This is a genomic window from Streptomyces sp. NPDC107546, from assembly GCF_055639175.1.
Genome location: NZ_JBVKBA010000035.1, coordinates 1 through 56,548, shown reverse-complemented (window position 1 = coordinate 56,548; position 56,548 = coordinate 1). Strand labels below are relative to the sequence as shown.

At 71.5% G+C, this 56,548-nt stretch carries 51 protein-coding genes (1 of these 51 cut by a window edge); 23 read left to right on the top strand and 28 right to left on the bottom strand.

Translation table 11 applies throughout. From position 1 onward, the window contains the following. Positions 1 to 878 carry the 5' portion of a BACON domain-containing protein gene (locus ACZ7L1_RS33105; RefSeq protein ID WP_471442508.1) on the bottom strand. It extends 835 nt beyond the left edge of the window, so the window shows 878 of its 1,713 coding nt (coding positions 1-878); its start codon is at positions 876 to 878; its stop codon lies beyond the left edge, outside the window. Between the two features lie 224 nt (positions 879 to 1,102). Here ACZ7L1_RS33105 and radA point away from each other — a divergent pair, with 224 nt between their 5' ends. Next, positions 1,103 to 2,512: a DNA repair protein RadA gene (gene radA, locus ACZ7L1_RS33100; protein WP_471442506.1), complete on the top strand. Its 1,410-nt coding sequence runs from the start codon at positions 1,103 to 1,105 to the stop codon at positions 2,510 to 2,512. 81 nt (positions 2,513 to 2,593) lie between these two features. Next, positions 2,594 to 3,718: a DNA integrity scanning diadenylate cyclase DisA gene (disA, locus tag ACZ7L1_RS33095; RefSeq protein ID WP_103842159.1), complete on the top strand. Its 1,125-nt coding sequence runs from the start codon at positions 2,594 to 2,596 to the stop codon at positions 3,716 to 3,718. Between the two features lie 106 nt (positions 3,719 to 3,824). Here the strand turns inward: disA and ACZ7L1_RS33090 are convergent, their stop codons facing one another. Then, on the bottom strand, positions 3,825 to 4,637 hold the full coding sequence (locus ACZ7L1_RS33090; protein WP_471442504.1) for a hypothetical protein: 813 nt from the start codon (positions 4,635 to 4,637) through the stop codon (positions 3,825 to 3,827). Positions 4,638 to 4,876: 239 nt separating this feature from the next. Between ACZ7L1_RS33090 and ACZ7L1_RS33085 the strand changes: the two genes are divergently transcribed. The 5 genes from ACZ7L1_RS33085 to cseC all read left to right on the top strand — a co-directional run bounded on the left by ACZ7L1_RS33085 (position 4,877) and on the right by cseC (position 9,483). Continuing rightward, entirely contained in the window at positions 4,877 to 5,836 is a 960-nt protein-coding gene (locus ACZ7L1_RS33085; RefSeq protein WP_471442502.1) for an HhH-GPD family protein, read from the top strand. Between the two features lie 372 nt (positions 5,837 to 6,208). After that, positions 6,209 to 6,748: a SigE family RNA polymerase sigma factor gene (locus ACZ7L1_RS33080; RefSeq protein ID WP_468252318.1), complete on the top strand. Its 540-nt coding sequence runs from the start codon at positions 6,209 to 6,211 to the stop codon at positions 6,746 to 6,748. Then, the gene (locus ACZ7L1_RS33075) at positions 6,736 to 7,398 is read left to right on the top strand and encodes a hypothetical protein (protein ID WP_471442500.1); all 663 of its coding nucleotides are present in this window, start codon (positions 6,736 to 6,738) and stop codon (positions 7,396 to 7,398) included. Before ACZ7L1_RS33080 ends, ACZ7L1_RS33075 begins: the two co-directional genes overlap by 13 nt. Before the next feature lie 25 nt (positions 7,399 to 7,423). Further along, entirely contained in the window at positions 7,424 to 8,128 is a 705-nt protein-coding gene (gene cseB, locus ACZ7L1_RS33070) for a two-component system response regulator CseB (RefSeq protein WP_471442498.1), read from the top strand. A gap of 14 nt (positions 8,129 to 8,142) precedes the next feature. Continuing rightward, a complete protein-coding gene (gene cseC, locus ACZ7L1_RS33065; protein WP_471442497.1) occupies positions 8,143 to 9,483 on the top strand; it encodes a two-component system sensor histidine kinase CseC in 1,341 nt (446 codons plus the stop codon). Between the two features lie 45 nt (positions 9,484 to 9,528). Here the strand turns inward: cseC and ACZ7L1_RS33060 are convergent, their stop codons facing one another. The 3 genes from ACZ7L1_RS33060 to ACZ7L1_RS33050 form a co-directional block, all read right to left on the bottom strand. Further along, positions 9,529 to 9,972, bottom strand: coding sequence for a VOC family protein (locus tag ACZ7L1_RS33060; protein WP_471442495.1), 444 nt, complete (start codon positions 9,970 to 9,972; stop codon positions 9,529 to 9,531). A 58-nt stretch (positions 9,973 to 10,030) separates the two neighbouring features. Beyond that, positions 10,031 to 10,444 carry a helix-turn-helix transcriptional regulator gene (locus ACZ7L1_RS33055; protein ID WP_471442535.1) on the bottom strand — a complete coding sequence of 138 codons (414 nt, stop codon included), beginning with the start codon at positions 10,442 to 10,444 and terminating at the stop codon, positions 10,031 to 10,033. Positions 10,445 to 10,580: 136 nt separating this feature from the next. After that, positions 10,581 to 12,176 carry an MDR family MFS transporter gene (locus ACZ7L1_RS33050; protein ID WP_471442493.1) on the bottom strand — a complete coding sequence of 532 codons (1,596 nt, stop codon included), beginning with the start codon at positions 12,174 to 12,176 and terminating at the stop codon, positions 10,581 to 10,583. 169 nt (positions 12,177 to 12,345) lie between these two features. Here ACZ7L1_RS33050 and ACZ7L1_RS33045 point away from each other — a divergent pair, with 169 nt between their 5' ends. Further along, on the top strand, positions 12,346 to 12,945 hold the full coding sequence (locus tag ACZ7L1_RS33045) for a TetR/AcrR family transcriptional regulator (protein ID WP_471442491.1): 600 nt from the start codon (positions 12,346 to 12,348) through the stop codon (positions 12,943 to 12,945). Positions 12,946 to 12,963: 18 nt separating this feature from the next. On the opposite strand, the gene ACZ7L1_RS33040 is transcribed toward ACZ7L1_RS33045, so the two are convergent. After that, the gene (locus tag ACZ7L1_RS33040; protein ID WP_471442489.1) at positions 12,964 to 13,521 is read right to left on the bottom strand and encodes a M23 family metallopeptidase; all 558 of its coding nucleotides are present in this window, start codon (positions 13,519 to 13,521) and stop codon (positions 12,964 to 12,966) included. Positions 13,522 to 13,766: 245 nt separating this feature from the next. On the opposite strand from ACZ7L1_RS33040, the gene ACZ7L1_RS33035 reads away from it, so the two are divergent. Continuing rightward, positions 13,767 to 16,874, top strand: a complete 3,108-nt coding sequence (locus ACZ7L1_RS33035) for an NACHT domain-containing protein (RefSeq protein ID WP_471442488.1) — start codon at positions 13,767 to 13,769, stop codon at positions 16,872 to 16,874. A gap of 71 nt (positions 16,875 to 16,945) precedes the next feature. Here the strand turns inward: ACZ7L1_RS33035 and ACZ7L1_RS33030 are convergent, their stop codons facing one another. After that, positions 16,946 to 19,465 (bottom strand): ATP-dependent Clp protease ATP-binding subunit, encoded by a 2,520-nt coding sequence (locus tag ACZ7L1_RS33030; protein WP_471442487.1) that lies wholly within the window; start codon positions 19,463 to 19,465, stop codon positions 16,946 to 16,948. 429 nt (positions 19,466 to 19,894) lie between these two features. On the opposite strand from ACZ7L1_RS33030, the gene ACZ7L1_RS33025 reads away from it, so the two are divergent. Then, positions 19,895 to 20,527 carry an SCO3374 family protein gene (locus ACZ7L1_RS33025; RefSeq protein ID WP_471442486.1) on the top strand — a complete coding sequence of 211 codons (633 nt, stop codon included), beginning with the start codon at positions 19,895 to 19,897 and terminating at the stop codon, positions 20,525 to 20,527. Here ACZ7L1_RS33025 and ACZ7L1_RS33020 read toward each other — a convergent pair. From ACZ7L1_RS33020 to ACZ7L1_RS32975, 10 genes are all read right to left on the bottom strand, one after another. Next, on the bottom strand, positions 20,506 to 20,844 hold the full coding sequence (locus tag ACZ7L1_RS33020; protein ID WP_263231234.1) for a histone-like nucleoid-structuring protein Lsr2: 339 nt from the start codon (positions 20,842 to 20,844) through the stop codon (positions 20,506 to 20,508). The two genes, ACZ7L1_RS33025 and ACZ7L1_RS33020, sit on opposite strands and share 22 nt — an antisense overlap. Before the next feature lie 252 nt (positions 20,845 to 21,096). Then, the gene (locus ACZ7L1_RS33015) at positions 21,097 to 21,630 is read right to left on the bottom strand and encodes an amino-acid N-acetyltransferase (RefSeq protein WP_471442485.1); all 534 of its coding nucleotides are present in this window, start codon (positions 21,628 to 21,630) and stop codon (positions 21,097 to 21,099) included. A 9-nt stretch (positions 21,631 to 21,639) separates the two neighbouring features. After that, on the bottom strand, positions 21,640 to 22,068 hold the full coding sequence (locus ACZ7L1_RS33010; RefSeq protein ID WP_471442534.1) for a BlaI/MecI/CopY family transcriptional regulator: 429 nt from the start codon (positions 22,066 to 22,068) through the stop codon (positions 21,640 to 21,642). A gap of 229 nt (positions 22,069 to 22,297) precedes the next feature. Beyond that, positions 22,298 to 22,477, bottom strand: coding sequence for a hypothetical protein (locus ACZ7L1_RS33005; protein WP_471442484.1), 180 nt, complete (start codon positions 22,475 to 22,477; stop codon positions 22,298 to 22,300). A 256-nt stretch (positions 22,478 to 22,733) separates the two neighbouring features. Beyond that, a complete protein-coding gene (locus ACZ7L1_RS33000; protein WP_471442483.1) occupies positions 22,734 to 23,444 on the bottom strand; it encodes a hypothetical protein in 711 nt (236 codons plus the stop codon). 201 nt (positions 23,445 to 23,645) lie between these two features. Next, on the bottom strand, positions 23,646 to 24,449 hold the full coding sequence (locus ACZ7L1_RS32995; RefSeq protein ID WP_471442482.1) for a type III pantothenate kinase: 804 nt from the start codon (positions 24,447 to 24,449) through the stop codon (positions 23,646 to 23,648). A gap of 10 nt (positions 24,450 to 24,459) precedes the next feature. After that, complete coding sequence (nadC, locus tag ACZ7L1_RS32990; RefSeq protein ID WP_471442532.1) at positions 24,460 to 25,437, bottom strand: carboxylating nicotinate-nucleotide diphosphorylase; 978 nt, start codon at positions 25,435 to 25,437, stop codon at positions 24,460 to 24,462. A gap of 5 nt (positions 25,438 to 25,442) precedes the next feature. Beyond that, positions 25,443 to 27,158: an L-aspartate oxidase gene (locus tag ACZ7L1_RS32985; RefSeq protein ID WP_471442481.1), complete on the bottom strand. Its 1,716-nt coding sequence runs from the start codon at positions 27,156 to 27,158 to the stop codon at positions 25,443 to 25,445. After that, positions 27,155 to 28,195 (bottom strand): pantoate--beta-alanine ligase, encoded by a 1,041-nt coding sequence (panC, locus tag ACZ7L1_RS32980; protein WP_471442479.1) that lies wholly within the window; start codon positions 28,193 to 28,195, stop codon positions 27,155 to 27,157. The genes ACZ7L1_RS32985 and panC overlap by 4 nt, the downstream gene beginning before the upstream one ends. Beyond that, positions 28,192 to 29,124: a Rossmann-like and DUF2520 domain-containing protein gene (locus ACZ7L1_RS32975; RefSeq protein ID WP_471442477.1), complete on the bottom strand. Its 933-nt coding sequence runs from the start codon at positions 29,122 to 29,124 to the stop codon at positions 28,192 to 28,194. Before ACZ7L1_RS32975 ends, panC begins: the two co-directional genes overlap by 4 nt. A gap of 172 nt (positions 29,125 to 29,296) precedes the next feature. Here ACZ7L1_RS32975 and ACZ7L1_RS32970 point away from each other — a divergent pair, with 172 nt between their 5' ends. Together ACZ7L1_RS32970 and ACZ7L1_RS32965 are read left to right on the top strand one after the other, a co-directional pair. Then, a complete protein-coding gene (locus tag ACZ7L1_RS32970) occupies positions 29,297 to 30,541 on the top strand; it encodes a threonine aldolase family protein (RefSeq protein WP_471442475.1) in 1,245 nt (414 codons plus the stop codon). Between the two features lie 54 nt (positions 30,542 to 30,595). Beyond that, on the top strand, positions 30,596 to 31,702 hold the full coding sequence (locus ACZ7L1_RS32965) for a DUF5937 family protein (RefSeq protein ID WP_471442474.1): 1,107 nt from the start codon (positions 30,596 to 30,598) through the stop codon (positions 31,700 to 31,702). A 37-nt stretch (positions 31,703 to 31,739) separates the two neighbouring features. Here ACZ7L1_RS32965 and ACZ7L1_RS32960 read toward each other — a convergent pair whose 3' ends face one another. Then, entirely contained in the window at positions 31,740 to 32,411 is a 672-nt protein-coding gene (locus tag ACZ7L1_RS32960; protein ID WP_471442472.1) for a response regulator transcription factor, read from the bottom strand. A gap of 53 nt (positions 32,412 to 32,464) precedes the next feature. Next, on the bottom strand, positions 32,465 to 33,670 hold the full coding sequence (locus ACZ7L1_RS32955; RefSeq protein ID WP_471442470.1) for a sensor histidine kinase: 1,206 nt from the start codon (positions 33,668 to 33,670) through the stop codon (positions 32,465 to 32,467). 142 nt (positions 33,671 to 33,812) lie between these two features. Between ACZ7L1_RS32955 and ACZ7L1_RS32950 the strand changes: the two genes are divergently transcribed. Next, entirely contained in the window at positions 33,813 to 34,850 is a 1,038-nt protein-coding gene (locus tag ACZ7L1_RS32950; protein ID WP_471442469.1) for an SAM-dependent methyltransferase, read from the top strand. On the opposite strand, the gene ACZ7L1_RS32945 is transcribed toward ACZ7L1_RS32950, so the two are convergent. Then, a complete protein-coding gene (locus ACZ7L1_RS32945) occupies positions 34,815 to 35,966 on the bottom strand; it encodes an NADH-quinone oxidoreductase subunit D (protein ID WP_471442467.1) in 1,152 nt (383 codons plus the stop codon). The genes ACZ7L1_RS32950 and ACZ7L1_RS32945 overlap by 36 nt on opposite strands. A 31-nt stretch (positions 35,967 to 35,997) precedes the next feature. Here ACZ7L1_RS32945 and ACZ7L1_RS32940 point away from each other — a divergent pair, with 31 nt between their 5' ends. Beyond that, positions 35,998 to 36,489: a PH domain-containing protein gene (locus ACZ7L1_RS32940; RefSeq protein WP_471442465.1), complete on the top strand. Its 492-nt coding sequence runs from the start codon at positions 35,998 to 36,000 to the stop codon at positions 36,487 to 36,489. Then, a complete protein-coding gene (locus tag ACZ7L1_RS32935) occupies positions 36,486 to 37,817 on the top strand; it encodes a PH domain-containing protein (RefSeq protein ID WP_471442463.1) in 1,332 nt (443 codons plus the stop codon). The genes ACZ7L1_RS32940 and ACZ7L1_RS32935 overlap by 4 nt, the downstream gene beginning before the upstream one ends. Before the next feature lie 79 nt (positions 37,818 to 37,896). On the opposite strand, the gene ACZ7L1_RS32930 is transcribed toward ACZ7L1_RS32935, so the two are convergent. Both ACZ7L1_RS32930 and ACZ7L1_RS32925 read right to left on the bottom strand, forming a co-directional pair. Continuing rightward, a complete protein-coding gene (locus ACZ7L1_RS32930) occupies positions 37,897 to 39,066 on the bottom strand; it encodes a hypothetical protein (RefSeq protein ID WP_471442462.1) in 1,170 nt (389 codons plus the stop codon). Between the two features lie 384 nt (positions 39,067 to 39,450). Next, positions 39,451 to 40,578, bottom strand: a complete 1,128-nt coding sequence (locus ACZ7L1_RS32925; RefSeq protein WP_471442460.1) for an alpha/beta hydrolase-fold protein — start codon at positions 40,576 to 40,578, stop codon at positions 39,451 to 39,453. Between the two features lie 210 nt (positions 40,579 to 40,788). Between ACZ7L1_RS32925 and ACZ7L1_RS32920 the strand changes: the two genes are divergently transcribed. The 6 genes from ACZ7L1_RS32920 to ACZ7L1_RS32895 all read left to right on the top strand — a co-directional run bounded on the left by ACZ7L1_RS32920 (position 40,789) and on the right by ACZ7L1_RS32895 (position 45,997). Next, positions 40,789 to 42,627, top strand: coding sequence for a phosphatidylglycerol lysyltransferase domain-containing protein (locus ACZ7L1_RS32920; RefSeq protein ID WP_471442458.1), 1,839 nt, complete (start codon positions 40,789 to 40,791; stop codon positions 42,625 to 42,627). 195 nt (positions 42,628 to 42,822) lie between these two features. Next, entirely contained in the window at positions 42,823 to 43,710 is an 888-nt protein-coding gene (gene folP, locus ACZ7L1_RS32915; protein ID WP_471442456.1) for a dihydropteroate synthase, read from the top strand. After that, entirely contained in the window at positions 43,707 to 44,207 is a 501-nt protein-coding gene (locus ACZ7L1_RS32910; protein WP_471442454.1) for a nuclear transport factor 2 family protein, read from the top strand. The genes folP and ACZ7L1_RS32910 overlap by 4 nt, the downstream gene beginning before the upstream one ends. A 259-nt stretch (positions 44,208 to 44,466) precedes the next feature. Next, the gene (gene folB, locus ACZ7L1_RS32905; protein ID WP_471442452.1) at positions 44,467 to 44,826 is read left to right on the top strand and encodes a dihydroneopterin aldolase; all 360 of its coding nucleotides are present in this window, start codon (positions 44,467 to 44,469) and stop codon (positions 44,824 to 44,826) included. Beyond that, on the top strand, positions 44,823 to 45,434 hold the full coding sequence (gene folK, locus ACZ7L1_RS32900; RefSeq protein ID WP_471442450.1) for a 2-amino-4-hydroxy-6-hydroxymethyldihydropteridine diphosphokinase: 612 nt from the start codon (positions 44,823 to 44,825) through the stop codon (positions 45,432 to 45,434). The genes folB and folK overlap by 4 nt, the downstream gene beginning before the upstream one ends. Positions 45,435 to 45,511: 77 nt before the next feature. Further along, positions 45,512 to 45,997, top strand: a complete 486-nt coding sequence (locus tag ACZ7L1_RS32895) for a DUF3180 domain-containing protein (RefSeq protein ID WP_471442448.1) — start codon at positions 45,512 to 45,514, stop codon at positions 45,995 to 45,997. A gap of 19 nt (positions 45,998 to 46,016) precedes the next feature. Here the strand turns inward: ACZ7L1_RS32895 and folE are convergent, their stop codons facing one another. The 6 genes from folE to dacB all read right to left on the bottom strand — a co-directional run bounded on the left by folE (position 46,017) and on the right by dacB (position 53,953). After that, on the bottom strand, positions 46,017 to 46,622 hold the full coding sequence (gene folE, locus ACZ7L1_RS32890) for a GTP cyclohydrolase I FolE (protein WP_263231210.1): 606 nt from the start codon (positions 46,620 to 46,622) through the stop codon (positions 46,017 to 46,019). 135 nt (positions 46,623 to 46,757) lie between these two features. Further along, entirely contained in the window at positions 46,758 to 48,782 is a 2,025-nt protein-coding gene (gene ftsH / locus ACZ7L1_RS32885; RefSeq protein WP_471442530.1) for an ATP-dependent zinc metalloprotease FtsH, read from the bottom strand. A gap of 230 nt (positions 48,783 to 49,012) precedes the next feature. Next, entirely contained in the window at positions 49,013 to 49,573 is a 561-nt protein-coding gene (gene hpt, locus ACZ7L1_RS32880; protein WP_103840506.1) for a hypoxanthine phosphoribosyltransferase, read from the bottom strand. Between the two features lie 228 nt (positions 49,574 to 49,801). After that, positions 49,802 to 50,848: a tRNA lysidine(34) synthetase TilS gene (gene tilS / locus ACZ7L1_RS32875; protein WP_471442438.1), complete on the bottom strand. Its 1,047-nt coding sequence runs from the start codon at positions 50,846 to 50,848 to the stop codon at positions 49,802 to 49,804. Between the two features lie 204 nt (positions 50,849 to 51,052). After that, complete coding sequence (locus ACZ7L1_RS32870; RefSeq protein WP_471442436.1) at positions 51,053 to 52,186, bottom strand: zinc-dependent metalloprotease; 1,134 nt, start codon at positions 52,184 to 52,186, stop codon at positions 51,053 to 51,055. Positions 52,187 to 52,309: 123 nt separating this feature from the next. Then, positions 52,310 to 53,953 carry a D-alanyl-D-alanine carboxypeptidase/D-alanyl-D-alanine endopeptidase gene (gene dacB / locus ACZ7L1_RS32865; RefSeq protein WP_471442435.1) on the bottom strand — a complete coding sequence of 548 codons (1,644 nt, stop codon included), beginning with the start codon at positions 53,951 to 53,953 and terminating at the stop codon, positions 52,310 to 52,312. 79 nt (positions 53,954 to 54,032) lie between these two features. Here dacB and ACZ7L1_RS32860 point away from each other — a divergent pair, with 79 nt between their 5' ends. Together ACZ7L1_RS32860 and ACZ7L1_RS32855 are read left to right on the top strand one after the other, a co-directional pair. Next, complete coding sequence (locus ACZ7L1_RS32860; RefSeq protein ID WP_388988106.1) at positions 54,033 to 54,524, top strand: inorganic diphosphatase; 492 nt, start codon at positions 54,033 to 54,035, stop codon at positions 54,522 to 54,524. Between the two features lie 133 nt (positions 54,525 to 54,657). Continuing rightward, positions 54,658 to 56,415: a threonine/serine exporter family protein gene (locus tag ACZ7L1_RS32855; protein WP_471442432.1), complete on the top strand. Its 1,758-nt coding sequence runs from the start codon at positions 54,658 to 54,660 to the stop codon at positions 56,413 to 56,415. Positions 56,416 to 56,548: the final 133 nt, after the last annotated feature.

The following is a 56,548-nucleotide window of genomic DNA, read 5'->3' as shown; positions in this document are numbered from 1 at the left end:
GCCGCGTGCGTCATCGCGGTGTGCACGCCCGCGCGCGGGGCCTGAAGGACGGGCAGCGCGGCGGGGGTGACGCTGGTGCCGGGCCAGGTGCCGGGGACGGCGCGCTCGGCGGTACGGCGGCAGCGCGGGCAGTCGTCGACGTGCCGGACGAGTTCGCGGCGCAGGGCGGCGCCGAGGACGAGCTGGTGGTCGCCGGTGAGGCGGGCGACGCCCGGACAGGTGCCGGTCTCGACGACGGCGAGGGCGGCGCGGGTGCGCTCCACCTCGCAGGCGGCGGCGGCCAGCAGGTCGCGGGTGGCAGCGGGGTCCAGGCCGAGCACGGCGGCGACCTCGCGGGGGGCGAGCTGGTGGCGTACCGCGAGTTCGAGCGCTTCGCGCTGCTCGGGGGTGGTGCCGGCGGCCTCCGGCCAGGCGAGCTGGGCGAGTTCGCGGCGGCGCAGCTCCTCGGTCTCCTCGGCCGGCGCGGGGGTGGTGCCGACGGCCCCGGCGGCGCGCCGGTCGGCGGCTTCCTTGCGCTGGTCACGGTCGCGCCCGGCCCGGTGGTGGCGCCGGGCTTCGGCGAGGCGGCGCAGACAGGACCAGCGGGCGAGGGCGTACAGCCAGGCGCGGTGGTCGTCGTGGGACCGCGGGCCGCGGGGGCCGCGGCGCTCGGCGAGCGCCATGGCGTCCCCGAGGGCCTCGGTCGCCGCGTCGTGATCGCACAGCACGGACAGGCAGTAGGTGAACAGTCCGTCCACGTAGGGGTCGTAGCGCGCGGGCAGGCGCTGCGCCAGGGTGCGAGGGGTCGCGCCGTCAGGCGCGCTTCCCCGCTGCCGCGCGTCGTTGCGCGCCGGGTGTGCGCCGGTGGCGTGCGTCGAGATCTCCGGCCTGCTGCTCATCACCCGTGCGACCGTAGGCGGCGATGACCGGCACCTTCTTCCCCCTTGAGCACTTTTACTCCGTACGGGTGAAACGATCCCTCATAAGGGGACAGGAACGATGTATTCCGCAGCTTGGGGGGCGCGCAGGGCAGCGGGGCGCCGGATTGTAGGACCGCCCTGCCGAGGCTCTGCTCCCGGTTGCCCTGCGATCGGTGTCAGTGGCCCCCGGTACGGTTTCGACCATGGCTGCCCGTACGAAGACCTCCAAGGACCGGCCGTCCTACCGCTGCACCGAGTGCGGCTGGCAGACGGCCAAGTGGCTCGGCCGCTGCCCCGAGTGCCAGGCCTGGGGGACGATCGAGGAGTACGGCGCGCCCGCCGTGCGGACGACGACACCGGGGCGGGTGACCACCTCCGCCGTGCCGATCGGCCAGGTCGACGGGCGGCAGGCCACCGCCCGCCCCACCGGCGTGGCCGAGCTGGACCGCGTCCTCGGCGGCGGACTCGTACCGGGCGCGGTCGTGCTGCTGGCGGGCGAACCGGGCGTCGGCAAGTCCACGCTGCTGCTCGACGTCGCGGCGAAGGCGGCGAGCGACGAGCACCGCACGCTGTATGTCACCGGCGAGGAGTCCGCGAGCCAGGTGCGGCTGCGCGCCGACCGCATCGGAGCCATCCACGACCACCTCTACCTGGCGGCGGAGACGGACCTGGCGGCCGTCCTCGGCCACCTGGACGCGGTCAAGCCGTCCCTGCTCGTGCTCGACTCGGTCCAGACCGTCGCCTCCCCGGAGATCGACGGCGCGCCCGGCGGCATGGCCCAGGTGCGGGAGGTCGCCGGGGCCCTGATCCGCGCCTCCAAGGAGCGCGGCATGGCCACGCTCCTGGTCGGCCACGTCACCAAGGACGGCGCGATCGCGGGCCCGCGCCTGCTGGAGCACCTGGTGGACGTCGTCCTGCACTTCGAGGGCGACCGGCACGCGCGGCTGCGTCTGGTCCGGGGCGTCAAGAACCGCTACGGCGCCACGGACGAGGTCGGCTGCTTCGAGCTCCACGACGAGGGCATCACGGGCCTCGCGGACCCCAGCGGCCTGTTCCTGACCCGCCGCGACGAGCCGGTCCCCGGTACCTGCCTCACCGTCACCCTGGAGGGCCGCCGCCCCCTGGTGGCCGAGGTGCAGGCCCTGACCGTCGACTCGCAGATCCCCTCCCCGCGGCGTACGACGTCCGGGCTGGAGACCTCCCGCGTCTCGATGATGCTCGCCGTGCTGGAGCAGCGCGGCCGGATCAGCGCCCTGGGCAAGCGGGACATCTACTCCGCGACCGTCGGCGGGGTGAAACTCTCCGAGCCGGCCGCCGACCTGGCGGTGGCACTGGCGCTGGCGAGCGCCGCGAGCGACACCCCGCTGCCCAAGAACCTGGTCGCGATCGGCGAGGTCGGCCTCGCCGGAGAGGTCAGACGGGTCACGGGCGTCCAGCGCCGCCTGGCCGAGGCCCACCGCCTGGGCTTCACCCACGCCCTCGTACCTGCCGATCCGGGGAGGATCCCGCCCGGGATGAAGGTGCTGGAAGTGGCCGACGTGGGGGACGCGCTGCGGGTCCTCCCCCGCTCCCGTCGCCGAGAGGCCCCACGGGAGGAGGAAGACCGCCGGTAGACTTTGCCCTGGTCTCGCCCGTCCGTACGAACCGAGTGTGCGACACGGGAGCGCCCCAGAACCTGCGACCGGAGGAGTGCAGTGGCAGCCAACGACCGGGCAGCAGCTCCCGGAAAGTCCGGTGGGAGTGCCGGTTCCGATCGCCTGATGCGCGCCTCACTGAGTGCCGTGGCACCCGGCACGCCGCTGCGTGACGGCCTGGAGCGCGTGCTCCGCGGCAACACCGGCGGTCTCATCGTGCTCGGCTCCGACAAGACCGTCGAGGCGATGTGCACGGGCGGTTTCGTCCTGGACGTCGAGTTCACGGCCACCCGACTGCGGGAGCTGTGCAAGCTGGACGGCGGTCTCGTGCTCTCCTCGGACCTGTCCAAGATCCTCAGGGCAGGCGTGCAGTTCGTCCCGGACCCCACGATCCCGACCGAGGAGACCGGCACCCGGCACCGCACGGCGGACCGGGTGAGCAAGCAGGTCGGCTTCCCGGTGGTCTCCGTCTCGCAGTCGATGCGGCTGATCGCGCTGTACGTCGACGGGCAGCGCCGTGTCCTGGAGGACTCGGCGGCGATCCTGTCCCGCGCCAACCAGGCCCTGGCCACCCTGGAGCGGTACAAGCTCCGCCTGGACGAGGTGGCCGGGACGCTGTCCGCGCTGGAGATCGAGGACCTGGTGACGGTCCGGGACGTCTCCGCGGTGGCGCAGCGGCTGGAGATGGTGCGCCGCATCGCCACCGAGATCGCTGAGTACGTGGTCGAGCTGGGCACGGACGGCCGTCTGCTCGCCCTCCAGCTCGACGAGTTGATCGCGGGCGTTGAGCCCGAGCGCGAGCTGGTGGTCCGCGACTACGTGCCGGAACCGACCGCGAAGCGTTCCCGCACGGTCGAGGAGGCGCTGGCCGAGCTGGACGCGCTGAGCCACGCGGAGCTCCTCGAGATGTCCACGGTCGCCAAGGCACTCGGTTACACCGGCTCCCCCGAGGCGCTCGACTCCGGGGTGTCCCCGCGCGGCTTCCGCCTGCTGGCGAAGGTCCCGCGACTGCCCGGCGCGATCATCGACCGCCTGGTGGAGCACTTCGGCGGCCTCCAGAAACTGCTCGCGGCCAGCGTGGACGACCTGCAGACGGTGGACGGCGTGGGCGAGGCCCGCGCGCGGAGCGTACGCGAGGGCCTGTCGCGGCTGGCGGAGTCCTCGATCCTCGAACGGTACGTCTGATCGACGGCTGAGCCGGGGCCGGGGACTGCGACGTGCACGGAACCCGGCGGTCGAGGTCGCCCACTCGCGGGCCAGGGCCCGCGACGCCGAGCTCGTCCGACAGACGCTAGTCCTTCGCCAGCACGAACGACGTCTGGGTCTTCGGGAAGCCCGGGACCTTCGCCTCGACCAGGTAGGTGCCCGCGGGCGCGGAACCCGCCGGTGGTGTCGCGCAGTTGGGTGCGCTGTGCTTGCGGTCCCACTTCACGGTGTAGGTGACCTGCTCGTTCGCGGGCACTCGGAACAGCGCGCCGCCCGAGCCGCCGGGGCAGTCCGCCGAGGTCCAGAAGGCGTTGCCGCTTCCGGTCTGAGTGATCGTCAGTACCGCGTACTTGGGTCCGAGGTCGACCTTGCAGTCGCTGCCGGAGGTGTTCTTGGCGATCAGCTGGAAGGTGGGGGTGTCCCCGGGCTCGTAGGTGTTGTTCAGGCTGCGCAGCGTCAACTGGACCGTGCCCGAGGCGCAGTTGGGCAGTGTGGCCCCGCCTCCGGCGGGGAGCTGGTCGGCGGAGGAGGAAGTGCCGCCGCTGCCACCGTCGTTGGACCCGTCACCCGTGCCACCGGATCCGGCGCCGCCCGTTGCGCCGGAGGCTCCGGTACCCGACGATCCGGAGGACCCGGAACCGTCGCCACCGCCCGACTCGCCCCGCCCGCCCGGGCGTTGACTGATCGCGGGCCCCGTACCGGACGGGCCCGGCGTGATCGACGAGGTGGGATGCTTGCCGTTCGAGCCGTCCGCCCTGTTCTTCCCGCCTCCGCCGGAGGAGGTGACCGCCCACACGACGAGCAGCACCAACAGGGCGACCACGGACAGCACTACGGCCCTCCGTCGCCAGTAGATGGAGGAGGGAAGCGGCCCAACCGGATTGCGCAGAGATCCCACGGCGCAAACTGTACGAGAGATCTCCCCCACACCTGGCCCCACCCGCCGCCCGGGCCACAACTTTTCCGGATCATCATCTCGGCGCACCGCGTCCGCCCGGCCGACGGCTGTGGCGGAGAGTGCCCTCATCCACGGACACCGAGCCGGACTGCGGAGCCCACGAGAGGTCATCCCGGACAAAACCACCCCGAGCCGGTCCCCCACCCGACCACCCCCGGCATGGCAGGATCGACTACGCCATGACTGCACCCACCACCCCCGCCACCGCCACCGCCCCCACCCAGACCGACGGCACCCCCGGCTCCGCCGCCACCGGCCAAGCCCCCGGCACTCTCCTGCACGGCCCGGTCATCGCCTGGTTCGAGCAGCACGCCCGTGATCTTCCGTGGCGGCGCCCGGAGGCCGGGCCCTGGGCCGTGATGGTCAGTGAGTTCATGCTGCAGCAGACGCCGGTGAACCGCGTCCTGCCCGTCTACGAGCAGTGGCTCACCCGCTGGCCCCGCCCGGCCGACCTGGCCAAGGAACCCCCCGGCGAAGCCGTCCGGGCATGGGGCCGCCTCGGCTACCCCCGCCGCGCGCTCCGCCTGCACGGCGCCGCGGCCGCCATAACGGAACGGCACGGCGGCGACGTACCCACCGACCACGCCCAACTGCTCGCCCTGCCCGGCATCGGCGAGTACACGGCCGCCGCCGTCGCGTCGTTCGCGTACGGCCAGCGGCACCCGGTGCTCGACACCAACGTGCGCCGGGTCCTGGCCCGCGCGGTCACCGGCGTGCAGTACCCGCCCAACGCCACCACCGCCGCCGAGCGCAGGCTCGCCCGAGAGCTGCTGCCGCACGACGAGCGAACCGCCTCCCGCTGGGCCGCCGCCTCCATGGAACTGGGCGCGCTGATCTGCACGGCGAAGAACGAGAACTGCCACCGCTGCCCGATCGCCACGCAGTGCGCCTGGCGACTGGCCGGGAAGCCCGAGCACGAGGGTCCGCCGCGCCGCGGCCAGACGTACGCGGGCACCGACCGTCAGGTGCGCGGCCGGCTGCTGGCCGTGCTGCGGGAGGCCGTGGGCCCGGTACCGCAGTCGGCGCTCGACCGCGTCTGGGACGACCCGGTCCAGCGCGCCCGCGCCCTGGACGGCCTGGTCTCCGACGGCCTGGTGGAGCCCCTCCCGGGGCGCCTGTACCGCCTGCCCCTCACCTGACCCGTCCTGGGCCCTGCCGGCCCGCCCCACTCGGCGACTTCACGGCCAACCCCTGGTCCCGTCACAGCAACACCGCCGCCACATCACAGCATCCCGCCCCCTATCCGCCTGACAAATCACCCCATACCCGACCCAACTCCCGCCTGCCTCTACCCCGTTCCTGCGCCTGTTACACAACCGACGGACAGCCGAGTGCTCTCCGAAGCCTGGAACGGACAACGCCGTGACAACTCGTCCGTAACTTCATATGCGTGCCGCCGACAGTGCGGCACCCGGGCTCGGGACGAGCCCGCTCGGGGTTGTGAGGAACCGGCCGGGCTGCGGGGCGCAGCCGGACCACAGGTCGGAAAACGGGGATCGGAGGCGGTTGGAATGGCGCACGGTGAGGTGCTCGAGTTCGAGGAGTACGTACGCACCCGGCAGGACGCGCTGCTGCGCAGCGCACGCCGGCTGGTCCCCGACCCCACCGACGCCCAGGACCTGCTGCAGACCGCACTGGTGCGCACCTACGGCCGCTGGGACGGCATCGCGGACAAGCGGCTGGCCGACGCCTACCTGCGCCGCGTCATGATCAACACGCGGACCGAGTGGTGGCGCTCGCGCAAACTGGAGGAGGTCCCCACCGAGCAGCTCCCGGACGCGTCGGTGGAGGACTCCACGGAGCAGCACGCGGACCGTGCTCTGCTGATGGACGTCCTGAAGGTGCTCGCTCCCAAGCAGCGCAGCGTCGTCGTGCTGCGACACTGGGAGCAGATGTCCACGGAGGAGACGGCCGCCGCCCTCGGCATGTCGGCCGGTACGGTCAAGAGCACGCTGCACCGGGCGCTCGCCCGGCTCCGGGAGGAGCTGGAAGCCCGCGACCTGGACGCACGCGCGCTGGAGCGTGAGGAGCGGGAGCGTTGCGCGGCCTAGGCACGGGGGTCATACGGCTCAGCGGAGCCGTGAAGGCGGTGACGGCGGCGGTGGCCGCGGTCGCCGCCCTCGGGCTTTTCGTCTCCGCCTGCGCCACCGGCGGCACGGGCGCCCGGGACGAGGGCCCCGCGGGCAGCGACCCGGTGATCGCGGGTGCCGCCACACCGTCGCCGTCGCCGTCGCCCACCGCCAAGGAACCCACGCGTGCCGAGGTGGTGAAGATCGTCAAGGATGACCCGCAGGTCGCCAAGGTCGTCAAGGAGGACCTGAAGCCCTGCGTGGCCGACGAGTACCCGGTCGACGTGTCCTACGGCGACATCACCGGCGGCGACGTCGACGACATCGTGGTCAACGTGATGACGTGCGGTGACGCCGTCGGGATCGGCTCGTACGTGTACCGGATGAAGAACCACAGGTACCAGAATGTGTTCAAGGCCGAGGAGCCGCCGGTCTACGCGGAGATCGACCGCGGCGACCTGGTGGTGACCCAGCAGATGTACCAGAGGGGCGACCCGGTGTCGTACCCCTCCAGCGAGGAAGTGATCACCTACGGCTGGAGGACCAGCCACTTCACCGAGATATCCCGTACGCGCAACGAGTACAGCAACGCGGTGGGCAACAGCGGCACCGCCGCCCCCACCAAGAACTGACCCCGACCCCTACTGAGAGCAGCGGATGGCAGAGCAGACACACGTCCTGTTCGTCGAGGACGACGACGTCATCCGCGAGGCCACCCAACTCGCTCTGGAGCGGGACGGCTTCGCGGTGACCGCCATGCCCGACGGCCTGTCGGGCTTGGAGGCGTTCCGCGCCCGCCGCCCCGACATCGCCCTGCTGGACGTGATGGTTCCCGGCCTGGACGGGGTCAGCCTGTGCCGGCGCATCCGGGACGAGTCGACCGTGCCGGTGATCATGTTGTCCGCGCGCGCCGACTCCATCGACGTGGTGCTCGGCCTGGAGGCGGGCGCCGACGACTACGTGACCAAGCCCTTCGACGGCGCCGTGCTGGTGGCGCGCATCCGTGCGGTGCTGCGCCGCTTCGGGCACGCGAGCGGCGCCGGCCGGGCGGCCGAGGACACCTCGCCCGGGGACGACGGGGTGCTCACGTTCGGCGATCTGCAGGTCGACACCGAGGGCATGGAGGTCCGGCGGGCCGGGCAGCCGGTGGCCCTCACGCCGACCGAGATGCGGCTGCTGCTCGAGTTCTCGTCGGCGCCCGGCACCGTACTGTCGCGCGACAAGCTGCTGGAACGCGTGTGGGACTACGGCTGGGGCGGGGACACCCGCGTCGTCGACGTCCATGTGCAGCGGCTGCGCACCAAGATCGGCCAGGACCGGATCGAGACGGTCCGCGGCTTCGGCTACAAGTTGAAGGCGTGAGCGGGGACAGGAGCATGCGGGGGATCATCGGCCGCCTCGTCCCCGAGGACGCGGCCATACGCACGGGTCTGAGATGGAAGCTCAGCGCGGCGATCGCCCTGGTCGGCGCGCTCGTCGCGATCGCGTTGAGCCTGGTCGTGCACAACGCGGCGCAGGTGTCGATGCTGAACAGCGCACGCGACCTCGCCGACGAGCGCATCCAGGTGGCGCAGCGGATGTACGAGTCCGGGCGCACCCAGACCTTCGGGACCAAGATCGACGATCCGGCCATCCCGCGGGACCTGCTGGAGAAGGTCATGCAGGGCAGGCGGGCCACCTTCGCGTCCTGGGACCGCAACGGGGTGCCGGACACCTGGGCCGCCGTACCGCTCAAGGACGGCCGGGTGCTGTCCCTGCACACCCGCACGGACCGCAGCGTCGGGGTGATCAAGGACCTCGACCAGGCCCTGATCATCGGTTCGATCGCGGTCGTCCTCGGCGGCTCCGCGCTCGGCGTGCTGATCGGCGGGCAGCTGTCGGGCCGGCTGCGCAAGGCGGCCGCCGCGGCGAACCGGGTCGCCAAGGGCGAGACGGACGTGCGCGTACGGGACGCGATCGGTGGTGTCGTGCGCGACGAGACGGACGATCTGGCCCGGGCGGTGGACGCGATGGCGGACGCGTTGCAGCAGCGGCTGGAGGCGGAGCGCCGGGTGACGGCGGACATCGCGCACGAACTGCGCACGCCGGTCACGGGCCTGCTCACCGCGGCGGAGCTGCTGCCTCCGGGCCGCCCCACCGAACTGGTGTTGGACCGCGCGAAGGCCATGCGCACGCTCGTGGAGGACGTCCTGGAGGTGGCCCGACTGGACGGCGCGTCCGAGCGGGCCGAGCTGCAGGACATCATGCTGGGTGAGTTCGTGACCCGGCGGGTGGCCGCGAAGGACGCGGACGTCGAGGTCAGGGTGATCCACGAGTCGGAGGTCACCACGGACCCGCGCCGTCTGGAGCGGGTGCTGTTCAACCTGCTGGCGAACGCGGCACGGCACGGCAAGCCGCCCATCGAGGTGTCCGTCGAGGGCCGGGTGATCCGGATACGGGACCACGGGCCCGGCTTCCCCGAGGAGCTGCTGGCCGAGGGCCCGAGCCGGTTCCGTACGGGCAGCTCGGACCGGTCGGGCCAGGGTCACGGCCTGGGCCTGACGATCGCGGCGGGGCAGGCGCGGGTGCTGGGCGCCCGGCTGACGTTCCGCAACATCCGGGTGCCCGGGGTGCCGGAGCATGTGCCGGCCGAGGGGGCGGTGGCGGTGCTGTGGCTGCCGGAGCACGCGCCGACGGACACGGGCAGCTTCCCGATGCTGCCGCCGTCCGGCAGCTGACCTCAGGGCCGGGAGGACGTCAGGGCCCTGAGGACCTCAGGGCTGTCAGGCCCACTCCTTCTCGAAGTCCAGACCGCCCTCGCGGCGCTGGGTGAAGGAGAACCAGTTGCCGGAGTCGTCGCGGAAGAGCGCCTCGGTGCCGTACGGCCGCTCCTGCGGCTCCTGGAGGAACTCCACGCCGCGGTCCTTGAGCCGCTTGTAGTCGCCGTGGATGTCGTCGGTGGCCAGCACACCGGCACCGAGAGCGCCCTTGGCGATGAGCTTCTTCATCATCTCGGCGGACTCGGGGTCCATCGCGGGCGGCCCGGGCACCATGAGCGTCAGCTCGACGTCGGGCTGGTCCGGGGCGCCGACGGTGAGCCAGCGCATGCCGCCGTCGCCCATGGTCATGTCCGTACGAACCTCGAGGCCGAGCTTGTGCGTGTAGAACTCCTTGGCCCGGTCCTGGTCGAGGACCCAGACGGTGGTGATGGCGAGCCCCTTGATCATGGTGTGCTCCTGGAGGTGGGAGGTGCGGTGTGCGCTGCCACGGTAAGCAGCGGACCCTTCACCCCGCTTCTCCGGAATTGCTCTCCTCGCTCCTGCGGAACCCGCCCGCCCAGAGCATCGCGTAGCACCCGGGTATGAGCGCGGCGCCGCGGCCGACGTGCTTGGCGCGGTACGCACTGGGCGTGAGCCCGGTCCAGGCCTTGAACCGCGCCGAGAACGTGCCGACGCTGCTGAATCCCACGAGATGACAGACCTCGGTCACCGACAGATCGGCGGTGCGCAGCAGGTCCTCGGCGCGCTCGATGCGCCGGTGCGTCAGATACTGCCGCGGCGTCTCGCCGTACGCCTCCTTGAAGGCCCGCAGGAAGTGATACCGCGAGTACCCGGCACGCTCGGCCACGGCTCCCAGATCGAGCGCCGGGTCGGCCCAGTCCCGGTCCATCAGATCCTTGGCCAGCCGCAGCTGCCGCATCCTGTCCACGGCACCGATGCTGCCACGCGGCACTGACAGGGCGGCGGGGGCGAGGCTCGCCCGGGTGTGCCCGTCCGCCCGTGGAAAGGGCCCCCGGGCGCACGCACCCGGGGGCCCTCGGCCGGAGCCCGTGCCGTCAGACGGCCTCTGCAACCGCCGGCGGCACATCCGCGGCGTCCCCAGCCGCGCCCCCGGCCTGCCTGTCGGGCCCAGCGCCCCGCAACGGGACCTCCTTCACGAACACCGCCGCAGCCAGCGCGAGCACGGCCACCACCGCGCCGAGCAGGAACGCCGAGTGCGTGCCCGCGGACACCGCGTGCTGGTACGCCTCCCGAGCCGCCGCCGGCAGCTTCTGAAGGCTCTTCGCGTCCAGCTGAGCCGACTGCTCGGTGATCTTCGACCCCAGCGCCCCGGCCCGCTCGGCCATCACGTGCTGGACCCGGTTGTTGAACAGGGCGCCCATGATCGCGACGCCGAAGGAGGAGCCCAGCGTCCGCGCGAGGGTCGTGGTCGACGAGGCGACACCCATGTCCCGCATCTCGACGCTGTTCTGCGCCACCAGCATGGTGATCTGCATCAGGCAGCCCATCCCGGCGCCCAGCACGGCCATGTACACCCCCGAGGTGAACCGGCTGGTCCCCGTGTCCATCTGCGAGAGCAGGAAGAGACCCGCGATCATCAGCACACTGCCGACCACCGGAAAGACCTTGTACCGCCCGCTGTTGGTGGTGACCCGCCCCGCGATCATCGACACGACGAGCATCGCGCCGAGCATCGGCAGGAGCAGCAGCCCGGAGTTGGTCGCGGACGCACCCTGCACGGACTGCTGGTACAGCGGCAGGAACAGCGTCGCGCCGAACATCACGAACCCGGTGATGAAACCGATCGCCGACATCAGCGAGAAGTTCCGGCTGCGGAAGATGTGCAGCGGCACGACCGGCTCGGCGGCCTTCGTCTGCCAGAACAGGAATCCGACGAGCGCGGCGACACCGATCCCGATCAGTTCCATGATCCGCGCGGACGTCCACGCGTACTGGGACCCGCCCCAGGTGGTGACCAGCACGATCGAGGTGATGCCGACGGTCAGCAACGCGGCGCCGGGGTAGTCGACACGGGCCTGGGAGCGCTTCTTCGGCAGGTGCAGCACGGCGCTGATGGCGACCAGCGCGACGACACCGAGCGGCAGGTTGATGTAGAAGGCCCAGCGCCAGCCCCAGTTGTCGGTGATGGTGCCGCCGACCAGCGGACCGCCGATCATCGCGAGCGCCATGACGCCGGCCATCATGCCCTGGTACTTGCCGCGCTCCCGCGGCGGAATCAGATCACCGATGACGGCCATGACGCCGACCATGAGACCGCCGGCGCCGAGGCCCTGGATGGCGCGGAAGCCGATGAGCTGGCCCATGTTCTGCGCCATGCCGCTGAGCGCGGAGCCGGCCAGGAAGATCACGATCGAGGTCATGAACGAGCCCTTGCGGCCGTACATGTCACCGAGCTTGCCCCACAGCGGCGTGGCGGCGGCGGTGGCGAGGGTGTACGCGGTCACCACCCACGACAGGTGTTCGAGGCCGCCCAGCTCGCCCACGATGGTCGGCATCGCCGTGCCTACGATCATGTTGTCGAGCATCGCGAGCATCATCGTGATCATCAGCGCGAGCAGGACGACCCGTACGCTCCGAGGTTGTTTCTCACTCTTCTCGCCGCCAGCGGCCGGTGCCGCGCTGTCCGCCATGGTCCCCAACTCCCCTTGGTACTGCCGGCCGTCCGACTACTTACTTGCCGCCCGGCTAGTTCACTACACTGGGGAAGGTAGCCCCGTAACTAGCCGGGCGTCAAGTAAGTTTCGTAGGCTCGGCCAGGAGGCCTTGCACAGGCTCTCCGGGAGTACGAGGAGTACGAGGATGGGCGGCACCACCATGGACGGCACCAAGCGGCAGCGGCGCGGGGACACCCGCCAGCGCATCCAGGACGTGGCGCTCGACCTCTTCGCCGAGCAGGGCTACGAGAAGACTTCGCTACGGGAGATCGCCGAGCGCCTGGACGTCACCAAGGCCGCGCTCTACTACCACTTCAAGACCAAGGAAGAGATCCTGGTCGGCATCTTCGAGGACCTGACCCGCCCGATGGACGAACTGATCGAATGGGGCAAGGCGCAGCCGCACACCCTGCAGACCAAGCAGGAGGTGCTGCGCCGCTACAGCGAGGCACTGGCCGGTGCGGCCCCGCTCTTCCGCTTCATGCAGGAGAACCAGGCCACGATCCGCGAACTGAGCATCGGCGAGCAGTTCAAGGACCGGATGCTGCAGATGCGCGACATCATCCGGGACCCGGACGCCTCCCTGACCGACCAGGTCCGCTGCGTCAGCGCGCTGTTCACGATGCACGCGGGGATGTTCGTCCTGCAGGAGGTCGAGGGCAATCCGGAGGAGAAGCGCAAGGCGGTCCTGGAGGTCGCGATCGACCTGGTCACGCAGGCCCACTCGGGTGAGGGGACAGCGTAGGGAGAGCCCACGCACGCCTCAGACGGCCACACCCCTGCCCCGCAGGTAGGCGACTGGGTTGACGGCGGAGCCGTAGTGCGGGGTCGTACGGACCTCGAAGTGCAGATGCGGGCCGCTGGAGTTGCCCGTGTTGCCGGACAGCCCGATGCGCTGACCGGTGACGACGGCCTGGCCGACCCTGACGTCGATCCGCGAGAGGTGGGCGTACTGGGAGTGGATGCCGCCCGCATGCCTGATGACGACGGCCTTGCCGTACGCCGCCCCGTCCCCGGCACCGCCCGCTCCGGCTTTCACGACGGTACCGGCGTGCGCGGCGACGACGCTCGTCCCGCTCGGCACGGCGAAGTCCTGCCCGCTGTGGGTGGACTTCCACATGCCGCCGACCTGGTTGAAGCCGGCCGTGAGCGAGTAGTTCCTGACCGGATGGACCCACGAGGCGGCGCTCACCGCGCCGCCCCCGGCGGCGGCCGCCACATCGGCCCCCAGCACGACTGAAGCTCCGGCACCGGCGGCCAGTACGGCCAGCCGGGCACGCAGCCGGGAGGTACGGGAGGAGGGCACGACGCTCTGAGACATGGGGGGGAACCTCCAGAAGTGGGTGACTTGACTGTTTCTTGGTACGAGTCAGCCCTGTCTGTTACCAAACGGGCGGTCTACGAGGACATGCCGTACCGGCGGCTGAATCGCCCGTCGCCGGGCGCACAGCCGTGGGCGGTCGCCGCTACTAGGCACCCTCGTACCAGTTCCTCCCCCTGTGCGACATGTCACCCTGCGGGCCCGCTAGGCTGACCCACCGTCACGGACCGAGCACGGGGGAGCAGATGGATCCAGCGGCCCTGGGCGTCAAGGTGGCCTCCAGCGTGGTCACCCCGCTCGTGAAGCGGCTCTTCGTCACGGAGGGGCCCGGAGCCGGGCTCGTCGACAAGCCGGTGCGCGTCTCGGACTTCGTCTCGTTCCGGGGCGAGAAGCGCGCCCTCGCCGAGAAGGAGCTCACCAAGCTCGCCGCCGAGCTGGTCAGGCGGGCCGTCACGGCGGAGGGCGAACGACCGCTGCCCGAGGACGAGACACCCGCCGTCGTCCTCGCCCTGGCCACCACCCTGCATGCCCTCGGCGACCTCGACATGACCGACGTCCAGGCCGTGCGACTGGGTCACCAGACCCTCGCCCTGCACCTGCGGGCCGCGAGCGGCACCCCCGACCGCGACCTCTCCCTCGACGCCACCCTCTTCTACGAGCGTGTCCTGGAGATCGCCTGCCTGCACATCCTGCACTTCTTCACGCAGCGGTCCACCTTTGTCCCCCGCACCCTCGTCGAACAGACCCGACGGCAGGCCGAGATCATCACGAAGATCGACGAGCTGATCGCCCGCACCCCGCCCACCGGCGGCACCGACCCGGCCTTCGACCAGCGCTACCTCGCCTACGTCGCCACCAAGCACAGCCACCTGACCATCTACGGAGTCGACCTCGTCAACTCTCCGGAGCGCTGGCCCCTCGACTCGGCCTACCTCAGCCTCCAGGCACTGCGCCCGGACGACGAGACCGACGCCCGTATCGCCACCGCCTCCGCGGCCCTGCCCGCCGACCAGGCCCTCACCGGCCACGACCGGGTCCTGCTGCGCGGGGTCGCCGGCTCCGGCAAGACCACGCTGGTGCAGTGGCTGGCGGTGACGGCGGCCCGTGGCGAACGCGGCGACCGGATCCCGTTCGTCCTGCCCCTGCGCACCCTCCTGCGCCGCCCCGGCGGGCTGCCGGCGCCCGACGCCTTCCTGGACGCCGTCCGCGTCCCCTTCCACGCCACCCAGCCGCCCGGCTGGGCCGACCGGGTCCTCACCGCGCGCCGTGCGCTCCTGCTCGTCGACGGCATCGACGAGATCCCCGAGCGCGAACGGGAACGCACCCGGCGCTGGCTGCGCGACCTGCTCGACGTCTATCCCGGCAACCTGTGGCTCGTGACCTCGCGCCCCTCCGCCGTGCGCGAGGACTGGCTCGCCCCCGACGGCTTCACCGAACTCTCCCTCGCCCCCATGAGCCGCGACGACGTCGCCGCGTTCGTCCGCCGCTGGCACACCGCGGCCCGCGTCGGCGCCCCCGACACCGACCGCCTCGACGACTACGAACACTCGCTCCTGGACGCCGTACGCACCAAACCGGACCTCGGCCGGCTGGCCACCAATCCGCTGATGTGCGGGCTGATCTGCGCCCTGCACCGGGACCGGCGGGGGTATCTGCCGCACGGCAGGCAGGAGTTGTACGAGGCGGCCCTGTCGATGCTGCTGGCGCGGCGCGACGAGGAGCGGGACATGTTCGTCCGGCGGGACGGCATCCACCTGACCGAGGCCCCGCAGATCCAGCTGCTGCAGCGCCTGGCGTACTGGCTGATCCGCAACAACCACTCCGAGATGGACCGTGAGCGCGCGGAGCGGATCATCGCCGACGTGCTGCCCTCGCTGCCGGCCGCCGCCTCCCAGGGCGACGCCGGAGAGCTCCTGCGCCACCTCCTGGTCCGCAGCGGGCTGCTGCGCGAACCCGCCGCCGGTACGGTCGAGTTCGTCCACCGCACCTTCCAGGACTACCTGGGCGCGAAGGCGGCGGTCGAGGACGGGGACTTCGGGCTGCTGGTGCGGGGCGCCGCCGACGAACAGTGGGCGGACGTGTTCCGCATGGCGGTGGCGCACGCACGACCGCGGGAGAGGGCCGAACTGCTGGACGACCTGAGCGCCTCCGCCGACCGGGCCCCGGGAGCGGCCGGGACGCGCATGCGGCTCCTGGCGCTCGCCTCGCTGGAACACGCGACGGAACTCGATCCCCGTGTGCGCGCCCGGGTGGAGTCCGAGGCCGCCGCGCTCATCCCACCCCGTACGACGGCGGAGGCCCGCGCTCTCGCCGAGGCCGGCCCCCTCGTCCTGGAACTGCTTCCGGGCCCGGAGGGGCTGACGGACGCGGAGGCGAGGGCGGTGGTCATCACCGCGTCGCTGATCGGCACCGAGGCGGCCATTCCGGTACTGGCCCGGTACCGGTCGCATCACGCTCTGTCCGTGCGGGCGCAACTGACGTGGACCTGGCACCGCTTCCACACCGAGCGGTACGCGGAGGAGGTGATCGCGCATCTACGGCCCAAGGGTCTGTACTTCGCGGCGCACTCGGCGGCCGAACTGCGCGTTCTGCGGGACCTGGGCGGGCCGTCCCTGCTCCAGATCGTCGGCGACGTCGCCTCGGACGACATCCGGGCCGCACTCCGCCCGCACCAGGTGCGCAAGCTGGTCGTCCGCGACAACCGCGCATTGCGGGACCTGAGCTGTCTCTCCGATCAGGGGCGGCTGAACGAACTGGATCTCGGAAGCCTGGACCCGGACGTCGACGATCTCTCGCCGCTCGCGGAACTGCCGATCACCCTGCTGTCGCTGCACGGCACCTCCCGTCTGGGCACGCCGGACGCACTGGCACGACTCGGACCCACCGTGACGGGGCTCGACCTCAGTATCCGGCTGCACGGCGACTCCCTCGACGCCGTCCTCCCCCGCGAACACCCCCTGGAATACCTTCGGCTCTCCGAAAAGGCACTGCGGTTCACCGGACTGCGCGGGCTACGGCACCTGCACACGGTCAAGAGGCTGAGCCTGGCCTCCCTTCCGAAAGAGCTTCCCCGGGAGCACTTCGAGGAGATCGCCGCCCTCCCGGCCCTGGAGGATCTGCGGCTCGTCTGGAATGCCACCGGCTGGGAAGCGGGGCCTGTTCTGGCCCGGATCACCCGGCTGCGGCTGAACATGTTCACCGGGACCGAGGACCTCTCGAAACTCCCCACGCTCTTCCCCGGAGTGCAAGATCTCACCCTGCGCCTCGCCCCGGACGTGTCCGACCTCCCCGACCACGTCCTGGATCTTCTGCCGGTGCCGCCCGTCATCGAGCGCACCGACAGCGTGCTGTGACGCGCACGGAAAAGGGGCTGCCCCGGGACCGGAGTCCCGGGGCAGCCCCTTTTCGTCTCACCCCGGAGGGGTCAGTCCTTGCTCAGGTTCGGACCGCCACCGGCCGCCTGCTCGATCGGCGGGACGTCCGGCAGAGCCGACTTCTCCTCACCGCGGAAGGTGAACTTCTGGGCGTCGCCCTCGCCTTCCGTGTCGACGACCACGATGTGGCCCGGACGCAGCTCCCCGAAGAGGATCTTCTCGGACAGCGTGTCCTCGATCTCGCGCTGGATCGTGCGGCGCAGCGGCCGGGCGCCCAGCACGGGGTCGTAGCCCTTCTTCGCCAGCAGCTCCTTCGCGGACTGGGCGAGCTCGATGCCCATGTCCCGGTCCTTGAGCCGCTCGTCGACCTTGCTGATCATCAGGTCGACGATCGCCAGGATGTCCACCTGGGTGAGCTGCGGGAAGACCACCACGTCGTCGACGCGGTTGAGGAACTCGGGCCGGAAGTGCTGCTTGAGCTCGTCCGACACCTTGTTCTTCATGCGCTCGTAGTTGGTCTTCGTGTCGCCCGCGGCGGCGAAGCCGAGGTTGAAGCCCTTGGAGATGTCCCGGGTGCCGAGGTTGGTCGTCATGATGATGACCGTGTTCTTGAAGTCCACGACCCGGCCCTGGGAGTCGGTCAGGCGACCGTCCTCCAGGATCTGCAGGAGCGAGTTGAAGATGTCCGGGTGAGCCTTTTCGACCTCGTCGAACAGGACCACCGAGAACGGCTTCCTCCGCACCTTCTCCGTGAGCTGGCCGCCCTCCTCGTAGCCGACGTAGCCGGGGGGCGAACCGAACAGACGGGAGACCGTGTGCTTCTCGCTGAACTCCGACATGTCGAGGGAGATCAGCGCGTCCTCGTCACCGAACAGGAACTCCGCCAACGCCTTGGACAGCTCGGTCTTACCGACGCCGGACGGGCCGGCGAAGATGAACGAACCACCCGGACGCTTCGGGTCCTTCAGGCCCGCACGCGTACGGCGGATCGCCTTCGACAGCGCCTTGACGGCGTCCACCTGGCCGATGACCCGCTTGTGGAGCTCGTCCTCCATGCGGAGCAGGCGGCTGGACTCCTCCTCGGTCAGCTTGAAGACCGGGATGCCCGTGGCCGTGGCCAGCACCTCGGCGATCAGCTCGCCGTCGACCTCGGCGACGACGTCCATGTCGCCGGCCTTCCACTCCTTCTCCCGCTTGGCCTTCGCGGCGAGCAGCTGCTTCTCCTTGTCGCGGAGAGAAGCCGCCTTCTCGAAGTCCTGGGAGTCGATCGCGGACTCCTTGTCCCGGCGAACGGCCGCGATCTTCTCGTCGAACTCGCGAAGGTCCGGCGGCGCGGTCATCCGGCGGATGCGCATCCTCGATCCGGCCTCGTCGATCAGGTCGATCGCCTTGTCCGGCAGGAAGCGGTCCGAGATGTAGCGGTCGGCCAGGGTGGCGGCCTGGACCAGGGCCTCGTCCGTGATGGAGACGCGGTGGTGCGCCTCGTAACGGTCGCGCAGACCCTTGAGGATCTCGATGGTGTGCGGCAGGGACGGCTCCGCGACCTGGATGGGCTGGAAGCGGCGCTCCAGGGCCGCGTCCTTCTCCAGGTGCTTGCGGTACTCGTCGAGCGTGGTGGCGCCGATGGTCTGCAGCTCACCGCGGGCCAGCATCGGCTTCAGGATGGAGGCCGCGTCGATGGCGCCCTCGGCGGCACCCGCACCGACCAGCGTGTGCAGCTCGTCGATGAACAGGATGATGTCGCCGCGGGTGCGGATCTCCTTGAGCACCTTCTTCAGGCGCTCCTCGAAGTCACCGCGGTAGCGGGAGCCGGCGACCAGCGCGCCCAGGTCGAGGGTGTAGAGGTGCTTGTCCTTGAGGGTCTCGGGCACCTCGCCCTTGACGATGGCCTGCGCCAGGCCCTCGACGACCGCCGTCTTGCCGACGCCGGGCTCGCCGATGAGCACCGGGTTGTTCTTGGTACGGCGGGACAGCACCTGCATGACCCGCTCGATCTCCTTCTCGCGCCCGATGACCGGGTCGAGCTTGGACTCACGAGCGGCCTGGGTGAGGTTCCGGCCGAACTGGTCCAGGACGAGAGAGGTCGAGGGCGTGCCCTCGGCCGGGCCGCCCGCGGCGGCGGTCTCCTTGCCCTGGTAGCCCGACAGCAGCTGGATGACCTGCTGGCGGACACGGTTGAGGTCTGCTCCGAGCTTGACCAGGACCTGGGCGGCGACGCCCTCGCCCTCACGGATCAGGCCGAGCAGGATGTGCTCCGTGCCGATGTAGTTGTGGCCCAGCTGAAGGGCCTCGCGGAGCGACAGCTCCAGGACCTTCTTGGCACGGGGGGTGAAGGGGATGTGCCCGGACGGGGCCTGCTGGCCCTGGCCGATGATCTCCTCCACCTGCTGGCGGACCGCCTCGAGCGAAATCCCGAGGCTCTCCAGGGCCTTAGCGGCGACACCCTCACCCTCGTGGATCAGGCCCAGGAGGATGTGCTCGGTGCCGATGTAGTTGTGGTTGAGCATCCGGGCTTCTTCCTGAGCCAGGACGACAACCCGCCGCGCGCGGTCGGTGAACCTCTCGAACATCGTTAATCGCTCCTCAGAGCGGTCAGGCAGTGGGGGGAACTTCCCCTCCCTGTCCTTCCGCAGCTTAGTCCCGCAAGCGGGGACCGCTCATTCCAACTGCCGACACCGTCGATGGCCTCCTGACCCCGAACGCCGACATCTGCTCCAACCCGATGGTGCGAGACGATGTTCCCGCAGGCCAGGCAGATACCCCACTCGCCAGTACGCCGATGGCGAACGTGAGACAGCCTTTCCCGCGCAACGCCCCCTCCCACTAGGGATGTCTTACCCGCCGACACCGACACTCCATGCCGCGCGCCCCGTTTCCCTCCGCTACGGGCGAACATCCTTGCGCCGCCGAACACCCCGTACGCCCTTTTTTTCGGCACTTGGCGCAATGGATCGACCACCCAGCGTAACCTGGCGCCGACTCGGGCGGTTGCTCCGTACATGGTCCACACGGTCCACCCGGTGCCCGCCCCGCGAAGGCCACTCGATCCCGGCACGAGCGGCACGGTGCGGCAGTGGTACGAGAACGAGCTGGGCTGGATGACGGCGCCCGGAGAGCCGGTGCGGTTGGTCACCGGGGTGCGCTTCGACGTGCTGGAGGTGCCCGCGGAGGCCGGTTTCGCCGCGCTCAGGCATCTGGGGCCCGCGTCCCCGGTCGCGTTGCACGCCGGGCGGATGCGGCTGCTGGTGGCGGCGGGCAGCGCGGAGGAGCTGCCGGGGCTGCTCGACTGGCTGGAGTGGGGAGCGCTGGCCCTGGACCTCACGGCCACCGGGGCGGGCGGGCAGACGGAGGCGCCGCTGCCGCCGGGATGCGCGTCGGCTTCGCTGCCGGATCCGGCCGACACCCCGGGATCCCGGCCGCTTCCCCTGGACCGGGCCGTTTCACAGGGGGCCGCCGTCTGGCTGCGGCCCCCCGAGCCGGGGTGCGAGGTCGAACAGGTGCTGCCGACGTTGTCGGCCATGGGGGGCGGTGGGGGCGCCCCCGATCTGGTACGGCTGGTCGACACGGTGGCGACGCAGTGCCACCGGGTCCGGCTGCGGCGCGCGTGCGCTCAGCCCATCGCCTTCTCGTAGGCCTCACGGATGGTCGCCGGAACACGGCCGCGGTCGTTGACCTCGTAACCGTTCTCCTTCGCCCAGGCGCGGATCTGCGCGGTGTCCTGGCTGCCACCGGAAGCGGCCGCACGGGCCTTTCCGCGTCCGCCCGAAGCACGGCCTCCGGTACGACGGCCGCCCTTCACATACGGCTCGAGAAGGCCGCGCAGCTTGTCCGCGTTGGCGGTCGTGAGATCGATCTCGTACGTCTTGCCGTCCAGTGCGAACGTGACGGTCTCGTCCGCCTCGCCACCGTCGAGGTCGTCGACAAGAAGGACCTGAACCTTCTGTGCCACCGGATTTCCTTTCATCGATAACTTCAGGGCCGAGGGTCTGCGGCCGGTGCCGCCCGTTTCGCGTCCCCTGTTATATGCAGTACTGCAGTACGTCGGAAAGCAAACCGCTTTTGCCGGAAAAACACAAACCCCCCGGGAGAGACCGACGGGCGTCCGGGAGACCGGAAACATGCGCGTTTCGGACATAGGGAACCTGGGCAAGGTCATCGGGCTGAAGCGCGGCTGAATAGTCCCCCTGCGATCGCCCGGCGATCACAGATGCAGAAGCATCCGGCTGTTGCCCAAGGTGTTCGGTTTCACTCGTTCGAGACCGAGGAACTCCGCCACGCCCTCGTCATAGGAACGCAACAGCTCCGCGTAGACATCCCGGTCGACGGGCGTCTCACCGATCTCCACGAAGCCGTGCTTCCCGAAGAAGTCGACTTCGAAGGTCAGACAGAAAACGCGGCGAACGCCGAGCCACCTGGCGGTCTGCAGCAACTTCTCCAGCAACTGGTGACCCACGCCCAGGCCCCTGGCCTCGGGCATCACCGCGAGAGTGCGGACTTCCGCCAGGTCCTCCCACATCACGTGCAAGGCGCCGCAGCCAACGACCTCGCCGTTGTCGTCGCGTTCCGCGACCCAGAACTCCTGGATGTCCTCGTAAAGCGTGACGGTCGCTTTGTCGAGCAGGATGCCGCGGCGGACGTAGGAGTCGAGGAGGCGGCGCACCGCCGGGACATCGCTCGTCCTGGCCCGTCGGACAGTGATGGCTTTTGCGGCGGCTTCAGGGCGCTTCGCTGGCATGAGCGGACGCTATCGCCCGGTGTCGCCCTCCGCCGAGGCGGGGTTGTTCTGCTCGGGCGTCCCTGCCGGGTTCTCGGGGCCCGTTTCGGCAGTCGGGGGCTCCTGGGTGCTCTCCGGGCCCTGCACGATGCGCATCGCGTCACGGAGTGCCTGTCTCTGTTCGTCGCTCATCATGCCGAAGAAGGCGACAAGCGCGGCGGCCGGGTTGTCGCTCTGCGACCAGGCGTCGTTCATCAGCGCGGCCGCGTAGGCGGCGCGGGTGGAGACCGCCTCATATCGATAGGCCCGGCCTTCCGCTTCCCGGCGGACCCAGCCCTTCTGATGGAGATTGTCCAAAACGGTCATCACCGTGGTGTAGGCGATGGACCGTTCCTGCTGAAGGTCTTCCAGGACTTCTCGAACGGTCACCGGTCGGTTCCACTTCCACACCCGCGTCATGACCGCGTCTTCGAGTTCTCCCAATGGGCGAGGCACGCTTAGCACAATAGTGGGAGAAGTCACCAATGGCTTGCGGGACGTGCACTTACGCGACAAACCACAGCAAAAAGGGCGTACGACTCCTAAACATGCTCAGGGCAACGCGTTCAGCACAACGCGCTCAGGGCATGAGTCGTACGCCCGCCGACACGAGGTGCCGTCCGGCAGGGACCCGAAGGCCGCGAGGGGGTCAGGCGTCGGCGTCCCCGGACTTCCGGGGAGCGCTTTCCGCGTGCGCGAGGGCCGCGTCGACGGCGGCGTCCTCCTTGGCCTTGTTGGCGCCGCCCTGGGTCTTCACGATCACCCGGATGAGCCCGATGAAGAGCACGGCCATGACGACCGGGGGCAGGAGCGCGGAGACGTAGTCCATGCGTCAAGAGTAGCCAGGGGTGTCCGAAGGATCCCGGTCGGGTGGGCGTCACCGGATTGCGCCCGATCCGCGGTCCGTCCTTTCGGCAGGCCCTGGTGCTGTGGCCGGAAAGGTTCACCGGCTCGCGACGCCCGGCACGGCACCTCGCCGCGTTGTCGCACCGCCCGAGTACATCCGGTACGCGGGCGACGCTCCGCCTTGCGACGCACCGCACCGGACGCCGCGAGCTGTCCGGCAAACCTTTCCGGCCACAGCACTAGCCGGCCGCGAGCTGCCCGTGGGAGTGGGCCGGAGGGCTCGGCTTCCGCTTCGGCGGGAAGACCTCGCCGGGGGTCGGGATCGGGCGGCGCGTCGGGCGCGGGCCCTGGGGCTCACGGCGGGGAGCGGGCTTCTCCGGCTTCCGCTCGGGTTTGCGGGTCGGCTCCTCCGGCCGCTCCTCCTCGCTCGCACGGCCGCCGGGAAGCGCCGTCAGACGCGCACGATGGACGGGGACCGCGGCCCTGCGGGGAGTGAGGTGCGCGCGGACGCCGGGCTCGGCCGGTGCCGAGGTCGTCGTACTGGGCGTACGCCGCGACGGGGCGAACGTCGTCTGTTGGGGCACCAGGGCCCGGCAGCGGTCGAGCAGGGCGGCGGCCAGGGGGGTGCCGTGCAGGGCGCGCAGCGCGGCGAGGTCGTCCGGGGTGGGGCGGTAGCCGGCGCGGAGGGCGTCCTGGAGGAGGGTGAGGTAGCCGCCGGCGGCGCCGGGGAGGGCGGCGCGGTAGCGGGTGAGGTCGGCCAGCAGGAAGGCCCTCAGACGGTCCCCCTCGCGTACCGCCGCGTCGACGGACTCGGCGAGGCGGAGGCAGTCCTGGACGTCCTCGGCGGAAGCGGTGCGGGGGTTCAGGGCGAGGGCGAGGGCGCGGCGGAGCACGCGCAGCTCCTCCGCGCCGAAGGCCAGGGCGCCTCGGGATCCGTGTGGCGTGGGCATGCGGGGACGCTACCGCTAATCGGACAAAACGGGTCTCTCCGGGTGTCGTGTCGCTCTGGAGTTCCCCCAGGTGGGGGCGTGGGTGCGCCTGTTCGCCTCGGGCACGTTGCTTCAACGGCGGGTGCCGCGCCGTCGTGGCTTGTCGCGCCCACGCGGCGGAGCCGTATGGCGACACAGTCCCGCGCCCCTTCAGGGCGTGCTTCAGCCGGCCATACGTGACACGTTCCGTTCGTATACCAACCGCAGGCCGATCAGTGTCAGCCACGGTTCGTGTTCGTCGATCACCGCCGACTCGCCCAGGACCATGGGAGCCAGGCCGCCCGTCGCGATGACCGTGACGTCGTCCGGGTCCTCCGCCAGTTCTCTGGCCATGCGGGTGACCACGCCGTCCACCTGGCCCGCGAAGCCGTAGACGATGCCCGCCTGCATCGCCTCGACCGTGTTCTTGCCGATCACCGCGCGCGGCCGGGCCAGTTCGATCTTGCGGAGCTGGGCGCCGCGCACTCCCAGGGCCTCGACGGAGATCTCGATGCCGGGGGCGATGACGCCGCCCGCGTACTCGCCGCGCGCCGAGACCGCGTCGAACGTCGTCGCCGTGCCGAAGTCCACCACGATCGCCGGGCCCCCGTAGAGCTCGACCGCCGCGACCGCGTTGATGATGCGGTCAGCGCCCACCTCCTTGGGGTTGTCCATCAGGATCGGCACGCCGGTCTTGATGCCGGGTTCGACCAGGACGGCGGGGACGTCGCCGTAGTAGCGGCGGGTGACCTCGCGCAGTTCGTGCAGGACGGAGGGGACCGTCGAGCAGATCGCGATGCCGTCGATGCCCTCGCCCAGGTCCTCGCCGAGGAGCGGGTGCATGCCCATCAGCCCCTGCAGGAGGACCGCCAGCTCGTCGGCCGTGCGGCGGGCGTCGGTGGAGATGCGCCAGTGCTCCACGATGTCCTCGCCGTCGAACAGGCCGAGGACGGTGTGCGTGTTGCCTACGTCGATGGTCAGCAGCATGGGGCTCTACCTACTCCGCCGCTCGCAGGTCCAGGCCGATGTCCAGGATCGGGGAGGAGTGCGTGAGCGCCCCGACCGCCAGGAAGTCGACGCCCGTGTCCGCGTACGCCTTGGCGTTCCCCAGGGTCAGGCGGCCCGAGGCCTCCAGCAGGGCGCGGCCCTTGACGATCGCCACCGCCTCCTCGCACTCGGTGGGCGTGAAGTTGTCCAGGAGGATCAGGTCCGCGCCCGCGTCGACGACCTCCCGCAGCTGGTGCAGGGTGTCGACCTCGACCTCGATCGGCACGTCCGGGAACATCTCCCGGACCGCCTGGAAGGCCTGGGCCACGCCTCCGGCCGCGACGACGTGGTTGTCCTTCACCAGGGCCGCGTCCGACAGGGACATGCGGTGGTTGACGCCGCCGCCGCAGCGGACCGCGAACTTCTCCAGGGAGCGCAGGCCAGGCGTCGTCTTGCGGGTGTCCCGTACGCGCGTCTTGGTGCCCTCCAGGGCGTCCGCCCACGCACGCGTGGCCGTCGCGATGCCGGACAGGCGGCAGAGGATGTTCAGCGCGCTGCGCTCGGCGGTGAGCAGGTCACGGGTGCGGGTGGTGACGGTCAGCAGCTTCTGGCCGGCCTCCACCCGGTCGCCGTCGTCCACGTGGCGCTCGACCTCGAACTCGTCGGTGCACACCACGGAGATCACGGCCTCGGCGACCCTGAGGCCCGCCACGACGCCCGCCTCGCGCGCGGTGAAGTCGCCGGTGGCGACCGCCTCCTCGGGGATCGTCGCGACCGTCGTCACGTCCACGCCGTGGTCCAGGTCCTCCTGGATGGCGACGCCCGCGATGTCCTCGACCTCCACCGGGTCGAGTCCGGCGTCGGCCAGGAGCTGGGCGAGCGCGGGGTCGAGCCCGCACTCCAGGTATTCCTCGTCGCCGTCCGCGCCGCAGGCGCAGCCGTCGCCGCAGCCGCCGTTCGAGGCGAGAGGGAGGTCGGGGGTACTCACTTCGGTCACTGCTCCTGGGGACGCTGGAAGGTCGGGGGGAAGTCTGCGGTGTCCGTGGGGTGCACGGCGAGCGATCGGTCGGGATTCAGCCGTACGACGATGTGGCGGCGCCAGTTCGCGTCGTCGCGGTCGGCCCGGTCCTCGCGCCAGTGGCAGCCGCGGGTCTCCTCGCGCAGGAGGGCGGCGGCGACCAGGACGCGGGCCACGCACAGGAGGTTGGTGGCCTCCCAGGTGTCGACGCCGGGCTCGGCGGTCTTGCCGTTCTCGTGGAGGGCGTCGCGGGCCTCGGTGTGGAGCCGCTGGAGCTGGTCGGCGGCCTTGGCCAGGGATTCGGCGGAGCGCAGCACGCCGGCGCCCTCCGTCATGATCCGCTGGATCGCGAAGCGGGCCTCGGGGCCGAGCAGCGGGTGCGCTGGCTTCTCCGAGTACGGGACGGGCTGCGGCACGCGCGCGTGCAGGCCGCTCTCCGTCTGGTCCCGGGCGATGTCGGCGGCGATGCGCTCGGCGTAGACCAGGCCCTCCAGCAGGGAGTTGGAGGCGAGCCGGTTGGCGCCGTGGACGCCCGTGCAGGCGACCTCGCCGCACGCGTACAGGCCCGGCACGGTGGTCCGGCCGTGGGAGTCGGTGCGCACGCCCCCGGAGGCGTAGTGGGCCGCCGGGGCGACCGGGACGGGCTCGGTGACCGGATCGATGCCGTTGGCGCGGCAGGCGGCCAGGATCGTCGGGAAGCGGTGCTCCCACATGTCGGCGCCGAAGTGACGGGCGTCGAGGAACATGTGCTCGGCGTCCTGCTCCTGCATCCGGCGCATGATGCCCTTCGCGACGATGTCCCGGGGCGCGAGTTCCGCAAGCTCGTGCTGCCCGACCATGAAGCGCACCCCGTCGGCGTCCACCAGGTGGGCGCCCTCGCCGCGGACCGCCTCGGAGACGAGGGGCTGCTGGCCCTCCGCGTCCGGGCCGAGGAACAGCACGGTCGGGTGGAACTGCACGAACTCCAGGTCACTGACCTCGGCCCCCGCACGCAGGGCGAGCGCCACTCCGTCGCCGGTGGACACCGAGGGGTTGGTGGTCGCGGAGAAGACCTGGCCCATGCCGCCGGTGGCGAGGACCACGGCGGGCGCGTGCACGGCGCCCACGCCGTCGTGCTGACCCTCGCCCATGACGTGCAGGGTCACGCCCGCGGTACGGCCGTCGGCGTCCGTGAGCAGGTCCAGGACCAGCGCGTTCTCGATCGTGCGCAACCCACGCGCGCGTACCGCCTCCACGAGCGCCCGGGAGATCTCGGCGCCGGTCGCGTCGCCGCCCGCGTGCGCGATGCGGCGGCGGTGGTGCCCGCCCTCGCGGGTGAGCTGGATGCCGCCCTCGTCGTCGGTGTCGAAGTGCGCGCCGGTGGAGATCAGCCGCCGTACGGCGTCGGGGCCCTCGGTGACGAGGATGCGGACGGCCTCCTCGTCGCACAGGCCCGCGCCCGCGACCAGGGTGTCGTCCAGGTGCTGCTCCGGGCTGTCGCCCTCGCCGAGGGCCGCCGCGATGCCGCCCTGCGCCCAACGGGTGGAGCCGTCGTCGAGGCGCGCCTTGGTGACGACGACCGTGTTCAGGCCGGCGGCGTCGCAGCGCAGCGCGGCGGTGAGGCCGGCCACGCCGGAGCCGACCACCACGACGTCGGCGGAGATGGACCAGCCCGGGGCGGGGGCGTGCAGTCGTATGCCTGTGCCGGTCACGAGGCGGCTCCGTGGGGGTCGACGGGTTCGGGTGCTCCGAAGGAGAGCGGGATGTTGTCGATCAGCCGGGTCGTCCCGACCCGGGCGGCGACGGCGAGGACGGCCTCGCCGGTGAAGTCGTCGGGGACGTCGGTGAAGTCCGACGGGTCGACCAGGGCCAGGTAGTCCAGCACCAGTGGCGGGTCCAGCTGGGCGGCCTCGTCCAGGACGAGCTTCGCGGCGGCGCGGACGGCGGCGGGACCGCCGGGCGCGGCCTTGGCGACCGCGTGCGCGTCGGCGGCGGCACGCGACTCGCCTATGGCGCTCAGGGCCTCGGCACGCGCGTGCGTGGCGGGCACCTCCAGGGCGCGTGCGCGCAGCGCCTCCTGGGCGGCGTGCCGGTCGCGGCCCGCGAACAGGGCGCGGGACAGGGCGAGCGCGGTGTGCCGCTCCTGGGGCGAGAGGTAGCGGTTGCGGCTGGACAGGGCGAGCCCGTCCTCCTCACGCACGGTGGGCACGCCGACGATCTCCACACCGAAGTTCAGGTCCCGCACCATCCGGCGGATCAGGGCGAGCTGCTGGGCGTCCTTCTGCCCGTACAGGGCCACGTCGGGGCGGGTGAGGTGGAGCAGCTTGGCGACGACGGTGAGCATGCCGTCGAAGTGGCCCGGGCGGAAGGCCCCTTCCAGGCACTCGCCCATCGGGCCGGCGGAGATCCGCACCTGTGGCTCGCCGCCCGGGTAGACCTCGTCGACGGACGGGGCGAACACCACGTCCGCGCCGGACTGCTCGGCCACCTTCAGGTCGGCGTCCAGGGTGCGCGGGTAGCGGTCGAGGTCCTCGCCCGCGCCGAACTGGAGCGGGTTCACGAAGACGGTGACGATCACGAAGCCCTTTCCGCCGACGTGCTTGCGCGCCGCCCGGATCAGGGTGGCGTGGCCCTCGTGCAGAGCGCCCATGGTCATCACGACGGCGGTGCGTCCCGGCACCGCGTGGTGGTCCTGGACGTACCGCAGGTCATCCGCCGTGGGGGCGAGTTCGAAGGGGCGGCGGCTCATCGGTCTTCCCCGTTCTCGGGCAGGTCGGTGCCGTCGGCGAGGACTCCGAGCAGGTCCTCGGCCAGCTCCGGCTTCAGCAGTCCGTGGGCCAGGGCCCGGTCGGCGGTGGCGCGGGCCATCGCCAGGTAGCCCGCGACGGTCTGGGGGGCGTGCCTGCGCAGCTCGGAGACGTGCGCGGCGACCGTGCCCGCGTCTCCGCGCGCGACGGGGCCGGTCAGCGCCGCGTCGCCGGAGCGCAGCGCGTTGTCCAGGGCGGCGCCCAGCAGCGGGCCGAGCATGCGGTCGGGGGCCTCGACGCCCGCCGTGCGCAGCAGCTCCATGGACTGGGCGACCAGGGTGACCAGGTGGTTGGCACCGAGGGCGAGGGCCGCGTGGTAGAGCGGGCGCATCTCCTCGGCGACCCACTCGGGCTCACCGCCCATCTCGATCACCAGGGCCTCGGCGGCCAGCCGCAGCTCCTCAGGGGCGGTCACCCCGAAGGAGCATCCGGCCAGGCGCTGGACGTCCACGGGCGTGCCGGTGAAGGTCATCGCGGGGTGCAGGGCGAGCGGCAGCGCCCCGGCGCGCAGGGCGGGGTCCAGCACGCGCGTGCCGTACCGCCCGGAGGTGTGCACGAGCAGCTGGCCCGGACGTACGGCCCCCGTCTCGGCGAGGCCCTCCACGAGGCCCGGCAGGGTGTCGTCCGGGACGGTCAGCAGGACGAGTTCGGCACGCTCCATCACCTCGGAGGGCGGCACGAGCGGCACGTCCGGGAGCATCTGCTCGGCGCGCCGTCTGGAGGCGTCCGAGACCCCGGAGACGGCGACCGGGCGGTGCCCGGCGAGCTGGAGCGACGCGGCGAGCGCGGGCCCCACCCGGCCGGCTCCGATCACGCCCACGGTGAGCCGCGCGGGGCGGTCCTTGGGGTCTGGCTGCTGGACTGTACTCACTCGACGGTGGCCTTCCCGTTCCAGTCCGCTCTGGGTACCGGACGATTTCTCGTCATGTTAACGCGATTGGGGGGCGAGACGGCCGGTTGTCCACAGGCTGTGGGTTCCCGCAGGTGGTGGCCGGTATGGAAATCGGGGTGCCGCAGGGACGGGCGCGAGGGATGATCCCGGGATGAGTACGAGGGCGGAGGGGGACATGGCGCGAACGGCCGAACAGGTCGCCGGAGAGCCGGCTCGGGAGGGCGGGGAAGACCCGGCGGAGTCACCCGAGGAGCTGCGGCGCCGGCTGCGGGAGCGTCGGATCGCCGCCTATCGGGGTGCGGAGCGCGTGCTGGCACGCCCGGGGTTCCTGGGGACCCTGCGGGAGCGGCTCGCGCTGCTGGACGGCGCGGAGCGCCTGTACGACCTGGACGAGTCCGGGGACATGTACGGCACGGGGATCGTCGAGGCGCTGGAGGAGCGGGTGGCCGGGCTGCTGGGCAAGGAGGCCGCCGCCTTCTTCCCGACCGGGACCATGGCCCAGCAGGTGGCGCTGCGCTGCTGGGCGGGCCGCACCGGCGACCCCACGGTGGCCCTGCATGCGCTCGCCCACCCCGAGGTGCACGAGCGGAAGGCGTTCAGCGAGGTCAGCGGGTTGCGCCCGGTGTGCCTGACGAGCGAGCCCCGGCTGCCGACCGCCGAGGAGGTGCGCGACTTCGAGGAGCCCTTCGGGGCACTGATGCTCGAACTTCCCCTCAGGGACGCCGGTTTCGTCCTGCCCTCCTTCGAGGAGCTCACCGAGGTCGTCGAGGCGGCGCACGAGCGTGACGCGGTGGTGCATTTCGACGGCGCGCGCCTGTGGGAGACCACGGTCCACTTCGGCCGTCCGCTGGAGGACATCGCGGGCCTCGCGGACAGCGTCTACGTGTCGTTCTACAAGTCCCTCGACGGGTACGGCGGCGCGGCGCTCGCGGGCCCCAGGAGCCTTGTCGACGAGGCGAAGACCTGGCGGCACCGCTACGGCGGCGCGGTCTTCCAGCAGTTCCCGACGGTGCTGTCGGCCCTGGCGGGCCTGGAGCGGGAACTGCCCCGGCTGCCGGAGTACGTGCGCCACGCGCGCGTGGTGGCCGCCGCGCTGCGCGAGGGGTTCGCGGCGGCGGGGCTGCCGTGGGCGCGGGTGCACCCCGACCCGCCGCACACCCACGAGTTCCAGGTGTGGCTGCCGTACGACGCGGACGTCCTCACTCAGGCCGCCGTGCGCCAGGGAGAGGAGACGGGGACGCTCCTGTTCGCCAACCCCTGGGACCGAGGCGGTCCGGGCCTTGCCTTCACCGAGGTCTACGTACGCGCCGCCGCCCAGGAGTGGACGACGGACGACGTGAAGAAGGCGGCGGTGGAGTTCGTGGAGCGGCTGCCGGGAGTCGACGGGTCCGTTTGACCGCGTCCGTCAAACGAGGGCGGCTCTGTCAGTGGCGGGGTGCACCATGAGTCCATGAGCGTGGACATCGACATCAGCGGGCTGCGGCCGGAGAGGGTTTCCGTCGTGCCCTCTCCCCTGGCCGAGCTCAGCATGGCGCTGCACGCACTGGCCGAGCCGGGGCACCATCCGGGCCTTCAGGGATGGGTGACGGGCGTGACCGCCCGGCTCGACTCGCACCTGGCCGACCGGATGTGCGAGGCCGACTTCCTGTGGCGGACCACGTTCTCGGACCTGTTCCTGCCCTACGCGGGCATCCCGGGCCGCGCGGCCCTTCCCGGCGCCACCCTCGCCGAGGACATGGACCTGCTGGACAAGCTCAGCGACGAGCAGTTCGTGGACGCGGCCCTGGAGTTCACCTGCGCCACCTGCTACAGCACGCCCGGCCCGACGGCGCTCTCGGACGCCGGGGTACGGGGGCGCGCCCTGGAGCTGGCCGCCGCGCGAGGGCCTCGCCAACTGCGCTTCACGGAGCGGCTGCTGGCCGACCCACCGCGCACTCGGGCCTGGCTGCGGCAGTTCCTTCAGGACTGCGACGAGGCGTTCTTCGCCGACGCCTGGTCGCGGCTGCGCCACCAGCTCGCTGCGGACGCCCGCCACAAGACGGACCTGCTGCGGCGCAAGGGCCTGGCGGAGGCGCTGGCGGCTGTGTCGCCCGCCGTGACACTGGAGGGGACGAAGGACCGGATCGTCGTGGACAAGCTCGGTGAGGGCCGCACCGCCACCGGGGACGGCGGTCTGCTGCTCGTCCCGACGAGCCTCGGCTGGCCGCACCTGATGGTCCTTCACCGCCACGGCTGGCAGCCGGTGCTGCACTACCCGGTCGCGTCCCCCGAGCTGTCGGCGCCGCCCTCGCTGGAGCAGCTGACCCTGCGGATGACCGCCCTGTCCCACCCGGTGAGGATGCGCATCTGCCGCCATCTGGCCCGCAGCGCGTACACGACGAGCGAGCTGGCGCAGGCGCACGGAATGACCGCTCCCGAGATATCCCGGCACCTGGGCGTCCTGAAGAAGGCCGGTCTGATCACCACCCGTCGCCGCGGCCGGTACGTCCTGCACCAGATGGACGTCACGGCGGTGGCCCGGCTCGGCAGCGACTTCCTGGAGGGCATCCTCAGGTAGGCGCGCACCGGACCGGCCGGCCGCAGCACAGTGGTGCTCAGCCGTGCCCGCCGGCCCGGACGAGCCCCGTCTCGTAGGCGAGGACGACCACCTGCACCCGGTCCCTGAGCCCCAGCTTGGTCAGGATGCGGCCCACATGGGTCTTCACGGTCGCCTCGGACAGCACCAGCCGGGCCGCGATCTCGCCGTTGGACAGGCCCTGGGCCACCAGCACCATGACCTCGCGCTCGCGGTCGGTGAGCCGGCCCAGCTCCTTGTGCCGGGGCTCGGTGCTGCCGCCCGGCAGCATCGGTGCGAACCGGTCGAGCAGACGACGGGTCGTGGACGGCGCGACCACGGCGTCGCCGCTGTGCACGGCACGGATGGCGGCGAGCAGTTCGCCGGGCGGCACGTCCTTGAGCATGAAGCCGGAGGCGCCCGCCTTCAGCCCCGAGAACGCGTACTCGTCGAGGTCGAACGTGGTGAGGATCAGAACCTTGGGCGGGTTCGGGTCCGCGCAGATGCGGCGGGTCGCCTCCACTCCGTCCAGCTTCGGCATGCGCACGTCCATCAGCACCACGTCGACCTCGGTCGAACGCAGCACCTGAAGGGCCTCGACGCCGTCACCCGCCTCCGCGACGACCTCCATGTCCGGCTGGGCGGCCAGCACCATCCGGAACCCGGTGCGCAGCAGCACCTGGTCGTCGACGAGCATCACGCGGATCTGCATGGCGGGGGTCCTCCGGTAGGTGGGTGTCGGGCGGGCTGGGGGCCGGGCATGTGTCAGTGGGCCGGTTTCAGCGGAAGCAGGGCACTGATGCGGAAGCCTCCACCGGGGCGGGGGCCCGCGTCCAGGGTCCCGCCGACCATGCCGACGCGCTCCCGCATCCCGATCAGACCGTGGCCCTTGCCGTCGAGGCCGCCCTCCTCGTAGAGCTCGTGCGGGGCGCCCTTGCCGTCGTCCTCCACGAGCAGTCCGAGGCCGTCGTCGAAGTACACCAGGCGCACGCTGGCGCCGGCGTCCGGCCCCCCGTGCTTGCGGGTGTTCGTGAGCGCCTCCTGCACGATGCGGTACGCGGTGAGCTCCACGCCGCTGGGGAGCGGGCGCGGGGTGCCCTCCACCTTGAAGTCGACGGGCAGGCCCGCGCTGCGGCACTGCTCGACCAGCTCGTCGATCTGTTCGACGTCGGGCTGCGGGACGTACTCGCCCTCCTCCTTGTGCTCGCCGGTGCGCAGCACGCCGAGCAGGCGGCGCATCTCGGCGAGCGCCTGGCGGCCGGTGGTGGAGATCGTCTCCAGGGCCTTCTTCGCCTGGTCGGGGGCGGTGTCGAGGACGTAGGCGGCGCCGTCGGCCTGCACCACCATCACCGAGACGTTGTGCGCGACCACGTCGTGCAGCTCGCGGGCGATACGGGCGCGCTCGGCGGCGACCGCGACCTTGGCCTGCGCCTCGCGCTCCTTCTCCAGCCGGGCGGCGCGCTCCTCCAGCTGGGCGAAGTAGGCGCGCCGAGTGCGCAGGGAGTCACCGAGGACCCAGGCGAGCGCGAAGGGCACGGTCTGGAAGACGGCTATCGCGATGTTGCCGAGGACGCTGGAGTGGTGTTCCGGCCAGCGGGCCGCGGCCAGGGTGCCCGCGCTCAGGCCGGCGATCAGGCCGACGCGCGAGGCCCAGCGGGCCCCCAGGGCGGCGACCGTGTAGATGATCACCAGCATCGCGAAGTCGGCGATCATCGGCTGCTCGTCCAGGACCAGCTGGGCCAGGCCCATGCCGGCGGCGACGATCAGCATCTTCTCGGGCAGGCGGCGGCGCAGCGCGACGACGAGGCAGAGCACGGCGGAGACGGCGAGCCCGACCGGGAGCGATCCGTGGTGGTCCGGCGCCCCGTTGAGGTTCGTCAGACTCACGCAGGAGAGCCCGAACAGGACGACGGCCCAGAAACTGTCGACCCAGGTGGGATGCCTGCGGAGAAAGTCATAGAGGCGCTGCACGTAACCCAGAGTAGGGAAACGCGCAGGGCGCGGGGGTCAACCGGAGGGCCGATCCGTGACGGACACACGTACTCCGCAAGGTGGATACCCGCCGGTACCCCTTGGTCGCAGATGCCTGCGAACATGCGCCTAGCCTGACCCCGTGGACCAGCGGCTGAGCGGTGAGTGGCGGGGATGGCGGGCGGCGGCCGAGGAGGCGCTGTACGGGGCGGACGGGTTCTACCGGCGGCCCGAGGGGCCCGCGGCGCACTTCCGCACGTCCGTGCACGCCTCGCCGCTGTTCGCCGTGGCCGTGGCCCGGCTGCTGTGCCTGGTCGACGAGGAGCTGGGACGGCCGGCCGAGCTGACCTTCGTGGACATGGCGGCGGGGCGGGGCGAACTGGTCGCCGGGGTCCTGGACGCGCTGCCCGGGGACGTGGCCGCCCGCACGCGCGCCTGCGCCGTGGAGATCGCCGAGAGGCCCAAGGGCCTGGATCGCGGGATCGAGTGGCTGGGCGAGCCCCCGGAGGGGATCACTGGGCTGCTGTTCGCGAACGAGTGGCTGGACAACGTGCCGGTCGAGGTCGCGGAGGCGGACGCCGACGGCCTGCCCCGGCTGGTCCTGGTCCGCCGGGACGGGACCGAGCGGCTCGGGGAGCCGGTCACGGGAGCGGATGCCGCGTGGCTGGAGCGCTGGTGGCCGCTGTCCGCCGAAGGGGCCCGGGCCGAGATCGGGGTGCCCCGGGACACCGCGTGGGCCGCCGCGGTCGCCACCGTCGAGCGCGGGCTGGCCGTCGCCGTCGACTACGCGCACCGCGCGGACGCCCGGCCGCCGTTCGGGACGCTCACCGGATTCCGCGCGGGCCGGGAGTGCGCTCCCGTTCCGGACGGCTCCTGCGACATCACGGCGCATGTGGCCCTGGACGCGTGTGCCCTGCCGGGGGCACGCCTGTTGACCCAGCGCGTCGCGCTGCGGGCCCTCGGGATCACCGGCGCACGCCCCCCGCTCACCCTCGCCTCCACGGACCCCACCGCGTACGTACGCGCCCTCGCGCACGCCGGAGCCGCCGCCGAACTCACCGCGCCCGGCGGCCTCGGTGACTTCGGCTGGCTCCTCCAGCCGGTGGGCCTCCCGGGCGGCGCGCTCGAGGAGCTGTCCGAGGGGCTATTTGTCGATGTCCCCGACCACGAAGAACAGTGACCCGAGAATCGCCACCATGTCCGCGACCAGCGTGCCCGGCAGCAGCTCGGTCAGCGCCTGGATGTTGTTGTACGAGGCCGAGCGGAGCTTGAGCCGGTACGGGGTCTTGTCGCCCTTGCTGACCAGGTAGTAGCCGTTGATGCCGAGCGGGTTCTCGGTCCAGGCGTAGGTGTGGCCCTCGGGGGCCTTGAGCACCTTGGGCAGGCGCTGGTTGACCGGCCCCACCGGCAGCTCGGCCAGCCGGTCCAGGCACGCGTCGGCCAGGTCCAGCGCGTTGTGCGTCTGCTCCAGCAGGCACTCGAAGCGCGCCAGGCAGTCGCCCTCCTGACGGGTGACGACCCTGAGGGTGTCCTGGAGTTCCCCGTAGGCCAGGTACGGCTCGTCCCGACGCAGGTCGAAGTCCACACCGGAGGCGCGAGCGATCGGCCCGCTGACGCCGTACGCGTGCACGGTCTTGGGCGCGAGGACGCCCACGCCCCGGGTGCGCCCCCGGAAGATCTCGTTGCCGAGCACCAGGTCGTCGAACCGGTCCATACGGGAGCGCACGTCACGGACGGCGGTACGCGCGCGTGCGGTCCATCCGGCCGGGAGGTCCTCCTTGAGCCCGCCCACCCGGTTGAACATGTAGTGCATGCGGCCGCCGGAGATCTCCTCCATGACGTTCTGCAGCTCCTCGCGCTCCTGGAACGCGTAGAACACCGGCGTGATGCCGCCCAGCTCCAGCGGATAGGAACCGAGGAACATCAGGTGATTGAGGACCCGGTTCAGCTCCGCGAGCAGCGTGCGCATCCACACGGCGCGCTCGGGCACCTCCATGCCGAGCATCCGTTCGACGGCGAGGACCACGCCCAGCTCGTTCGAGAAGGCCGAGAGCCAGTCGTGGCGGTTGGCCAGCATGATGATCTGGCGGTAGTCACGCGCCTCGAACAGCTTCTCCGCACCGCGGTGCATATAGCCGATGACCGGCTCCGCGCGCTTGATCCGCTCGCCGTCCAGCACCAGCTTCAGCCGCAGCACACCGTGCGTGGACGGGTGCTGGGGCCCGATGTTGAGCACCATGTCGGTGCTCTCCGCGCCGCCGCCGATCCCGACCATGGTCTCCGTCGTAGGAGTCATGGCCCCAGTCTCTCGTACGTACGCTTGCGCCATGGAAACGGGGACGGTGAAGGCGGGCGCGGAGCCCGTCTGGACGGGGCTGCCGCCGGGGCTGCTGAGGATGCGCCGGATGCTGCTGGTGCTGTGGGCCGGGCTGGGGACGCTCGCGGTGGCGCTGCTGCCGGGGCTGCTGGCCGGACCGGTGTGGGCGCTGTTCGCCCTGCTGCCGCTGGCCGGGCTCGCCTGGGGCTGGGTGCTGCTCGGCCGCAACTGGCGCTCCTGGCGGTACGCCGAGCGCGCCGACGACCTGCTGATCAGCCGGGGCGTGCTGTGGCGGGAGGAGACCGTGGTGCCGTACGGCCGCATGCAGCTCGTGGAGGTGACCTCCGGCCCCGTCGAACGGCACTTCGGACTGGCGAGCGTCCAGCTGCACACGGCCGCCGCCGCGACCGACGCCAGGATCCCGGGGCTGCATCCGGCCGAGGCGGAGCGGCTGCGGGACCGGCTGACCGAGCTGGGCGAGGCCCGATCGGCGGGGCTGTGAGCGACGGCGGGGCACAGCCCGGCATATCCGAGGGGCAGCGCGGCGCCGAGCGGCGGCTGCATCCCGTGACCCCGCTGCGGCGCGCCTGGGCCCCGGTCGCCGTGGTCGTCGGCTGGGCCGTGCACGACCCGAACCAGGCCCAGGAACAGCTGGCGAAACTGACCGCGACCGCGCTCCTCATCGGGCTCGCGGCCTTGGTGCCGGCCGCCGCCCTGTACGGCTTCCTCAGCTGGTGGTTCACGCACTTCTCGGTGACCGACACCGAACTGCGCATCCGCACGGGCCTGCTGTTCCGCCGTACCGCGCACATCCGTCTGGACCGGCTGCAGGCCGTCGACGTCACCCAGCCGCTGCTGGCCCGCCTCGCGGGTGTCGCCAAGCTCAAGCTGGACGTCATCGGCACCCACAAGAAGGACGAACTGGCTTATCTCGGCCAGGCGGAGGCGCGGGCGCTGCGGGCCGAACTCCTCGCCCGCGCGGCCGGATTCGCCCCCGAGACGGCGCACGAGGTCGGCGAGGCGCCGGTACGGCGGCTGCTGCACGTGCCGCCGGGCGACCTGGCCGTCTCCCTCCTCCTCATCGGCGCCACCTGGGGCTCGCTGCTCGGCGCCCTGGTCGTGCCGACGCTGGTGTGGCTCGGCACGCACAGCGTGGGGGCGGTGCTGGCCGCCGGGGTGCCGTTGATCGGCGGCGCGGCCACGAGGTCGGCGGGCCGTTTCGTGCGCGCGTACGACTGGACGGTGGGCGAGTCGCCGGACGGGCTCCGTATCGACCACGGGCTGCTGGACCGGTCGCACGAGACGGTGCCGCCGGGGCGCGTGCAGAGCGTACGGATCGTGGAGCCGCTGCTGTGGCGGAGGCGCGGTTGGGTCCGGGTCGAACTGGACGTGGCGGGCTCGTCCAACTCGGTGCTGGTGCCGGTCGCCCCGCGCGCGGCCGCCGAGTCGGTGATCGCCCGGGTGCTGCCCGGAGTGACCGTTCCGACGCCCCTGTCCCGGCCGCCGCGGCGCGCGGCCCGGTGCCTGCCGGTGTGGTGGCGCGGCCAGGGGCTGGCCGTCACCGAGACGGTGTTCGCCGCCCGGCACGGCCTGCTGCGCCGCACCCTGTCCCTCGTCCCGCACGCCAAGGTGCAGAGCGCACGGCTGACGCAGGGGCCGTGGCAGCGGCTGTGGCGGGTCGCCGACGTGCACCTGGACACCGGCGCGAACAAGACCGTCACGGCGCGCCTCAGGGACGTCGAGGAGGCGGCGGCGCTGCTGTACGCGCAGGCGGACCGGTCACGCACGGGGCGGCGGGACGCGCGGCCGGACCGGTGGATGGCCTCGTAGGCGACAGCGTCGCCACGTGACGACGTGAGGGGCGGCGGCACCTGGCGTGCCGCCGCCCCTCATCCACGTCCTGACACCTTCAGGAGGCCGCGGTCCGCAGCCCCTGCACGTCGATCCGCTCGGTCTCGTCGTGCGCCGTCAGGTCGATGACCTGACCGACGGCGCGCGCCTCGGGGTCGGCGGACTTGAAGGCGGACTCGGACTCCGCCTTGTGCACCGCGAGCGCCTCCTGGCCGACGACGTCCGCGAGGTCCTCGTTCTGCACGGCCTCCAGGCTCTGCCGCGACTTGGTGCCGAAGAAGTCGAACCCGCCCTCGACGGCCGGGCGCGGACGCGGGGCCGACGGTACGACGGCCACGGCGGTCGGCACCGTGAAGTGGCCGGTGGTGTGGGCCGACGTCGCGGCGGGAGGCTGGGGCTGCTGTTCCTGCGAGGCGGCCGGGTGCTCCTGCTCGGGGGTCGGCTCGGCCTCGGCCTCAGGGGTGGCGGCAGCCTCCAGGGCATCCGGGGCGTCGGAGGCGTCGGGGTCGGCGCGCTCGCCGCCGTCGTCGTCCGGGCCGCCCTTCGTCGGGGAGTCCTTCTCGCTCGCCGCCCCGGCGTCGGCGTCCGGCTCTCCGGCCACGCCCGTGCCCCCGCCCCGGGCGAGCCGTGCCAGCGCCTCGTTGGCCGCCGCGAAGAGCGCCGGGCCCTCCGGGGAGAACGCCCGGGGCGCGGACGGCGCCGGCCCGGCGCCCTTGTCCGGCTCGGTGGCGGGCGCCTCAGCGACCGGCGCGGACAGCTCCGGCGAAGCGGGCGCGGCCTCGATCGCCAACCGGCGGCGGCCCTCCAGGGCGCTCGCGCGCTCCGTCTCCGCCGTGGCGTACCGCCGCAGCAGGGCGGCGTGTTCGTTGCGGAGATTGGCCAGTTCCGTGCGCTTGGCCCGGAGCCTCTGCTCCAGTTTGGCGCGCAGTTCGCGCGACTCCTCGAGGTCGGTCTCCAACTCGGCGACGCGCTCCTCGTGACGCCATTCGTCGCTCGCCCGCGCGCGCGTGAGGTCGGCGACGCGTTTGCCCGCGGCCAGATCCCAGCGGCGCATGACGACCGAGCCCACGATCGTCGTGACCGCGGCACCCGCGGCCAGCCCACGGAGCACCAGCGGCTCCGTGAACAACCAGGGCCCCACGGCGCAGACGACCGAGACGCCTGCGATCACCGAAGGAGGCAACAGCCTGTGCAAGGGTGGGGAATGACGGTGACGTCCACGTGGCATGGCCAGAAACTTACCGCGCGTAGGCGAATGATGGTGCCACGCCCGGTAAAAACACGGCCACTCCGCAGCGTTCACCCAGTCCCACCGGCATCGGAATGGGAACAGGCGGCTTGCGAATCCACGCGATTCCCTTCGGCGCCGATACGCCGACGATCTTGTCAGCGGTCCCCTGGGCGGGCAGCGACCGCCCTGCCAGGCCCTTCACGTGGCACGGCAGTCGCCTTCCCGGGGCCGCCCGGACCCACTTTCAAGATCATTCATCGGGAGGCCGTGATCTCGATCTCCGGCCCGGGCTCCCGCACCCGAAAGCGAGTCAGGGGACCTCGACCCGCCCGTCTTGGGATTGCGCGGAATTCCCGTCCGAGCCGCCGCCTATTCGGCCACTCAGCGGTCGCTGAGCCGCCCGCTCAACCACTGCAGCGCGGCCGGGATCTCGCGCCGCCAGGTGTTGAAGTTGTGGCCGCCGCTGTCGAGGATGATCGACGAGATCCTGGTCGGCTTCTTGGCCTTCACCGCGTCTATGAACTGGAGCGTGGACTTGTAGTCCTTCTCCCCGGCCTTGCTGCTGGTGACGAGCAGTGAAGTGTCGGGAGCCTTCAGGTGCTTGATGCACCACATCAGGTCGGCGCGGTTCTCCAGGTCCTTCTTCCCGCCGAACAGGTCGCCCGTGGTCGGGTCGACCGCCGCCTTGTAGTACGGCGACAGACCCGCCCCGGCGGCGTACGTGAGCGGGTGGTGCATCGCCAGCTTCAGCGCGCAGTAGCCTCCCGTGGAGTCGCCGATGATGCCCCAGCCGTAGGGGATCGGGCCCACCCTGTAGTGGGACCGGACCGCATAGGGGAGCTCCTTCCCGAAGAACGTCTCCGTCTGCGGTCCACCCGGGATGTCCGCGCACTCCGTGTCCCGCGGCGGCGCGACGGTCGGGCGCATCATCACCAGGATCATCGGCTGCATCTTGCCCTTCTTGGCCAGATCCTGCGCCGTCTGCGGGTAGTGCAGCCCCTTGACGAGCGCCGCGGTCGTCCCCGGGTAGCCGGTGAGGACGACGGTCACCGGGAACGTCCTCGCGCGGTACTGCGGCTGGAAGTACTCCGGCGGCAGGTACACCAGTGCCGATGTGGCGATATGAGTGCCACTCCCCGTTATGGCGACCTTCTGGATCTGGCCGCCGATCTGCGGCCGCCCGCCGCCCGGCACGGGCACCGTCTGGGTGTCCATGACTTGGAGGGGCCCGCCGCCCGACCCCGCGGTGCCACCGGCGAGGACCACGCCCTGCTCGTTCTCCTGGCCGAACAGATCCGCCCAGCTGGCGTAGAAGCCGAAGGTCTGGTTGGCGAGCAGCCCCAGGGACGCGAAGATCGACAACTGGGTGGCGAACAGCAGACCGACCCGTCCACTGACGGCCCGCCAGCTCCGTCGTGCCAGCCGTGGCCAGTACCACACCGTGCCGACGAACAGCAGCACGGCGAACACGATCGCCAGCGCCAGCACCTTGTTGCTCGTGAGACCCATGGGCTCTTTCCTGCCTGCGCTTTCCATACGGCCGCGGGGCCCGCCCCCGCGGTTTCGCCGGCCCTTGCCCCGGACTTTCCGTCGGCTTTGAACCAGCTTTGTGATGGGGAGTGAACCTCTCTCCCCGAGACACCGTCCTAGAGGGCGCAATGTCGCCGGATGCCCCGATCGGCACCGGGCTCAAGGTCTCTCGCAGAACTACGGGATGCGATGTCTGTCAGGATAGATGGGGAAAAGTCAGGTGAGGTTCCGGAGCGATCACGTGTGGTGCGGCGCATACTCCGCGGCCCGCGTCCGGAGGCCGTCCCCACGCTGATCGCCAGGGCCTGCACCCTCGTGGGAGTCCTGGACATCGCCGCAGGCGTGTTCCCGCGCTTCCGACACAGCCGTATGCACCGCATGGCCGAGGTGCTGCCCGGCTCGTTCGGACCCTTCGCCGCGGCCCTGTCCCTGAGCGCGGGCGTCCTGCTGCTGCTCCTGGCCCACGGGCTGCGCCGGCGCAAGCGCCGGGCATGGCGCGCCGCGGTGGTGCTCCTTCCGGCGGGCGCCGTGTCGGAGTACGTCTACCGCCACTCCCTCGTCGGCGTGCTCATCGCGGTGGCCCTGCTGGTGCCGCTGCTGCGTCACCGGAGCGAGTTCGCGGCCCTGCCCGACCCGCGCAGCCGCTGGCGCGCACTGGCCAACTTCATCCTCATGGGCGCCGGTTCCGTGGGTCTGGGCCTGGTCATCGTCAGCGTCCACTCGCACCGCATGGTCGGCGACCCGAGCCTGTCCGACCGCCTCGAGCACGTCCTGTACGGCCTGTTCGGCTTCGAGGGCCCGGTCGACTACACCGGCAACACCTCCTGGACGGTGGGCTTCTCGCTCGGCGCGCTCGGTCTCATCACCGCGATCACCACCATCTACCTGGCGTTCCGGCCCGAACACCCGGCCGCCCAGCTCACCGAGGAGGACGAGGCACGGCTGCGCGCCCTGCTGGACAAGCACGGCAGTCGTGACTCCCTCGGCCACTTCGCACTCCGCCGTGACAAGGCGGTCGTCTTCTCACCGAGCGGCAAGGCGGCGGTGACGTACCGCGTCGTGTCGGGCGTGATGCTGGCAAGCGGCGACCCGATCGGCGACGTGGAGGCCTGGCCGGGCGCCATCGAGCGGTTCATGGACGAGGCCAAGGCGCACTCCTGGACGCCCGCGGTCGTGGGCTGCTCGGAGACGGGCGGCGAGGTGTGGACCCGCGAGACCGGCCTGGACGCCCTCGAACTGGGTGACGAGGCGGTGGTGGACGTCGGGGATTTCTCCCTCTCCGGGCGCGCGATGCGCAACGTGCGCCAGATGGTGAAGCGCATCGAGCGCGCGGGTTACGAGACCCGGGTACGGCGCATCCGTGACCTCGGCGAGGGGGAGCTGGAGCGCATACGACGGGCGGCCGAGGACTGGCGCGGTACGGACACCGAGCGCGGCTTCTCCATGGCGCTCGGCCGTGTCGGGGACCCGGCCGACGGTGACTGCCTGATCGCCACGGCGCACAAGGCGGATGCGGAGGCGGGACCGTACGGCGACCTGAAGGCCGTCCTGCACTTCGTCCCCTGGGGCACGGACGGGGCCTCCCTGGACCTGATGCGCCGCGACCGCTCGGCCGACCCGGGCATGAACGAACTGCTGATCGTGGCCGCGTTGCAGGCCGCACCGAAGTTCGGCATCGAGCGGGTCTCGCTGAACTTCGCGATGTTCCGCTCGGCGCTGGCCCGCGGCGAGAAGATCGGTGCGGGGCCCGTGCTGCGGGCGTGGCGGGGGCTGCTGGTCTTTCTCTCCCGGTGGTTCCAGATCGAGTCCCTGTACAAGTTCAACGCCAAGTTCCAGCCGCGCTGGGAGCCGCGCTTCATGGTGTACGCCTCCACCCGCGACCTCCCGCGCATCGGCTTCGCGGTCATGCAGGCCGAGGGCTTCGTGAACCTGGCTCTGCCCCGCGTCCTGCGTCGCACGTCCCGGGCCCCGCGCCCGTGCGCGCACGGCGTGGCGGAACGCGGAGTACGGACTCCCAGCCGAGCCTGACAAGCCCCAACGGGCCCGGTCGGGGCCCCGATCCCCCGGGGGCCTCACCGGGCCGCCCCCGGAGCCCGACCGCAGCCGGCCGCCGTGACGGTCACCGTCCCTGGGGCCGGGTGCGGGGGCTCGGGCCCGTCTTTACCACGCCCCGCGACGCCGAGCTGATCCGAAAGACAGGCCCCGGGGGCCTACGCTGAACGTATGAGCACGAAGAGTGGGCGGGGCCGCGTGGCCGGTCTTCCGGTGTGGGACCGCTGTGCGGTCATGGGGGTCGTCAACGTCACCCCCGACTCCTTCTCCGACGGCGGCCGCTGGTTCGACACCACCGCCGCCGTCAAGCACGGCCTCGACCTGGCCTCCGAGGGCGCCGACCTCGTCGACGTCGGCGGGGAGTCCACCCGCCCCGGTGCCATCCGTGTCGACGAGGCCGAGGAGCTGAGGCGCGTCATCCCCGTCGTGCGCGGCCTCGCCTCCGAGGGCGTCACGGTCTCCGTCGACACCGTGCGCGCCTGTGTCGCCGAGCAGGCCCTCGCGGCGGGCGCCGTACTCGTCAACGACGTCAGCGGCGGCCTCGCCGACCCCGCGATGATCCCGGTCGTCGCGGCCACGGGCGCCCCCTTCGTGGTCATGCACTGGCGCGGCTTCCTGCAGGACGGCAACGTCAAAGGCGTGTACGAGGACGTCGTCACCGAGGTCGTGGACGAGCTGCACGCGCGCGTGGAGGCCGTTCTCGAGGGCGGCGTCGCCCCGGACCGCATCGTCGTCGACCCCGGTCTCGGCTTCTCCAAGGACGCCGAGCACGACCTCGCCCTGCTCGCCCACCTCGACCGCCTGCTCGGCCTCGGCCACCCCCTCCTGGTGGCCGCCTCCCGCAAACGGTTCCTCGGCCGCGTGCTGGCCGGCCCCGAGGGCGCGCCCCCGCCCGCGCGGGAGCGCGACGCCGCCACGGCCGCCGTCTCCGCACTCGCCGCGCACGCCGGCGCCTGGGCCGTGCGCGTGCACGAGGTGCGCGCGACGGCGGACGCCGTACGCGTCGCCCGCGCCCTGGAGGACGCACGCACGACCGGAACCCCCGAAGGAGCCCGGTGAGCACCGCCCACACCGACGTCGAACAGGTCGAACTGGCCAACACGGCCTTCTACGAGGCCATGGAGCGGGGTGACTTCGAGGAGCTGTCCTCGCTCTGGCTCGCCCCCTCCGACCTGGGTGTCGACGAGGAGTACCACGACCCGGCCGACACCGGCGTGGTCTCCTGCGTCCACCCCGGCTGGCCCGTGCTGACCGGACGCGGCGAGGTCCTGAGGTCGTACGCGCTGATCATGGCGAACACCGACTACATCCAGTTCTTCCTCACCGACGTCCATGTCTCCGTGACCGGCGACACTGCCCTCGTGACCTGCACGGAGAACATCCTCAGCGGCGGCCCGCCCCCCGACGGCGGCGAGGAGCCGGGCCCGCTCGTCGGCCAGCTCGTGGTCGCCACGAACGTGTTCCGCCGCACCTCCGACGGCTGGAAGCTCTGGTCGCACCACGCCTCCCCCGTGCTGACCGAAACCAGTGAGGACGAGGAGGACGACTCCGTCTGAGAGGGATGGGCGGCCCGCGCGAGTGGGTAGGCGGCCTGAAGTGGTCGGAATCACCTACTCCTGGGTATGGGCGGCTACCTGGCCATGAGCCACCGTGTTCCCCAGGGGAAACGCCCGCCGAACCCTCCTGCCGGTGCCGACGGCGCGCGCCCCCGTGGGCCGACGCTGTCAGTGCTCGCAGGTAGATTCGTTCGAGGCCGGTGTACCGTCCGCACCCGGTGACAATCGGCCGCTACCGACGATTGCAGGAGTGATTCGCGTGGATCGTGTCGCGCTGCGCGGCCTGAAGGCCCGCGGGCACCACGGCGTGTTCCCCAGGGAGCGCGAGGAGGGCCAGACCTTCATCGTCGATCTCGTCCTGGGCGTGGACACCCGGCCGGCCGCGAGCGACGACGACCTGTCGAAGACGGTGCACTACGGCGTCGTGGCCGAGGAGGTCGTCGCCCTGGTCGAGGGGGAGCCCGTGAACCTCATCGAGACGCTCGCTGAGCGCATCGCCCTGTCCTGCCTCAAGCACGCCCCGGTCCAGGAGGTCGAGGTCTGCGTCCACAAGCCGGACGCCCCGATCACGGTCCCCTTCGACGACGTGACCGTCACCATCACCCGGAGCCGAGTATGACCGCCTTCTTCGCCGGGGGTCAGAGCGACCCGACCGTCCAGCCGGTGCCCGCCTCCGTCGTGGAGAAGGTGGACGCCGCCGACACCACCCTGCAGAACCCGAAACGGGCCGTGATCTCCATCGGCTCGAACCTGGGCAACCGCCTGGAGAACCTCCAGGGCGCGATAGACGCCCTGGAGGACACGCCGGGCGTCCGCGTCAAGGCGGTCTCGCCGGTGTACGAGACCGAGCCGTGGGGCGTGGCGCCGGGCAGCCAGCCGACGTACTTCAACGCGGTGGTCGTCGTGAAGACGACCCTGCCCCCCTCCTCCCTGCTGGAGCGGGCGCACGCCGTGGAGGAGGCCTTCCACCGGGTGCGCGACGAGCGCTGGGGGGCGCGCACGCTGGATGTGGACATCGTCGCGTACGCCGACGTGGTCTCCGACGACCCGGTGCTCACGCTGCCCCACCCGCGCGCCCACGAGCGGGCCTTCGTCCTCGCGCCCTGGCACGACCTGGACCCCGAGGCCCAGTTGCCCGGTCGCGGCCCGGTGGCACACCTGCTCGACGCCGTCACCCGCCACGGGGTCACGCCCCGTGGCGACCTGGAACTCCGGCTGCCCGAGTAGTCGTTAAGGTCTACCGGGCCGGGGCCTGATGGATCACCGCCCCGTGCGACCGACGCCCGGGCCGACGAAGGGACATCGTGAAAGAGCTGCGCATCAGGACGCTGGCGGCGGTGTTCGTGGTGGCCGGAGTGCTGTCCTGGGCGGGCGCCCGCCTGTGGGACGCCGTGGGCACACTGCCCCGGGTCCCGCTGGCCGCGCCCGTCGTCCTCGCCCTGATCGCCGTGGTCCTGCTGGCCACGGCACTCTCCCTGCGCTCCCGCCTCAAGGCCCAGCGGGAGCGCCAACAGGACGCGAAGGGCGTCGACCCGCTGATGGCGGCCCGCGCGGTCGTCTTCGGGCAGGCCAGCGCCCTGGTCGCGGCCCTGGTCGCCGGGATGTACGGAGGCACGGGGGTCTTCCTGCTGGGCTCCCTGGACCTGCCCTCCCGCCGCGACCAGGCCATCTACGCCGGCTTCTCGGTCGTCGCGGGCATCGCGGTCATAGCGGCCGCCCTCTTCCTGGAGCGGGTCTGCAAGCTCCCTGAGGACGACGACCACGACGGCAACGCGGCACCCGTCTCCTGACGGACGGCGCTGAGGGCGGTCAGCGCGCCAGTATCAGGCTCATCGCCTCGGCGCGCGTCGTGGCGTCCCGCAGCTGGCCGCGCACGGCCGACGTCGTCGTCTTGGCGCCCGGCTTGCGGATGCCGCGCACGGACATGCACATGTGCTCGGCCTCGATGACGACGATGGCGCCCCGCGCCTCGAGGATGCGCATGAGCGAGTCGGCGATCTGCGTGGTGAGTCGCTCCTGCACCTGCGGCCGGCGTGCGAACACCTCGACGAGACGCGCCAGCTTCGACAGGCCGGTGATCTTTCCGCTCTCGGCCGGGATGTAGCCGACATGGGCGACACCGTGGAACGGCAGCAGGTGGTGCTCGCAGAGGGAGACGATCTCGATGTCCTTGACCAGGACCATCTCGTCGTGGCCCAGATCGAACGTCGTCGTCAACACGTCCTCGGGCTCCTGCCTGAGCCCGGCCAGGAGTTCCCGGTAAGCCCGCGCCACCCTGCCCGGCGTCTCTCGCAGCCCCTCTCGGTCCGGATCCTCCCCGACCGCGATGAGCAGTTCCCGCACGGCGTTCTCCGCACGCTTCTCGTCGAACTCGCCGATCGTGCTCTCGCCGTTCAGCGTCACCGGGTCGGTCATGTGGTGCCTCGTTCCTGCGCCTGTGACGCGCACGGGTCGCGCGTCTCATCTGCGGCCCTACCAAAACCGGCCGCGCCCCCAGGCTAGAACCCTGGGGGGCGCGGCCGAAATTCCGGGGCCGGTGGGACCCCGTGCTCAGCTCTCGCGGCGGTCCTCGGAAGACGCCTCCGTGGAGACCGAATCCGCGGCGCTCGCGATCGCCGGGGTTGCACCGTTCGCCCCGTTCGTCAGTGCGAGCTCCTTGGGGGAGAGCACCGGCGGGCGGGTGGACGGCGTGCGGCGCGAGGAGCCGGTCCAGGCGGGCCGCGGCGGGCGCTTGACGATCGGCGCGAAGATCTCGGCGATCTCCTCCTTGCCCAGGGTCTCCTTCTCCAGCAGCTGGAGCACCAGGTTGTCGAGGACGTCGCGGTTCTCGACAAGGATCTCCCAGGCCTCGTTGTGCGCCGTCTCGATGAGCTTCTTGACTTCCTCGTCCACCAGCGCGGCGACCTCTTCCGAGTAGTCGCGCTGGTGAGACATCTCACGGCCGAGGAACGGCTCGCTGCCGTCGCTGCCGAACTTGATCGCACCGAGGCGCTCGGTCATGCCGTACTGCGTGACCATCGCACGGGCCAGGTTGGTGGCCTTCTCGATGTCGTTCGCGGCACCGGTGGTCGGGTCGTGGAAGACGAGCTCCTCGGCCGCGCGGCCGCCCAGCATGTAGGCCAGCTGGTCCAGCATCTCGTTGCGGGTCGTGGAGTACTTGTCCTCGTCCGGGAGGACCATGGTGTAGCCGAGGGCGCGGCCGCGGGACAGGATGGTGATCTTGTGGACCGGGTCGGAGTTCGGCGAGGCCGCCGCGACCAGGGCGTGGCCGCCCTCGTGGTACGCGGTGATCTTCTTCTCCTTGTCCGACATGATCCGGGTCCGCTTCTGCGGGCCCGCGACCACGCGGTCGATCGCCTCGTCCAGCATCCGGTTGTCGACCAGCTTCCGGTCGCTGCGGGCCGTCAGCAGCGCGGCCTCGTTCAGGACGTTGGCGAGGTCGGCGCCGGTCATGCCGGGGGTGCGGCGGGCGACGGCCGACAGGTCGACGTCCGGGGCGACCGGCTTGCCCTTCTGGTGGACCTTGAGGATCTCCAGACGGCCCTGCATGTCCGGGCGGTCGACCGCGATCTGACGGTCGAAGCGGCCGGGGCGCAGGAGGGCAGGGTCGAGGATGTCGGGGCGGTTGGTGGCCGCGATGAGGATCACGCCGCCCTTGACGTCGAAGCCGTCCATCTCGACGAGCAGCTGGTTCAGGGTCTGCTCGCGCTCGTCGTGACCGCCGCCGAGGCCGGCGCCGCGGTGACGGCCGACCGCATCGATCTCGTCGACGAAGACGATCGCCGGGGCGTTCGCCTTGGCCTGCTCGAACAGGTCACGGACCCGGGAGGCACCGACACCGACGAACATCTCGACGAAGTCGGAACCCGAGATCGAGTAGAACGGGACACCCGCCTCACCGGCGACGGCACGCGCGAGCAGCGTCTTACCGGTACCGGGCGGGCCGTAGAGCAGCACGCCCTTCGGGATCTTCGCGCCGACCGCCTGGAACTTGGCCGGCTCCTGCAGGAACTCCTTGATCTCCTGGAGCTCCTCGACCGCCTCGTCCGCACCCGCGACATCCGAGAACGTCGTCTTCGGGGTGTCCTTGGTGATGAGCTTCGCCTTCGACTTGCCGAAGTTCATCACCCGGGAGCCGCCGCCCTGCATCTGGTTCATCAGGAACAGGAAGACGACCACGATCAGGACGAAGGGCAGTAGGGAGAGCAGGATGCCGACGAAGGGGTTCTGCTTGGACGGCGAAACCGTGTAGCCCTTCGGGATCTGCTTGTTCTGGTACTTGTCCTGCAGGGTGTTAGCCAGGGTCACGCCCTGGTCGCCGATGTAGCTCGCCTGGATCTTGGAGCTGCCGTCGACCTTGACGCCGTCCTTGAGCGAGACCTTGATGACCTGCTCGTCGCCAGTGGTCAGCTTGGCCGAGTCGACCCTGTTGTCATTGATCGCCTGGACGACCTTGCCGGTGTCCACCGTTTTGTAGCCGCCTGAAGAGCCGACGACCTGCATCAACACGACCACGGCAAGGACGGCCAGCACGATCCACATGACCGGCCCACGGAAGTATCGCTTCACGTCCATCCATACGGAGCGGTGCCGCCCCGTCCCTCCTGCCATAGTGAGTTTGATAAAAACAGTTCTTCCGACGGTACCCCAGGATCGCCACCCTCAGCCGCAGGGGACTACCGGCAATACCGCCCACGCATCTCCAACGGCGCGAAACCCGTTGTGGTTCCCGAACGTCTTACAAAGACCGCAATCCGGGATCCGGCCGCCGCGCGGGCGGCCGGGAGTGCCGGGCCGCGGAGGGTTCAGCCGCCGTAGACGTGGGGCGCGAGAGTACCGACGAACGGGAGGTTGCGGTACTTCTCCGCGTAGTCCAGGCCGTAGCCCACGACGAATTCGTTCGGGATGTCGAATCCGACCCATTCGACGTCGATGGCGACCTTGGCGGCGTCCGGCTTGCGCAGCAGCGTGCAGACCTTCAGCGACTCGGGCTCGCGGGAGCCGAGGTTGGAGATCAGCCAGGACAGGGTCAGCCCGGAGTCGATGATGTCCTCGACGATCAGGACGTGCTTGCCCTTGATGTCGGTGTCGAGGTCCTTGAGGATCCGCACGACGCCGGAGGACTGCGTTCCCGCGCCGTAGGAGGACACGGCCATCCAGTCCATGGTGACGGGGGTGGACAGCGCCCGGGCGAGGTCGGCCATGACCATCACCGCGCCCTTGAGAACACCGACGATCAGCAGGTCCTTGCCCGCGTACTCCGCGTCGATCTTCGCGGCCAGCTCGGCCAGCTTCGCGTCGATCTCTTCCTTGGTGATGAGCACCTGCTTGAGGTCGGCACCCATGTCTTTCGCGTCCACCCGCATCACTTTCGGTCGTCCCGCCGCTTCGATTGCTCGCTCGCGTCCGGGGCGCCGTGCCGTCGTCGAGGCGACCGCGGCCGGTTCACCCGCGCGGCGGCAGCCGCATGGCGACTACAGCCCTCGCGGCGTGCCCGCGCTCTACCTCGCGACAGCGGCGCGCCCCTCGGCCCGCTCGCGTGGCTGACCGACCCCCCGAGGGGCGGTCGGGCGCCTCCCGCAGGGGGCGTGTTCTCAGCCTTGCCGAATCACCAGTCTGCCACCCTGCCGCTGGGCGACGACTTTGCCCGGGAGATTGATGGCCCCCTGGCCCCGCCAGCCGGTGATCAGCCGGTCGACCTCCTCGATGTGCCGGGCGAAGAGGGACCCGGCCGGGGCGCCCGCCTCGATGGCGGCGCGGCGCAGGATGCGGCGGCGGACGGCGGGGGGCAGCGCGTAGAGCTTGGCGCACTCCAGGAGCCCGGAGGCGTCGCGGACGGAGGCCTCGGCCTGGCTGGCCCAGGCGTCCAGGGCGTCGGCGTCGTCGCGGGAGAGCTGCGCCGTGCGGGCGAGGGCTTCGACGACGCCTTTGCCGAGCGCCTTCTCCAGGGCGGGAAGGCCCTCGTGGCGGAGCCGGGAGCGGGTGTAGGCGGGGTCGGTGTTGTGGGGGTCGTCCCAGACGGGCAGCGACTGGGTCATACAGGCCTTGCGGGCGGTCTGCCGGTCGATGTGGAGGAAGGGGCGGCGGTAGCGGCCGCCGGCCCCCGAGACCGCGGCCATCCCCGACAGCGAGCGGATGCCGGAGCCGCGGGCGAGGCCCAGCAGGACGGTCTCGGCCTGGTCGTCGCGGGTGTGCCCGAGGAGGATCGCGCTCGCACCGAGGCGGTCTGCGGCGGCGTCCAGGGCGGAGTAGCGCGCGTCGCGGGCGGCGGCTTCGGGTCCTCCGTCACGGCCGACGGTGACGGCGACGGACTCGACGGGATCCAGGCCCAGCTCGCGCAGGCGCAGGACGACCTCGGCGGCGCGCAGGTCGGAGCCGGGCTGCAGGCCGTGGTCGACGGTGATGCCGCCGGCGCAGATGCCGAGCTTGGGTGCTTCGAAAGCGAGGGCGGAGGCGAGCGCCACGGAGTCGGCGCCGCCCGAGCATGCCACGAGCACGAGCGGCGCGGACGGGCGCTCGTGGGGCGGACGGCCGACGGTCACGTGCTCTCTCGGCCGCTCGGCGGTCTGCTCGGTCAGGATGTCGTGGAGGACGCGGCGGACCGCCAGGCGTATCGCCGCGACCGCGGGATGGGGACCCATGTCCGGTTCCCTTCATGAAGTTGTGTCGGGGGGTGAACCCGAAGCTGGTCACTCAGAGTGTGTCGATGGTGACAGAAACGGGGCGTTCCCCGAGCATTGCACGCCTGTCCAAGGCTCACGGTCCCTCGGAAGGGTGATTGGCGGAGCGTTGACCTGCCGACGGCCGGATTACTTCACTCCGGATTCACGGCTCTCACTCCGGGTTCACGATTCAGCCCTGCGGTGCACCCGTGCGACCCAGTCCGCCGGTTTGGCGATCTCCGCCTTGGTCGGGAGGGTGTTCGGGGAGGTCCACACACGGTTGAAGCCGTCCGTGCCGACCTGCTCGACGACCGCCCGCACGAACCGCTCGCCGTCGCGGTACTGCCTGAGCTTGGCGTCCAGGCCCAGCAGCTTGCGCAGGGCCAGGTCCAGGCGGGAGGCGCCCCTGGCGCGGCGCTGCTGGAACTTCTCGCGGATCTCGGCGACGCTCGGGACGACCTCGGGTCCGACGCCGTCCATCACGAAGTCGGCGTGTCCTTCCAGGAGCGACATCACCGCGGTGAGCCGGCCGAGGATCTCCCGCTGGGCGGGGGTCTGCACGAGTTCCACGAGGGAGTGCCCCTCGTCGCCCTCCTCGCCCTCCGGGCGGCCCCCGGCGAGCGACTGGACGGCCTCCCTGACGCGCTCCAGGACGGTCATGGGATCGATCTCGGTCTCCCCGAGGAACGACTGGATCTCGCCCTCCAGGTGGTCGCGCAGCCAGGGCACCGCGGTGAACTGCGTGCGGTGCGTCTCCTCGTGCAGACAGACCCACAGGCGGAAGTCGTGCGGGTCCACGTCCAGCTCCCGCTCGACGTGGACGATGTTCGGCGCGACCAGCAGCAGGCGGCCACCGCCGTTCTCGCCGGCGGGCAGCTCGCGGGTGGGCGGGGCGAAGGTCTCGTACTGGCCGAGCACCCGGCTGGACAGGAACGACAGCAGCATGCCCACTTCCACGCCGGTGACCTTGCCGCCGACGGCGCCGAGGACGGCCCCGCCGGGAGTGCTGCCGCGGCGCTGCGACATCTTGTCGAGGAGGGGCTTGAGGATCTCCCGGAACCCGGCGACGTTCGCCCGGACCCAACCGGGGCGGTCCACGACGAGGACCGGGGTGTCGTGCACACCCTCTTCACCCAGACGAGTAAAGCCCCGGACATGTTCCTCCGAGGCCTTCGCGTGGCGGCGCAGCTCCGCGACGACGGCCCGGGCCTCGTCGCGGCTCACTTCGGGGCCCGGCCGCACGAACCGGGTCGCGGTCGCCACCGCGAGATTCCAGTCGACCATCCCAGGAGATCCGGCACCACCGATGCTCGTCATGTGTCAACGGTACGTGAGCGCTGCCGCTGGGGGCAGGGTCGAAAGGGCTCGGCCGGGGTGAGCCTTGGTTGGGCTGTGCCCGGTGGTTGGGGGCTGTGCCGCCCCCCGAACTCTCAGCGGTCGTCAGCCGCAGCCGCAGGACGCCAGGGTCGCTGCCGTGTGGTCCAGGGCCGTTCTCGCCGTCGTCTGGTCCATCGAACCTTCCGTAAGGAACGCGAACGCCAGGAGGTGGCCGTCCGCGTCGACCACCGTTCCGGCGAGCGTGTTGACGCCGGTCAGGGAGCCCGTCTTGGCGCGGACGAGCCCCACGCCGGAGTGTTCGGCGGCGTCCGCGTAGCGGTCGCTGAGGGTGCCCGTGAAACCGGCCACCGGCAGACCCGTGAGGACGGCGCGCAGTTCGGGGTGGGACGGGGAGGCTGCGCTCGCCAGCAGGGCGGTCAGCAGGTCCGCGGTGAGCTTGTCGTCGCGGTCGAGGCCGCTGCCGTCGTGGAACTGCGAGCCGCCGACCGGGAGGCCCAGCTTCCTCAACTGGGCGGAGATCGCCGCCGCGCCCCCGTCGAAGCTCGGGCGGCCGCCGGTGGCGAGGGCGGTCTGACGGGCGAGGGCCTCGGCGATGTCGTTGTCGCTGTTGGTGAGCATCCGCTCGACGACGGCGGACAGGGGCGGCGACTGGACGGAGGCCAGCGCCTCGGCGCGCGCCGTGGCCTTCGCCGGGCCGGGCTGCGAGGTCCTGATGCCGCGGCTCTGGAGCAGTCGGGCGAACGTGCGGGCCGCGTCGGCCGCCGGGTCCGTACCGCGCGGGGCCGGCCCGCTGGAGGTGTCGTCCGTGCGGGCCTCGTCGGCCATCAGGGCGGTGACCGGGGCCAGGTTGTCGTTGACGCCGATGGGGTGCAGGGCCGGGCCCGTGAACAGGGCGGTGTCGTACGAGAGGGTCACCGAGGTCAGGTGGCGCGTCTTCAGGGCGGCGGCGGTCTCGTCGGCCAGGGTGCGCAGGCTCGCCCAGCCCCCGCCCTGCTCGCGGGCGGTCAGCGTCGGGTCGCCGCCGCCGACGAGGACCAGGTGGTCGCTGCCGGGCTCCAGCACCGCGCGCGTGGTGAAGCGGTGGTCGGCGCCCGCCGCGGAGAGCGCGGCGACGGCGGTGGCGATCTTCGTGGTCGAGGCGGGCGTCAGTGCGTCGTCCCCGCCCTTGGCGTACAGGCGCTTCCCGGTGGCCACGTCGACGACCGCGGCGCTGCGCCGGGCGCCGAGGGACGGGTCGCGCAGGAGCGGGTCGAGCACAGCGGCGAGGGGCTTGTCCTCGGGGGCGGACTTGATGGTGGCTCCGCCGAGGGCGACGAGCACGGAGGCGGCGCTCGGGGCGGGAGCAGGGGCGTCCGCCGCCGTACCGGCCCCGTGATCTGCGCCACCTCGGCGGTCCCACGCTGCAGCGAGGTCGCGCTCGGCCGTACGCTGACCGGAGGAGTCCCAGGGACCGGCGGCGGTCACGGCCCCGGCCGCGAGCGCGAGGCCCACGGTGGCGGCGACGGCCGCCAGCTGCGGGGTCGTCAGCCTCCCGTAGGGTGGGCGTACGGCGCGCGCGACCCGCGCGACGTGCGGTTTCACCACCCCCGTGATTCGCGTCACACCGGGTCGGGCGGTTTCGGTGATCCGCCGGGCGCGGGGTTCCACGGCCTGGGCCATGCGCGTGAGGTGCGGTTTCACGGCCTGCGCGACCCGTACGAGACGTGGTCCCGCAGCCCGCCAAGGCCCCAGCTCCGGCACGACCACCAGCCCCTTTCGCGATCACACTCCTGCGTGAGGGACACTTAACCACCAGAACTATGTGCTGATCATGGAGGAGCCACCGGTGGAGTTCGACGTCACGATCGAGATCCCGAAGGGTTCGCGGAACAAGTACGAGGTGGACCACGAGACCGGTCGTATCCGCCTCGACCGTCGACTCTTCACCTCGACCAGCTACCCGGCCGACTACGGCTTCGTGGAGAACACCCTGGGTGAGGACGGCGACCCGCTGGACGCTCTGGTCATCCTGGAGGAGCCGACCTTCCCCGGCTGCCTCATCAAGTGCCGCGCCATCGGCATGTTCCGGATGACGGACGAGGCGGGCGGCGACGACAAGGTGCTGTGCGTGCCGGCGTCCGACCCGCGCGTTGAGCACCTGCGGGACATCCACCACGTCTCCGAGTTCGACCGCCTGGAGATCCAGCACTTCTTCGAGGTCTACAAGGACCTGGAGCCCGGCAAGTCCGTCGAGGGCGCCGACTGGGTGGGCCGCGTGGACGCCGAGGCCGAGATCGAGCGCTCGTTCAAGCGCTTCAAGGAGCACGGCGGTCACTGACCCCCCTCTCCCGACCGCCAGCGGGCCGCGTGACCCTTCCGGGTGACGCGGCCCGCTGGCGTAGGTGCGCATACTGGGGCGCACGGAAGGTACCCACGGGACACGCGCGCACGGAAGGGCAAGGCAGAAGCAGGTGGTGGAGCCGAACGGGGTGGACCGCAAGCCGCGGTCGGACGAGGCGAAGGGCGTGTTCGCGCCCGACGGGCGAGGCGGGAGCGAGTCCGCCACGACCCTGGCCTTCGCCGCCCCCGCGAGCGTGGGCGTGCCGGCGGCGGTCGGCGGCGAGTCGTCCACGACGTCGGAGTTCGCGCTCCCCGAGGGCCTGGACGTACCGGCGGTCGGTGCCGACTCCGAGACCACGTCGGAGTTCGCCCTCCCGGAGGGCCTCCAGGTCCCGCAGCCGCCCGCCGCCGAGCCGGAGGGATCCGCGTTCAGCCCGCCGAGCACCTACAGCACCCGAAGCGCCCCGCCCGCCTTCACACCGCCCTCCGGGATACCCGCGGTGCGGCTCACCAAGGAGGCGCCCTGGCAGGACCGGATGCGCGCGATGCTGCGCATGCCGGTGACCGAGCGGCCCGCGCCGGAGCCGGTGCAGAAGGTCGGCGAGTCGGGTCCCGCCGTACCGCGCGTGCTCGACCTGACCCTGCGCATCGGCGAACTGCTGCTGGCGGGCGGCGAGGGCGCCGAGGACGTGGAGGCGGCGATGTTCGCGGTCTGCCGGTCCTACGGCCTCGACCGCTGCGAGCCGAACGTCACCTTCACCCTGCTGTCGATCTCCTACCAGCCGTCCCTGGTGGAGGACCCCGTGTCGGCCTCGCGGACGGTACGCCGCCGGGGCACCGACTACACCCGCCTGCAGGCCGTGTTCCGCCTCGTGGACGACCTCACCGACCCGGAGACCTCGATCTCCCTGGAGGACGCCTACCGGCGGCTCGCCGAGATCCGCCGCAACCGGCACCCCTACCCCGGCTGGGCGCTGACCGGGGCGAGCGGGCTGCTCGCCGGTGCCGCCTCCGTGCTCGTCGGCGGCGATCTGATCGTGTTCGTCGCGGCCGCGTTGGGCGCCATGCTCGGCGACCGGCTCGCGTGGCTGTGCGCGGGCCGCGGGCTGCCGGAGTTCTACCAGTTCATGGTTGCCGCGATGCCGCCGGCCGCGATCGGTGTCGCGCTCACGCTGGCCCATGTGCCCGTGGCCGCCTCCGCGGTGATCACCGGTGGGCTGTTCGCGCTGCTGCCCGGGCGAGCCCTGGTCGCGGGCGTGCAGGACGGGCTGACCGGCTTCTACATCACCGCCGCGGCGCGCCTGCTGGAGGTCATGTACTTCTTCGTGGGCATCGTCGCCGGTGTCCTGGTGGCCCTCTACTTCGGGGTGAAGCTGGGCGCCGAACTCGACCCGAACGCGGCGTTGCACCTCGCCGAGCGGCCCATCGTGCAGATCGTGGCGTCGATGCTGCTGTCGCTGACCTTCGCCGTCCTGCTCCAGCAGGAACGGTCCACCGTGCTGTGGGTGACCCTCAACGGCGGCGTCGCGTGGAGCGTGTACGGCGCGCTGCACTACCCGGGCGGGCTGTCGCCGGTCGCCTCCACGGCCGTCGCGGCGGGGCTGGTGGGACTGTTCGGGCAACTGCTGTCGCGCTACCGGTTCGCGTCCGCGCTGCCGTACACGACCGCGGCGATCGGGCCGCTGCTGCCTGGCTCCGCCACGTATTTCGGGCTGCTCTCGATCGCCCAGAACAACGTCGACAAGGGCCTGGTGTCGCTGGCCAACGCGGTGTCCCTGGCGATGGCCATCGCGATCGGGGTGAACCTGGGGTCGGAGATCTCCCGGCTGTTCCTGCGGTTCGGGTCCGCCGGGGGGCGCCGGGCCGCCAAGCGGACTCGAGGGTTCTGAGCACCGCCGGGTGGTGAGCGCCGGGGAACGCGCGCGGCCCTAGGCGCTGTTTCTCGGATCATGAGCGGAGCCAGATGATGAGTGCTGCGAGGGTGACGGTGCCGAGGTAGATGTAGGCCCGTTTCTCGTAGCG

Bases quoted from the DNA above. Each gene is read 5' to 3' on its own strand.
- ACZ7L1_RS33025 (WP_471442486.1), top strand. From the start codon at position 19,895: ATGGTCCACACGGTCCACCCGGTGCCCGCCCCGCGAAGGCCACTCGAT.
- hpt (WP_103840506.1), bottom strand. From the start codon at position 49,573: ATGCGGGTGGACGCGAAAGACATGGGTGCCGACCTCAAGCAGGTGCTC.
- folP (WP_471442456.1), top strand. From the start codon at position 42,823: ATGAGCACGAAGAGTGGGCGGGGCCGCGTGGCCGGTCTTCCGGTGTGG.
- ACZ7L1_RS32995 (WP_471442482.1), bottom strand. From the start codon at position 24,449: ATGCTGCTGACCATCGACGTAGGCAACACGCACACCGTCCTCGGCCTG.
- folE (WP_263231210.1), bottom strand. From the start codon at position 46,622: ATGACCGACCCGGTGACGCTGAACGGCGAGAGCACGATCGGCGAGTTC.
- folK (WP_471442450.1), top strand. From the start codon at position 44,823: ATGACCGCCTTCTTCGCCGGGGGTCAGAGCGACCCGACCGTCCAGCCG.
- ACZ7L1_RS32960 (WP_471442472.1), bottom strand. From the start codon at position 32,411: ATGCAGATCCGCGTGATGCTCGTCGACGACCAGGTGCTGCTGCGCACC.
- radA (WP_471442506.1), top strand. From the start codon at position 1,103: ATGGCTGCCCGTACGAAGACCTCCAAGGACCGGCCGTCCTACCGCTGC.
- ACZ7L1_RS32970 (WP_471442475.1), top strand. From the start codon at position 29,297: ATGAGTACGAGGGCGGAGGGGGACATGGCGCGAACGGCCGAACAGGTC.
- ACZ7L1_RS33030 (WP_471442487.1), bottom strand. From the start codon at position 19,465: ATGTTCGAGAGGTTCACCGACCGCGCGCGGCGGGTTGTCGTCCTGGCT.
- ACZ7L1_RS32870 (WP_471442436.1), bottom strand. From the start codon at position 52,186: ATGACGAGCATCGGTGGTGCCGGATCTCCTGGGATGGTCGACTGGAAT.
- ACZ7L1_RS33080 (WP_468252318.1), top strand. From the start codon at position 6,209: ATGGCGCACGGTGAGGTGCTCGAGTTCGAGGAGTACGTACGCACCCGG.
- ACZ7L1_RS33050 (WP_471442493.1), bottom strand. From the start codon at position 12,176: ATGGCGGACAGCGCGGCACCGGCCGCTGGCGGCGAGAAGAGTGAGAAA.
- ACZ7L1_RS33055 (WP_471442535.1), bottom strand. From the start codon at position 10,444: ATGCGGCAGCTGCGGCTGGCCAAGGATCTGATGGACCGGGACTGGGCC.
- ACZ7L1_RS32940 (WP_471442465.1), top strand. From the start codon at position 35,998: ATGGAAACGGGGACGGTGAAGGCGGGCGCGGAGCCCGTCTGGACGGGG.
- ACZ7L1_RS33015 (WP_471442485.1), bottom strand. From the start codon at position 21,630: ATGCCAGCGAAGCGCCCTGAAGCCGCCGCAAAAGCCATCACTGTCCGA.
- panC (WP_471442479.1), bottom strand. From the start codon at position 28,195: ATGAGCCGCCGCCCCTTCGAACTCGCCCCCACGGCGGATGACCTGCGG.
- ACZ7L1_RS32965 (WP_471442474.1), top strand. From the start codon at position 30,596: ATGAGCGTGGACATCGACATCAGCGGGCTGCGGCCGGAGAGGGTTTCC.
- ACZ7L1_RS32945 (WP_471442467.1), bottom strand. From the start codon at position 35,966: ATGACTCCTACGACGGAGACCATGGTCGGGATCGGCGGCGGCGCGGAG.
- ACZ7L1_RS33010 (WP_471442534.1), bottom strand. From the start codon at position 22,068: ATGACGCGGGTGTGGAAGTGGAACCGACCGGTGACCGTTCGAGAAGTC.
- ACZ7L1_RS33045 (WP_471442491.1), top strand. From the start codon at position 12,346: ATGGGCGGCACCACCATGGACGGCACCAAGCGGCAGCGGCGCGGGGAC.
- cseC (WP_471442497.1), top strand. From the start codon at position 8,143: ATGCGGGGGATCATCGGCCGCCTCGTCCCCGAGGACGCGGCCATACGC.
- ACZ7L1_RS33035 (WP_471442488.1), top strand. From the start codon at position 13,767: ATGGATCCAGCGGCCCTGGGCGTCAAGGTGGCCTCCAGCGTGGTCACC.
- ftsH (WP_471442530.1), bottom strand. From the start codon at position 48,782: ATGGACGTGAAGCGATACTTCCGTGGGCCGGTCATGTGGATCGTGCTG.
- ACZ7L1_RS33040 (WP_471442489.1), bottom strand. From the start codon at position 13,521: ATGTCTCAGAGCGTCGTGCCCTCCTCCCGTACCTCCCGGCTGCGTGCC.
- ACZ7L1_RS33085 (WP_471442502.1), top strand. From the start codon at position 4,877: ATGACTGCACCCACCACCCCCGCCACCGCCACCGCCCCCACCCAGACC.
- cseB (WP_471442498.1), top strand. From the start codon at position 7,424: ATGGCAGAGCAGACACACGTCCTGTTCGTCGAGGACGACGACGTCATC.
- ACZ7L1_RS33000 (WP_471442483.1), bottom strand. From the start codon at position 23,444: ATGCCCACGCCACACGGATCCCGAGGCGCCCTGGCCTTCGGCGCGGAG.
- ACZ7L1_RS33005 (WP_471442484.1), bottom strand. From the start codon at position 22,477: ATGGACTACGTCTCCGCGCTCCTGCCCCCGGTCGTCATGGCCGTGCTC.
- ACZ7L1_RS32920 (WP_471442458.1), top strand. From the start codon at position 40,789: ATGTCTGTCAGGATAGATGGGGAAAAGTCAGGTGAGGTTCCGGAGCGA.
- tilS (WP_471442438.1), bottom strand. From the start codon at position 50,848: ATGGGTCCCCATCCCGCGGTCGCGGCGATACGCCTGGCGGTCCGCCGC.
- ACZ7L1_RS32925 (WP_471442460.1), bottom strand. From the start codon at position 40,578: ATGGGTCTCACGAGCAACAAGGTGCTGGCGCTGGCGATCGTGTTCGCC.
- ACZ7L1_RS32930 (WP_471442462.1), bottom strand. From the start codon at position 39,066: ATGCCACGTGGACGTCACCGTCATTCCCCACCCTTGCACAGGCTGTTG.
- ACZ7L1_RS33060 (WP_471442495.1), bottom strand. From the start codon at position 9,972: ATGATCAAGGGGCTCGCCATCACCACCGTCTGGGTCCTCGACCAGGAC.